Raw genomic sequence first — 51,965 nt, 5'->3', positions numbered from 1 at the left:
CATCCTGACGGTGGAAGACCCGGTGGAATTCGTGCACGAGTCCAAGAAGTGCCTGATCAACCAGCGTGAGGTGGGGCCGCACACCCTGAGCTTCGCCAACGCCCTGCGCTCGGCCCTGCGTGAAGACCCGGACGCCATCCTCGTGGGCGAGATGCGCGACCTGGAAACCATCCGCCTGGCCATGACCGCGGCGGAAACCGGCCACCTGGTGTTTGGCACGCTGCACACCTCCAGCGCGGCCAAGACCATCGACCGCATCATCGACGTGTTCCCGGCCGAAGAAAAAGACATGGTGCGCGCGATGTTGTCCGAGTCGCTGGTGGCCGTCATCTCGCAGACGCTATGCAAGGTGAAGGACGGCACGGGCCGCGTGGCGGCGCACGAAATCATGCTCGGCACCAGCGCCATCCGCAACCTGATCCGCGAAGCCAAGGTAGCGCAGATGTACTCGGCCATCCAGACCGGCAACAGCGTGGGCATGCAGACGCTGGACCAGAACCTGTCCGACTTGGTCAAGCGCAACGTGATCAGCCCGGCCGAAGCGCGCAGCAAGGCCAAGATCCCGGAAAACTTCCCAGGCTAGACATGCCCCACCCCCGTCGCCTGCCCACTGCGTGTGGCCGCATCCCCCCTCAAGGGGGCAATGCCTGCGGCCCGGCAAAGCCGGTTCCGCGGCATTCCGCCACCTGACTCCCCTTCTGTCCTCCGTTTTCGCTTCAGTCCGCGCAAAGGCCACACATGGAACGCGATCAGGCATCCAAATTCATCAACGACCTGCTCAAGCTGATGCTCAGCCGCAGCGGCAGCGACCTGTTCATCACGGCCGACTTTCCGCCCGCGATCAAGGTCGATGGCAAGGTGATCAAGGTCTCGCCACAGCCACTGAACGCCTCGCACACGCTGGCCCTGGCGCGCGCGATCATGAACGACAAGCAGGCGGCCGAGTTCGAACGCACCAAGGAGTGCAATTTCGCGATCTCGCCGCCGGCCGTCGGGCGCTTCCGCGTCAGCGCCTTCGTGCAGCAGGGCAAGATCGGCATGGTGCTGCGAACGATTCCCGCCACGCTGCCCACCATCGACCATCTGGGCCTGCCCCAGGTGCTCAAGGAGGTGGTCCTGAGCAAGCGCGGCCTGTGCATCCTGGTCGGCGCCACCGGCTCGGGCAAGTCCACCTCGCTGGCGGCCATGGTGGACTGGCGCAACGAGAACACGCACGGCCACATCATCACCATCGAAGACCCGGTGGAATTCGTGCACCCGCACAAGAACTGCGTGGTCACGCAGCGCGAAGTGGGCCTGGACACCGACAGCTGGGCCGCGGCCCTGAAGAACACGCTGCGCCAGGCGCCCGACGTGATCCTGATGGGCGAGATCCGCGACCGCGAAACCATGGAACACGCGATCCAGTTCTCGGAAACCGGTCACCTGTGCCTGGCCACCTTGCACGCCAACAGCGCCAACCAGGCACTGGACCGGATCATCAACTTCTTCCCCGAAGACCGCCGCCCGCAGCTGCTGATGGACCTGTCGCTCAACCTGCGCGCACTGGTCTCGCAGCGCCTGATCCCGCGCCAGGACAACAAGGGGCGCCACGCCGCGGTGGAGATCATGCTGAACACCCCGCTGATCTCCGACCTGATCTTCAAGGGCGATGTCGCCGAGATCAAGGAGATCATGAAGAAGAGCACCCAGATGGGCATGCAGACCTTCGACCAGGCGCTGTTCAACGCGTTCGAGGCCAACCTCATCACGTTCGAAGATGCGCTGCGCAACGCCGACTCGCTCAACGACCTGCGGCTGCAGATCAAGCTCAACAGCCAGCGCGCGAAGTCGCAGGACCTGGCGGCGGGCACCGAGCACCTCACGATCATGTGATCCCCCCGCGCCGCGCCTGCGGCGCGTCACCCCCTCAAGGGGGCAACGCGGTGCGGCCCGGCCAAGCCGGTTCCGCCGCGTTCTGGCACAGTCCCTTCTCGCCGGTCAAACCCGTGCGCAGCATCCGCTGACCGATTTCCTTTCTCTTCTGCAGGACTTCTCCCATGAGCAGCATCGCCTCCAAAACCTACGAATCCGTGGCACCGAAGAAGGTCGCCTTCCTTGGTCTGGGTGTCATGGGCTTTCCCATGGCCGGGCACTTGGCCACAGCAGGGCATGCGGTGACGGTCTACAACCGTTCGCCGGCCAAGGCGCAGGCCTGGGTGGCCGAGTTCGGTGGTGCGGCCCAGGCCACGCCGCGCGAGGCAGCGGCCGGTGCCGACATCGTGTTCTGCTGCGTCGGCAACGACGACGACCTGCGTTCGGTCACGCTGGGTGCCGACGGCGCCTTCGCCGGCATGGCCCCGGGCGCGGTGTTCGTGGACCACACCACCGCGTCGGCCGACGTGGCGCGCGAGCTGTACGCGGCCGCGAAAGCCCTGGGGCTGGCCTTTGTCGACGCCCCCGTCTCGGGTGGCCAGGCCGGTGCGCAGAATGGGGCCCTCACCATCATGTGCGGTGGCGATGCGGCAGCGTTCGACACCGTCAAACCGGTGGCCATGGCGTTCTCGCGCGCGTTCACCCTCATGGGCGCCAGCGGCGCCGGCCAGCTGACCAAGATGGTCAACCAGATCTGCATCGCCGGGCTGGTGCAGGGCCTGGCCGAAGCCATCGCCTTTGGCCAGAAGGCCGGCCTGGACATGCACCAGGTGCTGGACGTGATCGGCAAGGGCGCGGCCCAGAGCTGGCAGCTGGACAACCGCGGCAAGACCATGGTGGCCGACACCTTCGACTTCGGCTTTGCCGTGGACTGGATGCGCAAGGACCTGGGCCTGGTGCTGGACGAGGCCAAGCGCAACGGCGCCCGGCTGCCGGTCACGGCCCTGGTGGACCAGTTCTACGCCGACGTGCAGGCCATGGGCGGGCACCGGCTGGACACGTCCAGCCTGATCAAACGCTTGAAATAACCCCCTGCGCCGCTACGCGGCTTCCCCCTGGAAGGGGAACCACGCCAGTGGCCCGGCCAAGCCGGTTCCACGGCGTGTGCTGGATCAGGCACGCACTTCGGTAACGCCCTGGATCTCGCCGCCAGCCACCGTCACTTCGTCGGCGTCGCGTCTTTCACCGGCGCGGGCGCCGGCTGGGGCAGCATGCGGGCCAGTTCTTCTTCGCTGATGATTTCCAGCACGCGCACCACGCGTTGCACGCCCGGGGTGTTGCGGGTGATTTCGGTCGCGCGGTCGGCTTCGCGTTGCGTGACGCGGCCCATCAGGTACACCGCACCGCGGGTAGTCACGACCTTGACGGCGTTGGCCGAGAGGTCGCGCGCATCCACCATGGCGGCTTTGACGCGGCCGGTGATCAGCGTGTCGGACGAGCGCTGCGTCAGCGACGACGCGCCCAGCACCGCCAGCTCGTTGACGGTGCCGCGCACGTTGTCCACACCGGCCACGGTCTTCTCGACCGCGGCCTTGTCGGCTTCGGTCGGCACTTCGCCGGTCAGCAGCACCTGGCGGTTGTAGCTGGTCACGCTCACGTTGCCGCGCTCGCCCAGCTGGTCGCGCAGGCGGTTGGACGCGCGCAGTTCGATGCCCTGGTCCTCCAGCTGGGCGCCCGAGGTGCGGCGGTCGGTGGCCACCATGGCCCCGCCCACGGCGCTGCCGAGCATCAGCGGCGCGCAGGCAGACAGCGACGCCACCACGGTGGCGGCGCCCAGGGACAGGGCCACGAAACGGGCGATGGAAACGGAACGGTTCATCAGGGGTTCTCCTGTTCGGGGGAAGGTGCGTCGGGCAGGCCCAGCAGCTGGGCATCCACACCGTCGCAGATGCAGTGCAGCACCAGGTGGTGCACCTCCAGAATCCGGGCCGGCAGCTCGTGCGGCACACAGACCTGCACGTCGGTGTCGCGCAGCAGCTGGGCCAGACGGCCGCCGCGCGCGCCGGTCAGCGCCACCACGGTCATGTCGCGCTCGTGCGCGGCCTCTACCGCGGCCACCATGTTGGCCGAGTTGCCGCTGGTGCTCAGCGCCAGCAGCACGTCGCCCGCGTGGCCCAGGGCCCGCACCTGGCGCGCGTAGACGGCGCGGGCGTCGAAGTCGTTGGCGATGCCCGAGAGCACGGCCGCGTCGGCCGAGAGCGACATGGCGGCCAGCTCGGGCCGCTCGCGTTCGTAGCGGCCGATGAAGCTGGCCGCGAAGTGTTGGGCCGCCGCGGCCGAGGCGCCGTTGCCGCAGGCCAGCACCTTGCCGCCGCCGGTGACGCTGGCCAGCACCGCCTGGATGGCGGCGTCCACCGTGGGCGCGAGGCTCTGCGCGCACTGGTACTTGAGGTCGGCGCTGTCGATGAACTGTTGTTGGATGCGTTGCAGAAGCATGGGGGCGATGATAGCGGCGAGGGGTGTATCAAGACGTGGCAGCTGCATCAAACGCAGCACGCAACCATTGCACGGCGGGCGCTGGCGTGGCGCCCAGGACGCCTTCGATGAGCACCACATCGAACCGGCATGGAGGCTCTGACCCCAGCCGCAGCAAAAAGTGCCGCGCCGCCAGCACGATGCGCCGTTGCTTGAGCGGCGTGATGCTGCCCCCGGCCCCGCCGCGCGCGGCACTGGCGCGCTGGCGCACCTCGACGAAGACCAGCGTGCCGTCGGGCTCCCGCATAATCAGATCGACCTCGCCACCGCCGCGCCCCGGCGTCTTGAAGTTGCGCTGCACCAGCCGCAGGCCGTGGCGCTGCAGGTGGTCCAGCGCCACGTCTTCGGCGGCATCGCCGCGCTGTTTGGTCGTCCCCTGCGGCGCCTGTTTCCGGAAGTTCCACATGTCTGCCAGCACTCCATCCCTGTTGACCGCCGCGCATGAGCTGGCGGGCCAGCAGCATTATCCGCAGGGCACGCTCTACATGGTGGCCACGCCCATCGGCAACCTGGCCGACATCTCGCTGCGCGCGCTGCAGGTGCTGGCCCTGGTCGACACCGTGGCCTGCGAGGACACCCGCCACACCGCCGGCCTGCTGCAAGGCTATGGCCTGCACAAGCCGCTGCTGGCCCTGCACGAACACAACGAGGCCGAGGCCGCCCAGACCGTGGTGCAGCGCCTGCGCGAAGGCCAGCGCGTGGCCTATGTCAGCGACGCCGGCACGCCCGGCGTGAGCGACCCGGGCGCGCGCCTGTGCGCCGCGGTGGTGGCCGCGGGCCTGCGCGCCGTGCCGCTGCCGGGCGCGAGCAGCATCACCGCGCTGCTGAGCGTGGCCGGCACCGGCGGGCACGACGGACGTTTTGTGTTCACCGGTTTCCTCTCGCCCAAGGCCACCGAGCGCCAGCGCGAGGTGCAGGCCATCGCCGCCGACCCGCGCGCCTGCGTGCTGCTGGAAGCGCCGCACCGCATCGAGGCCCTGGCGCGCGACCTGGCCGCACTGGGCGAGCGCCCGGTCACCGTGGGCCGCGAGCTGACCAAGCAGTTTGAAGAAGTGGCGCAGCTGCCCGCGGCCGAGCTGCCGGCCTGGCTGCAGGCCAGCGCGCACCGCACGCGCGGGGAATTCGTGTTGCTGGTGCACCCGAACCGCGCGGACGCCGCAGACGACGGGATCGATGCCGCCACGCTGCGCACGCTGGACCTGCTGCTGGCCGAACTGCCGGTGAAAACCGCCGTGAAGCTGTGCGCCGAGATCACCGGCCAGCCGCGCAACCCGCTGTACCAGGCGGCGCTGGCGCGCAAGGCCGGAGAGGACTGAGGCCCCCACGCTCCGCCGCTGCGCGGGTCGCTGCCCCCCCGAGGGGGCTCGGCCTTGCTTGGGGCGGCCCTGCGCTGCGGTCATGGCCCCCACGCTCCGCCGCTGCGCGGGTCGCTGCCCCCCGAGGGGGCTCGGCCTTGCTTGGGGCGGCCCGGCGGCTGGCCCGGTTGCCCCCACGCTCCGCCACTGACGCGGGTCGCGGCCCCGCTGCGTCGTTCAGTTCAGCCGCTGTGAAGCGCCGGACGCGGCGGGTTCGCGCACCTCGGTGACCTCCACGTCCACCACATCGCCGGCCGGCTGGCCCTGGCGCCCGGGCCACACGCTCTGGGTGTAACGCTGCGACTGCGCGCGCATGCGGCTGAACATGACCACCGGCGCCGGCTTGCGGCCCGTGATCAGGGACCAGAGCGACACCAGCACCACCACCAGCAAGGCGGCCAGCAAAAAGCTGACCACAAACACGGTGGCCGCGAGCAACAGCACCAGCTTGAGCACACCGCGCAGCACGCGGGAGAGAAGATCGAGGATCGGATTCATGCGCTGTGGGACCCGGACGGGAGACGACCGTTCCCGGAAAGGGTTCGAGGGTGGGCAGATGGGGCCATTGTCACCCTTTGCAAGCAGGGCGCTGCTATGCTGAAAGCATGATTCCCCAGCCCCCGCCCGAACCGCCCCTCAAGCGCCTGTCGCAGTACTTTTTCCGCGGCCTCATCACCTTCCTGCCGCTGGCCATCACCGTCTACGTGCTGGTGCTGTTCGTCACCTGGACCGAACGCACCGCCATGGCGATGCTGCGCCCCGTCACCGGCGACTTCTACCTGCCGGGCCTGGGCATCGCGCTGGGCGCGGTGCTGATCCTGGCGCTGGGCCTGCTGGTCTCGCTGCCAGCCACCCGGCGCCTGCTGTCTTTCATCGAACTGCCCTTCACCAACCTGCCGGTGGTCAAGAGCATCTACTCCTCGCTCAAGAACTTTGCCGACTACTTCTCGCCGCACGAACAGGACGCGCAGCAGGTGGTGCTGCTGAAGATGCCCGGGCACGAGCTGAGCACCGTCGGCCTGGTCACGCGCCAGAGCATGCAGGGCCTGCCCAAGGGCCTGGCCGAGCTGGAAGACCAGGTCGCCGTCTACCTGCCCATGGGCTACATGATCGGCGGCTACACCGTGTTCGTGCCGCGCAGCTGGACCACGCCCGTGGACATGTCGGTCGAGGAAGCCATGCGCATGGCCCTGATCGCCTTCATGTCCTCCAACAAGAAGTGATGCGCCCACACGCCCCCGCGGCGCAGGTCGCTGCACCCCGAGGGGGCTGACGTGGCCCGGGGCGGCCCGGCACCAGGTCCCTCCACAAGGAAATCGCCATGAGCATCCGCCACCTGGACAAGCTCTTCGCCCCCGCCTCGGTGGCGGTGTTCGGCGCCTCGGAGCGCGCCGGGCGCGTCGGCACCACGGTCTGGCGCAACCTGCACGCGCAGTACACCGGCCGGCTCTACCCGGTCAACCCCAAGCACCACACGCTCGATGGCGTGAAGGCCTACGCCAGCGTGAAAGCGCTGCCCGAGGCGCCCGACCTGGCCGTCATCTGCACGCCGGCCGACACCGTGGTCCCGCTCATCGCCCAGCTGGGCGAGCGCGGCACGCGCGCGGCCATCGTGGTCACGGCGGGCCTCGACCCGGCCACCCGGCAGGCCATGCTGGACGCGGCCCGCGTGCACACGCTGCGCATCCTCGGCCCCAACTGCATCGGCCTGCTGGTGCCGCGCCTGGGGCTCAACGCCAGCTTCGCGCACATCGGCGCCCAGCCGGGCGACCTGGCCTTCGTCTCGCAGTCGGGCGCGCTGGTCACCGCCATGCTCGACTGGGCGGCCGCGCGTGGCATCGGCTTCTCGCACTTCGTCTCGCTGGGCGAACACGCCGACGTGGACTTCTGCGACCTGCTGGACCACCTGGGCAGCGACCCGCACACGCGCGGCATCCTGCTCTACATCGAATCCATAGACGAGAGCCGCAAATTCATGTCGGCCGCCCGCGCCGCCGCGCGCAACAAGCCGGTCATCGTGGTCAAGGCCGGGCGCTCGGCCGCGGGGCAGGCCGCGGCCGCCTCGCACACCGGCGCGCTCGCGGGGTCGGACGCTGTGTTCGACGCCGCCATCGCCCGCGCGGGCATGCTGCGCGTGCTCACCCTGCCCGACCTGTTTCTCGCAGCCGAAACCCTGGCGCGTTTCCGCGACGGGCCGTCGGAACGGCTGATCGTGCTCACCAACGGCGGCGGCGCCGGCGTGCTGGCGGCCGACGAAGCCGCGGCCCTGGGCGTGCCGCTGGCGCCGCTGGACGACGCGATGCGCGCGCGGCTGGACACGGTGCTGCCCGCCACCTGGTCGCACGCCAACCCGGTGGACATCATTGGCGACGCCCCGACCGAACGCTACGTGGCCGCGCTCGACGCGCTGGCGCACGACACGGCCAGCGCCTTGCTCTTCATCCACGCGCCCACCGCCATCGTGCCCAGCGCCGACATCGCGCAGGCCGTGCTACCCGCCGTCACCGCCGCGCCGCGGCGCGTGCTGGGCTGCTGGCTGGGCGACCGTGCGGTGGCGCAGGCACGCCAGGCCTTCCGCGACGCGGGCGTGCCCGACTACCCCACACCCGAAGACGCGGTGCGCGCCTTCTCGTTCTTGCGCACCTACCGCCAGCACCAGGCCGAGCTGCTGCAGACACCGCCGGCCCGCGACGCGCAGCACGCCATGGACCTGGCCGCCGTGCGCACCCTCGTCGAAACCGTGCTGAGCGACGGCCGCGAGCTGCTGACCGAACCCGAGGCCAAACAGCTGCTGGCCGTCGCCGGCCTGCCGGTGGTGCCCACGCAGGTGGTGGGCCCCAGCGCCGACGCCGCCGTGGCCGCCGCCGACGCGCTGGGCTACCCGGTGGTGCTCAAGATCCTCTCACACGCCATCAGCCACAAGAGCGATGTGGGCGGCGTGCGCCTGGCCATCGCCAGCGCCGCCGAGCTGCGCCAGGTGGCCAGCGACATGCTGGCGCGCGTGCGCCAGCTGCGGCCCGACGCCGACATACAAGGCTTCACCGTGCAGCCCATGGTCAGGAAACGCCACGCGCACGAGCTCATCGTCGGCGCCAGCGTGGACCGGCTGTTCGGCCCCGTCATCCTGTTCGGCGCCGGCGGCACGGCGGTGGAGGTGATGGCCGACAGCGCGCTCGCGCTGCCCCCGCTCAACACCCCGCTGGCGCTGGCGCAGATCGGCCGCACCCGCGTGCACAAACTGCTGCAGGGCTACCGCGACTGGCCCGCCGCCGACGTGGACAGCGTCGCCCAGGTGCTGGTGAGCGTCTCGCAGCTGCTGGCCGAGGTGCCCGAGATCGCCGAGCTGGACATCAACCCCTTGCTGGTCAACCACGAGGGCGCGGTGGCGCTGGACGCGCGGGTGCGCGTGTCGGCCGCGCGGCCCGCGGGTGCGGCGAACTTCGCCATCCAGCCCTACCCGGTGGATCTGGTCGAAACCTGGGACTGGCAGCACCACGGCGGGCACGAGGCCGTCACGCTGCGCCCGATCCGCCCCGAAGACGAGCCGCAGCACCGCGCCTTCCTCGAACGCCTGGACCCGGAAGACATCCGCCTGCGGGTCTTCTACAGCCGGCGCAGCATCGAACACAGCGAACTCGCGCGGCTGACACAGATCGACTACGCGCGCGAAATGGCCTTCATCGCGACCCGCGCACTGGCCGGCGGCGGCGAAGAAACCCTGGGCACGGTGCGGGTGGTGATCGACCCCGACAACCGCGACGCCGAGTTCGGCGTCATCGTGCGCAGCGACCTCAAGGGCGGCGGCCTGGGCCGGCGGCTCATGCGCAAGATGATCGGCCACCTGCGCGCGCGCGGCACGCAGCGCATGGTGGGCACGGTGCTGCGCGGAAACGCCGGCATGCTGGAACTTGCGCGCGCGCTGGGCTTCCAAGAAGACCCGCACCCCGGCGCCACGGACGACCGCGACCTGCGGTCCATCGCGCTGGACCTGCAAGCCCCGCCACGCAGCTGAGCCGGCGGGGCGCACCCCACCGACGGAGTCCGCCATGCCCCTCGCCCCCGCCGACCTGCCAGCACCTGCCCAGCCGTCCCGCCGCGCCCTGCTGGTGCGCGGCGCCGGTCTGGTGGCCGCCACCGCGGCACCGGTCTGGCTCAGCCCCGCACAGGCGCAGGGCCAGGCCCTGCGGCCCACGCCCAGCCAGACTGAAGGCCCCTACTACCCCGTGGCCTTGCCGGCCGACACCGATGCCGACCTGCTGCGCAACGGCGCCTCGGCCTACGGCAAGGGCCAGGCCGCGTGGCTGACCGGCACCGTCACCGACACCCGCGGCACGCCGCTGGCCGGCGGGGTGATCGAGATCTGGCAGTGCGACCAGGACGGCCACTACCACCACCCCGGCGACGGCGGCCGGGCCGACCCGGCCTTCCAGGGCTTCGGCACCGTCACGCTGGGCAAAGACGGCGCCTACCGCTTCCGCACCCTCCGGCCCGCGCCCTACAGCGGGCGCACGCCGCACATCCACGTCAAGGTCAAACTCGCCGGGCAGGAATTGCTGACCACCCAGTTCTATGTGCAGGGCGACCCGGGCAACGCGCGCGACTTCCTCTGGCGCCGGCTGGGCGAAGAAGGCCAGGCCGCGCTGACGCGGCCGTTCGTGCGCGGGCCCGACGGCCTGAAGGCGACATACGCCGTCGTGGTCCAGGCGTAGCCGGCGGCGCTGGCCGGGCCACGAGGCCGCTCGCTTGCCAGATGCCGGCGGCGGGCACACCATGCACCCCTCTCGTGTTTTTCAACCCGAACCAGGAGACCCCCATGATCAAGGTCAGCGTGCTGTACCCGAACACCCCCGGTACCCACTTCAACCACGACTACTACCGCGACCAACACATGCCGCTGGTCCAGGCGCGCATGGGCGGGCACCTGCGCTACTACACGGTGGACAAGGGCCTGTCCGGCGGCACGCCGGGCGCCGCGCCGCTGTACGCCGCCGCGGGCCACCTGTTCTGCGATTCGGTCGACGCCTTCCAGACCGGGTTCGGACCGCACACGAAAGAAATCATGGGCGACATTCCGAACTACACCGACATCACCCCGGTGATCCAGATCAGCGACGTGGTGGTCGGCCACGGCTGAGGTTTCAAACCCGCGTCCGCGTCCCCATCGCCGTGCAGGCCTGACGGGGGCTCAGCGCTCCTGCAGGGCCAACTGCGCGCCCAGCCCGGCGAAGGCGGCGGCGAAACCCCGGCGCAGCCAATCCTGCACGCGGGCCGACTCGATCACCGTCTTGCGAAACGCGTGGGCCAGCAGCCCATAGACCATGAACACGCCCAAGGTCATGGCCATGAACACCCCGCTCAGCAGCAACAGCTGCCCCAGCGGCGAGGCGGCCGCCGGGTCCACGAACTGCGGCAGGAACGCCAGAAAAAAGATCGTCAGCTTCGGGTTCAGGATGTTCAGCAACAGCGCCTTCACCACGATGCTGCGGCCCGATCGGTGCGCGGCCTGGCGGTCGACCGCAAACGCGCTGCGGTCCTTCCAGGTCGCCCAGGCCACATAGAACAGATAGGCAACGCCCGCGTAACGCAGCATCTCGAACGCCAGCGCACTGGTGTGCATCACCGCCGCCAGGCCAAAGATCGTCGCCAGCAGGTGCGGCACGATGCCCAGCGTGCACCCCACCGAGGCCAGCACGCTGGCCTTGCGTCCCTGCAGCAACGCGGTGGACACGGTGAAGATCACCCCTGTGCCGGGGATCAGGACCACCACCAGTGAGGTGATGAGAAATTCCAGGGTGAGCATGGTGCGACCTTTCTGACATGGGGGCGGGGTGTTGAGCGCCCGCCCCATGTTGCCCGACTTTCGGCCGCCCCGGCCCGCCGACGCGTCACCGCATCACAGCGTCACCGGCCGGTCGGGGAAGGCATTGCCCCAGGTGAGCAGGCGGTAGCGGCGCAGGCCCGGCACCCAGTACGGGTCGTTCTCGATCAGCGCCACGGCGCGCGCGCGTGACCACCTCCAGCACCCACAGACCGCCGACAAAGGCCTCGCCAGGCGCTTCGCGCAGGCCACCGGCGATGCGAATTTCATCGGCGTGGCGGTCCAGGTAGGCGAGGTGCAGCGGTTCGCGCGCGCGCCGCACCGCCATCATGGCCGGCTCGTCATCGAAAAAAACCACCCAGCGTGCCATGGCGATCGCCTCCGGCTCACGCCATCAGCAGCGTGATGACGATGATCACCAAACCGATGGCGAGGTTCACGCTGACCCAGGTGCGGATGCTGCCCAGAGCAGCGCCGCCGGCCGGCCAGTCCTGCGCCGCCACGGCTTTGGACAGGCGCTTGAACAGCGCAAAGCGGATGTGGCCGAAGATGGCCATCATCACGAGGCCCAGCGTGGCCATGAGGGTCCAGTCCAGCGGCATGTTGAACGACAGACCGGCCTGCACGCTCTCTTTGGCCACACGGCCGATCATCCACAGCCCGGTGACCAGCACCACCCCGATGGCCACCAGCACCGCCGAAAAGAAGCGCTGCAGCACGCCATGCATCAGCGGCAGACGCTGCGGCGGTGGCAGCTGCAGCAGGGCCGGGCGCAGGAAAAAGTGGGCGAAGACCATGCCACCGATCCAGACGACGATGGACAGGATGTGCAGCAGCTTGAGGGTAGCGTAGAGCATGGGATGGCTAGGATGAGGTGGAGGGCTTCGACAGGCTCAGCCCGAACGGTGCTCAGGCTCGGCCCGAACCAGGACAGGGCTCAGCGAGTGACGTCCACCAGCATACCGGCGCTGTCGCGCCGCTGCAGCCGGTACGGCGGCAAGCCCTTGAGCATGCGCCGGCCATAACTCTGGCGCAACAGCCGCGCGTCGTAGCAGACCACCACCGCCTCGTCGGTCTCGGTGCGCAGGGCGCGGCCGGTCCACTGCAGCAGGCGCGCGCCGGTGGCGGGCACCACCAGTTCGCTGAAGGGGTCGCGGCCCTGGGCCTTGAGCCAGTCGGCCCGCGCCTGGCCCACCGGGTCGCTGGGCGAAGCGAAGGGCAGCTTGGTGATGAACACCCATTCGCACAGCTCGCCGGGCAGGTCCAGTCCCTCGCCAAACGACTGCAGGCCGAACAGGATGGACACCTCGCCGGCGGCCACGCGCTCGGCGTGTTTGCGCAGCAGCTGGGTGCGCGAGGCTTCGCCCTGCACCTGCACCTGTTCGCGCAGGTCGCTGTGCAGGCCGCGTTCGAGCAGGTCCTGCGCGCGCCGCATCAGCGCCTTGGAGGTGAACAGCACCAGCGCGCCGCGCCGCACCTGGCGCAGATCGTCCATCAGCAGGTCCAGCATCTCTCGGCTGTAGCCCTCCACGTCTTTCGGGTCGGCCTGGGTCTGCACCACCACCAGGCGGCCCTGGCTCGCGTGATCGAACGGGCTCTGTACCTCGCGCACCTGCACGTCGTCGTCGAAGGCCAGGCCGCTTTCGTGCAGGAAGTGGTCGAAGCCGCCGCAGGTGACGAGCGATGCCGAGGTGGCCACCGCCGCGCGCACCTTGCGCCACAACTGCCCGCGCAGCAGGCTGCCGGGGTTGAGCGGGCAGGCGTGGGCGCTGAGCGTGACCAGGCCGTTCTGGATGCCGGCCTCCAGCCACTTGGCCAGCGGCGCCTGGCCTTCGGCGGGCTGCTGCAGCCAGAGGTCGGCCGTGGCGGCCATGTGCTGCACGCGCGGTGCAAACGTGCCGATGCGGCTGTAGAGCTGGGCGCAGCGCGCGGCGTCGCTGGGCTCGTCGCGCGCCAGCACCTTGAGCTGCGCGGCCAGGGTTTCGAATTCTTTGAGCAATGCGGCCGCGCGGCTGGCGATCTGGGCCACGGTTTCGGTCCAGTCGGGCGGCAGCTGGCCGTTTTCAAAACGCTCGGTGGCGTTGGGCACGGTGAACTCGAAGCCCGCCCCGCCGTCGCGCCCGTTGCGCGGGCGCAGCCCCGCCTGTTTGCCGGTCAGGGCCAGCCAGTCGGGCGATTCGGACAGGCGGGCCATGGCCACGCGCGCCAGCTCGCCCTGCGCGGCTTTGAGCTCGCGCGCCAGGGTGGCCACGTCGGCGCCCGGCGTGTGGGCGATGGCGCCGGCCACGTCGGCCACGGCGCGCGGCAGTTTGTCGAGCCAGCCGCCGCGCATCAGGTCCATGCTTTCGGTGAACTGGCCTTGCGCCACGCTGCCCAGGTGGTGCGCTTCGTCGAACACCACGTAGCAGTCGGATGGGTCGGGCAGCGCGTGCAGGCCCAGGGTGGACAGCAGCAGGTCGTGGTTGACCACAATGACCTGCGCCTGCGCCAGCCGGTTGCGCGCCTGGTAGTAGCTGCAACCGTTGTAGCTGGGGCAGTGCCGCGCGGTGCAGGTGTGGCGCTCGGCGGCCACGGGGCTCCACTGCTCGGCGGCGGGCGGTTCGTCCAGGCGATCGCGGTCGCCGTCCCAGTCGCCGCCGTCCAGCATCTGGCCCCACAGGGTGTAGAGCTTCGATTGTTCGGCCCAGGCGCGCTCCAGCGCGTCGCCCCTGGGTTTGTTGTCTTCGGGTTCGGCGTCACCGAACAGGTCGGCCGAGGCGGCGTCACCGCCGGCCATCTGGTCCAGCTTCAGACGGCACACGTAGCGCCCGCGCCCCTTGGCCAGCGCGAAGGCAAAGGGCTGCGGCAACACGGCGGACAGGGCGGGCAGGTCCTTGGCGATCAGCTGTTCCTGCAGCGCCACGGTGGCGGTGGAGATGATCACGCGCCGGTTCTGCGCCAGCGCCAGCGGGATGACGGTGGACGCGTAGGCCGCCGACTTGCCCACGCCGGTGCCGGCCTGCACCACGGCAATGGCGCGTTCGCCCGGCGCCGGGTCGGGCACGACCTCGCCCTTCTCCGGCTTGGGCGGCCAGTCCACCGTGCTCAGGGTGGCGGCGATGTGGGCCGCCATCTCGCGCTGGCCCTCGCGCACGCGAAAACCCGACATGCGGCCCACCACGTGATCGAAGGCACCCAGCGCCAGCGCCTCGCGCGCCAGCGGCCCCGAGGGGGCGGATGACAGGTCGGGGGTGGGGTCGGGCGTGAGATCGTTCAAGGACATGTGGCGCACGGGCAAAGCGCGATTGTCCCAGAGCGCACCGGCCGCGGGCCTGTCACACCGCGCGGCGTATGGCACTGCACAATGGCCCGATCCGAACGCACAGAGGACCGCATGGCCACCCGCAAGACCGCCGCAGCCGCCCAGCCCCCCCGCACCGCCCCCCGCAAAACCAGCCCCCGCCGCCCGGCCGCGCCACGCCACCTGCCGATCGACCTCGCCCTGCAGGGCGGCGGCTCGCACGGCGCCTTCACCTGGGGCGTGCTCGACCGCCTGCTGGAAGACGAGACGCTGGAGATCTCGGGCATCAGCGGCACCAGCGCCGGCGCCATGAACGCCGTGGCCCTGGCCGCGGGTCTGATGGAAGGCGGCCGCGAAGGCGCACGCGCCTGCCTGCGCCGCTTCTGGGAACAGGTGGCCCAGACATCGCCCTTCACCCACCTGGAAACCGGCCCCCTGGGCCAGTGGGTGGGCGCCGACAACCCGCTGCTGCAGCAGTTCACCAGCACCTGGCAGCAGGCGGTGCGCTTCGTGGGCAGCCAGTTCTCGCCCTACCAGCTCAACCCGCTGAACCTCAACCCGCTGCGCGACATCCTGGACCAGACGGTGGACTTCGAGCGCGTGCGCGCCTGCACCCGCACGCAGCTCTTCATCGCCGCCACACACGTGGCCACGGGCGAGCTGCGCGTGTTCCGGCAAGACGAGCTGACCGCCGACATGGTGCTGGCCTCGGCCTGCCTGCCGCTGCTGTTCCAGGCGGTGGAGATCGACGGCGAGGCCTACTGGGACGGCGGCTACGCCGGCAACCCGACGCTGCTGCCGCTGATCGCCGAGACCCCGGCCGACGACCTGCTGCTGGTGCAGATCAACCCGACGCGCCGCAACGCTGTGCCGACCCAGGCCGACGAGATCCTGGACCGCGCGGGCGAGGTCACCTTCAACGCCAGCCTGCTCAAGGAGCTGCGCACCATCGGCCTGATCAAGGAGCTGCTGGCCGACGCCGGCCGCCCCGACAGCTGCTTTCGCCGCCCGCTGTTCAAGCGCGTGGACGACCTGCGCCTGCACCAGCTGGATGCCGGGGACCGCCTCGCCGCCTTCGGTGCGTCCAGCAAGACGCAGACCAACTGGACCTTTCTCTCCCAGCTGCACGCCATCGGCCGCGAAGCGGCGGATCACTGGCTGGCGCAGCACCGCCGCCACGTGGGCCGCCGCTCCACGGTGGACCTGCCGCCCTCGCTCACGCCCTGAAGGGAGCTCAGCGGCGCGGCGGGACCGTCGGCGTCGTATCGCCAAACTGCCGCACCGGCTCCAGCGGCAGGCTGAAGCAGAACGAGGCGCCCTGCCCCACCACCCCTTCGCCGCTTACCCGGCCGCCGTGGCGCTGCACCACCCGCGCCACCGTCGCCAGCCCGATGCCAGTGCCCTCGAACTGGTGGTGCGCGTGCAGGCGCTTGAAGGGCTGGAACAGCTGGTCCCCGTAGGCCATGTCGAAGCCCGCGCCGTTGTCGCTGACACAGAAGCCGAGCTGCCCGTCCTCGCTCACGCCGGAGCCGTGCAGGCGGATGTGCGCCTGCGCCGTCTGGCCGGTGTATTTCCAGGCGTTGCCCAGCAGGTTCTGCAGCACCACGCGGATCAGCATCGGGTCGGCCTGCACGCGCAGGCCCGGCTCGATCTCCCAGCGCACGGTGCGCTTCGGCTCGCCGCGTTCGAGCTCGGCCACCACCTGCTGCGCCAGCGCGCTCAGGTCCACCCACTCGGGGTGCATGTCGGCGCGGCTGTGCCGGGCCATCGACAGCAGGTCGGTGATCAGCACGCCCATGCGGCGCGAACTCTCCTGGATGCGCCGCAAAAAGTCCCGTCCTTCGTCGCTCAGGTGCTCGGCCTCGCTCTCCTGCAACAGCGTGGCAAAGCCGTGGATGCTGCGCAGCGGCGTGCGCAGGTCGTGCGAGACGCTGTAGGTGAACGATTCGAGTTCGCTGTTGAGCGCCTGCAGCTCGCGGGTGCGCGCCTTCACCCGCCGCTCCAGCCCATTGTTCACGCGCTCCAGCGCCAGCTGCGCCTGGCGCAGTTCGGTCACGTCCTGCAGGGTGCCGCGGTAGGTCCGGCCCTGGCCCTGCGGGACGCTCTGGCAGATCAGCCGCACAAAGCGTTCGGTGCCATCGGGCCGCACGATGCGGTGCACATCGTCCAGGTCGGTGCGGTCGACCAGCGCCGCGTCGAACGCCTTGCGCAACCGCTTGCGTTCGCCCGGGGCCACCTGGCGCCAGTAGGCGTCGAAGTCGGGCCGGAACCGGGCCGGGTCCTGGCCGCAGATGCGGTACACCTCGTCCGACCATTGCATCTGCCCGCTGCGGGCGTCAAAGGTCCAGTGCCCCAGGTGCGCCATCTGCTGCGCCTCCTGCAGCCGCTGGCGGCTCTGGCGCATCTCGCCCTGCCCGCTCTCCAGGCGCCATTGCAGCCAGCCGATCCAGCCACCGATGCCGGCCAGCGCCAGCGACAACAGCGCGGTCAGCAGCGTGGCCTGCCGCTGGGCACCCGCCAGGGGCTTGAGCACCCCCGACTCGGTCAGCCCCACCACCAGCACGGCGCCGGTCGGCATGATGCGCTGCCAGCCGTACAGACGCGTCACCGTGTCCACCACCCCCTGCTGGAGGTACACGCCCGACATCGCCGAGCGGTCGGCCATGTAGGGCCGGTCCATCGGCAGGGTCTGCGTCATGGCGATCGCGTTGTCCCGGCTGCGGGCCAGGAAGCGCCCGTCGGGGTGGGCCAGCGCCACCACGTCGCCCTCGGTCAGGGCCTGCCGCCCGAGCAGCTGCGCCAGCACGTCCGTCGACACCCACAGCAGCACCGCGCCGTCGAACCGGTCGCCGTGCAGGATGGGCCGCCCCAGCACGAACATCGGGCGGGCGTTGTGCACGCTTTGCACCGGCACGCCGATCTCCAGCTGGTCGCCGCCGTACATCAGCGCGCCCCACACGAACTGGTCGTTCACCTGTTCCTGCAGGGGCGAACCCAGGCTGTTGAACACCTCGGCGCCCTCGGCATCCACCAGCGTGACGTGGGACACCAGGCCGGGCGGCAGACCGTCGAGCATCTGCTGCGTCCAGCGCCCGTCGCTGCCCGGCGAGGTGGGCCAACGCTCGCGCAGGCTCGCCAGTGCGTGGTCGGCCAGTTGCACATAGGCCTGCAGCTGCCCCCCCATGGCGTCGGCCAGCTGCAGCGCGCGCGCCTCGGCCTGCTGCAGCATCTGCTCGCGCAGCTGCGCCTGCAGCCGTAGGCTCAGCCCCCAGACCATGGCCACGGCCAGGGTGGTGAACAACACCACCACCACCGCCATGGAACGCCGTCGCGTGTGCATGTGAACCCCTCTCTTGGCCCCACGTTCGTTCGCGGGTGCTGTGCCCGCTGCGGGCGCAACGGGTCGTTCAAGGGTCTTTTGTAACCGAATTGTTCCGAACGGCGCAGGGTTTCCCGTCGCCTCGGGGCGCTCAGTCGCCCTGGCTGGCCAGCAGTTCGTCGCGCAGGCGCAGCATCAGGCGCTTGCCGACCGACGAGCGTCCCGCCGCGAACAGCCCGTTGTCCAGCACCTGGTGGCCATCGGGCAGGGCGTGCCAGGCCTTGTCGCTCGGTTCGGCGTAGCCCATGGCCCAATCGTCGCAACTGCGCGCGGCGATCGGCCCGTCCCAGATCCGGTACATCTGCCGGTGGCGGGCGTCGTGCTCGATGCGCTGGTACAGCGCCAGCACCGCGTCCCGCTCGCCTTCGATGAGCTGCATGAACTCCCGGTTGCGGTACACCAGCAGCCCGGTGATGCCATGCATGCGGTTGAAGGCGCGGGCCCGCGTGAGCAGGGCTTGCAGCTCGTCCGGGGCCATGGCGTGGTCGGCCAGGCTCACGTAGATCAGTTCGTGCAGGGGCATCAGGACTCCCAGAAAAACATCAGGAATCGGCCGGCGACAGGTCCGACAGGAGACACGGTCGCTCAGTGAACATCGGCCCTGCCCGGCACAACTTGACATGGATCAAGCCGCCAGCGGGTCCGCGCCGGCTCACCAGGTGGTCAGGTCCGAGGGCACCGGCACCTCGGGCAAGGAGAAATGGAACGCCGCCCCCTGGCCCACCGCGCCCTCGCCCCGCACCTGCCCGCCGTGGCGGCGGATCACGCGGCTGACCGTGGCCAGGCCCACGCCCGAACCTTCAAATTCGTGGTGCGCATGCAGCCGCCTGAAGGGCTGGAACAGCTGCGCCGCGTAGGCCATGTCAAAGCCCGCCCCGTTGTCGCGCACGCAGAACGTCGCCATGCCGTCCTCGCGCCGCTCCAGCGTGAAGTCGATGCGCGGGTTCGGTGTCGGCCGGGTGTACTTCCAGGCATTGCCCAGCAGGTTGTGCAGCACCACCCGCATCAGGCCCGGGTCCGCCATGGCCTGCAGGCCGTCCTGGATCTGCCAGTCCACCGTGCGCCCGGGCTCGCCGAGCTGGCACTCGCCCGCCACCTGCCAGGCCAGCTCGCTCAGGTCCACCGGCACCTGCTGCATCTTCGCGCGGTTCAGGTGCGCCAGCGACAGCAGGTCCGTGATCAGCTGCCCCATGCGCCGCGAACCGTCCTGGATGCGGCGCAGGTGCTGGCGCCCCGCGTCCGACAGGCCCGGCGCTTCCTCTTCCTCCAGCACACAGGCAAAGCCGTGGATGCTGCGCAGCGGCGTGCGCAGGTCGTGCGAGACGCTGTAGGTGAACGCCTCCAGCTCCCGGTTGGCCAGCGCCAGCTCGCTGGTGCGTTCGTTCACCCGCGTTTCCAGCTGCTCGTTGAGCTGCTGCAGCGCCTGCTGCGCCAGGCGCACCTCGGTCACGTCCTGCACCGTGCCCCGGCTGCGCACCGCGCGCTCGCCCTGGTATTCGGTCACGCCGCGCTCGCGCACGTGTTTCACCCGCCCATCGGGCAGCAGCAGGCGGTGCACCACGTTGTACGGCTGGTGGTCCTTGATTGAGGCCTCGAAGGTCCGCCGCACCAGCGCCCGGTCGTCCGGGTGCACCCACTCCAGGAAGCGCTTGAAGGTCGGCTCGGTCCGCGCCGGATCGACCTCGAAGATCCGGTACACCTCGTCGGACCACACCACCTCGCCGGTCGCCAGGTCCAGATCCCAGCCGCCCATGTGCGCCAGCTGCTGCGCCTCTTTGAGCCGCTCCTCGCTGCGGGCCAGCGCCCGCTGCTGGCGCACCGCCTGCACATGATCGCGCACGATCACCCCCCCGAAACCCAGCAGCAGCAGGGACAACACCCCCGCGGCCAGCAGGTTGCGCCGCAGCGCCGGGGCCAGCGGCGCCAGCACCGCCGACTGCGCCAGCCCGATCGACACCACCAGCTCCGAGCCCCGCAACCGGTGCCAGCCGTACGTGCGCGGCGCGTGGCCCAGCACGTCGTCGACCCGGTAAGTGCCGCGCACCAGCGCCGGGTCCACCCGGAACGGCCAGTTCGCCGGCACCTGCTGGCCCATGGAGTCGGCGTTGCCCTGGCTGCGCGCCAGGTAGAGACCTTCGGGGTGGATCAGCGACACCACATCCTCTTGCGTCAGTTCCACCGTCTCCAGCAGCCGGGCCACCGGCTCGGACTGCACCAGCAGGTAGATCGCGCCGTCAAAGCGCCCCGCGCGCAGCAGCGGCCGCCCCACCAGAAACACCCACTGACCCGTCAGCCGCGAGCGCACCGGCGACGACACCCGCAACGCATCCGCACCCACCCGCAGCGCCTGGAAATGCGCGCGATCGCCCACGTACATCCCCGGGTCCAGGCCCAGGCTGTTGTAGACCAGGGTCCCCTGGGCGTTGGCCACCGACACGTGCGACACCAGCCCCGGCGGCAGGTTCGCCAGTGCGTCCTTGGCCAACGCGTCAAAACGCGCGCGCGGTTCGTTCGCCCAGTGCTCGCGCAGGCCCTTGAGCGACAGGTCCATCAGGTTCAGCTGCGCCTGCACCTGTCCGGCGATGGCATCGGCCAGGTGCAGGCTGCGCTGCTCGGCCTGCAGCAGCACCTGCTCGCGCAGCTGCGCCTGCGAATGCAGGGTCTGCCACCACAGCACGCCCGCGGCCACCACGGCAAACGCCACCACCAGCGTCACAAACGAACGCGTGCGCGCCTTCACCGCCGGGCCCCAGCCGCCACGGCGCCCACACGCGCCCTGCACAGGTTCACCACCACGACCATCCTGCCCCCTCGCTTCGCACCACCCTGGACGCGCCGATGCCTGGCGCCCGCCTACCCATCATGTCGGCCGAACGGGCCAAATGTTGAACCGCCCCGCCCGCCGCCCGGGTCAGTACAGCGCCGCGAATTGCTCGATCAGCGGTGTCGGCCCGGCCACGATCAGGTGGTCGCCCGGCTTGATTTCGGTGTCCGGCTTGGCGTAGATGAAGTCCTGCTGGCGGCGCTTGATGCCCACCACCGTGATGCCGTGTTTCTTGCGCACGTTCGACACCGCCAGCGTCTTGTTGTGCGTCTCCATCGGCGAGCGGGTCTTGGCGATCGCAAAACCATCGTCGAACTCGATGAAGTCCATCATCTTGCCCGTCACCAGGTGCGCCACCCGCTCGCCCATGTCGGCCTCGGGGTAGATCACGTGGTGCGCGCCCACCCGCTCGGCGATGCGACCGTGCTGCGGGCTGTTGGCCTTGGCCCAGATGTCCTTGACCCCCATCTGCGCCAGGTTCAGCACCGTCAGCACACTGCACTCCAGGTTGGTGCCGATGCTCACCACCGCGTGCGAGAAGTCGGTCACCGACAGTTGCTGCAGCGCCTGCAGCTCGGTCGAATCGGCCTTCACCACGTGCGGCAGCTCGTGCGCCAGGTCCTGCACCACCGCCTCGTCGGCGTCCATGGCCAGCACTTCGTGGCCCGCGGCCACCAGCGCGCGCGCCACGCTGGTGCCAAAGCGCCCCAGGCCAATGACGACCACGCTGTCGCCCTTTTTCACATTCGGTTTAGCCAACAATCGGTTTCTCCTCTGGGTAACGGTAAGCCCTGGGCACCTGGTTGATCGCCAGCGCCAGCGCCAGCGTGACCACCCCCACACGGCCGGCGTACATCAGCGCAATGATCACGCCCTGCGCACCGGGCGGCAGCTCGGCCGTGATGCCGGTGGACAGCCCCACCGTCGCAAACGCCGACACCACCTCGAACATCAGTTTTTCCAGCGGCAGGTGCGCCGCCATCGGCACGATCACCAGCAGCCCCAGCGACACCGCCGCCCCGCTGAGCACCAGGATAGACAGCGCCTGGCGCTGCACCTGCGTGGCCACGCGCCGTCCGCGCAGCTCCACGTCGGCCCGGCCGCGGATCTCGCTCCAGACGATCAGCAGCAGCAGGAACACCGTGGTCACCTTCACGCCACCGGCCGTGCCCGCGCTGCCGCCGCCGATGAACATCAGCACACAGTGCAGCAGCAGCGATTCCAGCTCCAGCGCCCCGATGTCCACCGCATTGAAGCCCGCCGTGCGCGCCGACACCGAGGTGAACAGCGCCGCCAGCCACTGGTCCGCAAAACCCAGGGGCCCCAGCGTCTTGGGGTTGTTGTGCTCCACCAGCCACAGCGCCAGCGTGCCCAGCAGCACCAGCGCCACCGAGCCCCACACCGTCAGCGTGGTGTGCACCGACCAGCGCGCGTGCCGCTTGCGCCGGTTGGCCCACAGCTCGGTGATGACCGGAAACCCCAGCCCGCCGACCACGATGGCCAGCATCAGCGGCGCCAGCACCCAGCCGTCCGCCACATGGCGCATCACGCTGTCGGGCCAGGTCGAAAAACCCGCGTTGTTGTAGGCCGAGACCGAATGGAACGCGCCCTGCCACAGCGCCTCGCGCCAGCCCAGGCCCATCGTGATGGCAAAGCGCGCCGCCAGCCACAGCGCCACCCCGCCCTCGACCACCACGGTCACCACAAGCACCATGCGCGCCACCGACCGCACATCGCCCAGCGACAGCGCGTGCGTTTCCGACTGCAGCAGCAGCCGCGTGCGCAGCTTCATGTGCCCGCCGATCAGCAGCCCCATCAGCGTGGCCGAGGTCATCATCCCGAAACCGCCGAGCTGGAACAGCGCCATCACCAGCCCCTGGCCCAGCGGGCTCCAGTAGGTGCCGGTGTCCACCACCACCAGCCCCGTCACGCACACCGCCGAGGTGGCGGTGAACAGCGCCGTCAGCCACGGGGCGCTTTCGCCACTGGCACTGGCCCAGGGCAGCATCAGCAGCCCCGCGCCCAGCACGATGGTGGCCAGGAACGCCAGCGCCAGCACGGCGGCCGGATGGGTGGGCAGGGGGTTCTTCATGGGATCTGAGCGGGAAGGGTGAAGGAGTCTAGCCTGTGCCCCACCGCCACCCGTGGCCGCCAGCCCCGCCCGCGCGGGCGGGCGGCCGGTGTCGCCGCGGGAGACGGCAACCGGCTCCCGAGCGAAAAATCAGGGAATCCCGGTCGCGACGACGCTGCAGTTCAGTCGGAAGACCAGGCTGGAATCCGCCGGGAAGGCGGGGATGGCCACGCCGGACTGCAGGGACGGGACATCGAGGGCACCGGGGCAGGTGGCGGTGGCCGTCCCGGGACCCGGCTCACAAAACACCTCATAGCAGGACAAGCCTGCCACCGCGGGATCGGTGAGCACCGCGCCCGCGGCGTCGCTCGGCCCGGCATTGCCCACGGTGATCGCGTACTGCGTGGTGCTGCCGGCGGTCAACGTGGAAACGTTGTTGGTTTTGGTGATGCTCAGCCCGACGGAGCGGCTGTTGGTGAACGTGCACAGGGTGTCGGAATACGGCGCGGGGGTCAGGGTGGTGGACGTGCCAGACCCGCTGGAGATCGGGGTGCTGGTGTCCGCGCGGACGCACGCGAAGCCGCTCTGGTACGTGGCCACCGAGGTGCCCGTGTACCCCGTTTCGGCGAAGGTCTGGGCCGTGCTGGGGGCCACCAGCCGCCAGCCTGTGGAGCCACCGTCGCCCTGGTTGGTGACCGTGACGCCGCCCGCCGTGAGGTTGAAGCGGCCCGGATCGGACGCCGGCGACAGGCGCTTGTCGGTGCGGACCCGGGTTTGACGCGTGTTGGTGATGGTGCAGTGGGCCGCGCCGTCCGTCCCGGTCAGTTGGGCGGTGATGCGCCGGTTGGCGGCGTCCACGATGACAAAGGGCGCCGCAGAGCCGTCGGGCCGGGTGCAGGCGACGCTGGCCCCGGGCCCCCACCCGTCGACCAGGCTCTCCTGGATGACCAGCGTTCGGGTGCCGCCGGTGGGGTGCAAAGGGACCGTGATGGTCTGGGACAGGTTGTGAGAGAGCGTGAACGACGTCGTGGACGGCGTGTCGCCCGAGGCCGTCGGCGACGAACTGGCACCCACCGAAAAGCCAAAGCTCTGGGTCGACGTGTTCGGTACCGTCTGCTTGGTGACGCGCACGTAGCCATTGATCGCCAAGCCATTGACCAGGGCACCGATCTCGGGCGCGCTGGTGCTGCATTTGGCGTTGGTCCCGGCCGTGACGGTGTCGACAGAACAGCTGTTGGCCGCGACGTTGTCAAACACCACCGTGTAGGGCAGCGCCACCTGCGCCGTTCCGGCCGCCGGTAGGCAGGTGGTCTTGACACCGACCACGTGCAGGTTGGCCCGGCCCGACTGGAATCCGTCGGTGGCCGGAAAGCTCCTGCCGCGGAAGTCGCCGCAGGTGTCGCCATCCGCGTTGAAAAACGGAAAAATCGACGGCGTGGAGGGCGGCGGAAACGTTTGCGGCGCCAGCACGGTGGTGGGCGCCACCACCGCGACGGAACATTTCTGGGACGTGTCGAAGATGCGCGGGTTGTTGCCGGACTGTCCGAAGAAGACCGCCACGTCGTAGCGGTCGGGGAGTTGGCTTTCGACGACGGCGTTGACGTTCAAGCTCAGCTGCTGGCCGAAAAGGCACTGAGACAGCGCGGTCGCGGAGTCCTGTTCGACCGAGACGATGGTGCTGAAGTCGTTGGAGGTGCAACTGCGGGTGGCACCGGCCCGCTCCCCCACGCAGGTGGCGTCGTTGATGGCCTGCACCGACACGCTGTTGAGCGTCTGCGCCTGGACCGACCACCCCACCAGCCCCCACACAACCAGCCAAACCCAACGGAGTAATGAATTCATTGTCTGCCAGTGCAACTAAATACTTAAGCTCACTTCAGCATACAAGATCATGGAGGGCCGGGTCCAGAACCGCCCGCGAACACCGCGCCGCTCGTTTGGGGGTCCAAACGCTGTCCACCGCATCAAAGGCGTGCGGGTCGGCCCCCGGCGGGCCGCCCTGAGGGCGCCGCCCGGCGCCCCCTGCGGCGTGTTCAGGCCACGCAGGGCAAGGGCCCGAAAAGCCCGCGCGCTGCCGCGCGGGGCGGGCCGCCAGGGGTGGGGCCTGGGCTCACGCGGGCACCCGGCGCGATGCGGTGGAGGCGTCGGCCCCATGGCAGGCACAGGCCTCGCCATGCGCGGCGGCCACCAGTTCGTGCAGGATGCCGCAGCCCTGCGCACCCGGCGCGCCGTTGCAGGCGGTGCGCAGACTGCGCAGCTGCTTTTCGAGCGCGCGCAGGCTGGCCAGGCGGGCGCGCACGCGGGCGAGCTGTTCGTCCACCAGGGCGTTGACGTCGCCGCACTCGGGGCCGGGCGCGTCCAGCGCCCCCAGCAGCTGGCGCACGGCGGCCAGGGGCATGTCGAGCGCGCGGCAGTGGCGGATGAAGGCCAGCCGTTCAAGCTGCGGCAGGCCGTAGTCCCGGTAGCCATTGGCCTGCCGCGGTGGTGCGGGCAGCAGGCCCTGGCGTTCGTAGTAGCGGATGGTTTCGACGTCCACGCCGGTGGCGGCGGACAGGGCTTTGATCTGCATGGCGTGGCTTGCGTTGGATGGTGTGCTTGACACTGTAGTGGCTCCAGGGTTTTCAATACCCGCATTGAAGGAGAAAACCATGGCCTGCACCTGTGAACACGACACCCCGCCCGCGGCCGCGCAATCGCCGCGCTACCGCCGCATCTTGTGGCTGGCGCTGGTGCTCAACGCCGCCATGTTTGTGGTGGAACTGGCGGGCAGCCAGCGGGCGGATTCGCTGTCGCTGATGGCGGACGCGATCGACTTCGCGGGCGACGCACTGAACTACGGCGTGTCGCTGGCGGTGCTGGGCGCGGCGCTGGTCTGGCGCGCGCGGGCGGCCTGGGTCAAGGCCTGGACCATGATGGGTTTTGGCGCCTTCGTGCTGGGGCGGGCGGTCTGGTCGCTGTGGTTCGGCGCCCTGCCCGAGCCGGTGACCATGGGCGCCATCGGCGCGCTGGCACTGGCGGTGAACGTGGGCGTGGCGGCGCTGCTGTACGCCTTCCGCGAGGGCGACGCCAACATGCGCAGCGTGTGGCTGTGCTCGCGCAACGACGCCATCGGCAACCTGGCGGTGATGGGCGCGGCCCTGGGCGTGGCGGGCACGGGCACGGCCTGGCCCGACCTGGCGGTGGCCACGCTGATGGCGGCGCTGGCGCTGCAGGGCGGGCGGGCGGTGCGCCGGCAGGCACGGGCGGAACTGGACGGCGCCGCATCCCCGGCGGCGGCTACCATCGGTGCATGCACTTCTTCGACGCCGACGCCACCCGAACCGCCCTGCCCTTCGAGGCCCTGATCGCCGCGCTGCGCGCGCGTTTTGCAGCCGGCTGCGAGGTGCCGGCGCGCCATGTGCACGAGATCGTGAACCCGCCCGGCGAAGCGGGGCAGGACGCCGCCGGCCGGCGCATGACCAGCCTGCTGATGCCGGCCTGGATCGCCGGCCAGTACTACGGGGTGAAGATCGTCAACATCGCCCCGGGCAACGCGCGGCGCGGCCTGCCCGGGCTGCACGGCAGCTACCTGCTGTTCGACGCGCGCACCGGCGCACCGCTGGCCCACATCGACGGCGACCAGATCACCGCGCGCCGCACCGCGGCGGCGTCGGCGCTGGCGGCGTCGTACCTGGCACGCCCCGACGCCCGGCACCTGCTGGTGGTGGGCGCGGGCCGGGTGGCGCAGTTGCTGCCGGCGGCCTACCGCGCGGTGCGCGGCATCGACCGCGTGACCGTGTGGGCGCGCGACCCGGCACAGGCCCAGGCCCTGGCCGCCCAGGTGCGCGCCAGCGGCGTGGCGGCCTTTGCCAGCACCGACCTGCCCGCGGCCTGCGCCGAGGCCGACATCGTCAGCTGCGCCACGCTGGCCACCGAACCGGTGGTGCGCGGCGAGTGGCTGGCACCGGGCTCGCACCTGGACCTGATCGGCGGCTTCACCCCCGCCATGCGCGAGGCCGACGACGCCTGCTTCCAGAACGCACGCGTGTTTGTCGACACCGACGAGGCGCTGCAGAAAAGCGGCGATCTGCTGGTGCCGATGCAGCACGGCGTGTTCCGCGCCGACGAGGTGCGCGGCACGCTGACCACCCTGTGCAAGGGTGTGGCCACAGGCCGCAAGAGCGCGACCGAGCGCACGGTGTTCAAGTCGGTCGGCACCGCGTTGGAAGACCTGGCCGCCGCGGTGCTGGTGCTGGAATCGGCGTCCGCCGCGCCGGCCGCCTGAAGCCCACGGGCAGCGCCAGGGCAGGCGCCTACAGGGCCGGGCCGGCGTGCTGGCCAGGCCACGCCACGGCCCGCGGCGCCAGCCGCTGCCGCAAGGCGGCCAGGTCGTCGGGCGTGTCCAGGTCGGTGGTGTAGGCGTCGTGGTCGGTGGTCACGGCCTGCACCGCGTCGCCGGCGCCCGCCAGCCAGTCGCGCACCCCGCGCGGGTAGGGCTGGGCCGCCACCGCCTGCACCGCCGGCCAGGCCAGGCACACCGGGTGGCCGCGCACGCCCTGCACCACGGGCATCTGCGCCCACACGCGGGCCGGGCGCTGTTGCCAGGCGCGCAGCAGCAGCGCGACGTGCTCGCCGGCCAGCAGGGGCAGGTCGGCCACCAGCAGCAGCAGGTCGCGGCCGGGCTGGTGCAGCAGGTGGTCGTGCAGCGCCAGCCGCTGGGACGCGACCAGGGGCGCGTCGGGCACCGGCTGCTGGACCACCCGCACCCCGCTGCGCCGGGCCAGCGGCAGCAGGGTGTCGGCGTAGGGTCCGATCACCGCGCTGACCTGGGTGATGCCCGCCTGGCGCAGCGCCTGCACCAGGCGCTCGAAGACGCTCAGCCCATCGATCAGCAGGGCCGACTTGGGCACCCCACCCAGGCGCCGCCCCAGGCCCGCGGCCAGCAGGGTGGCGGCGGGGGGTTGGGCTGACGGGACGGCTGGTGGAGCGGCTGTGTTCATGGGTTCACACGCTCACACGCCGCAGATGGCGGGCAGGCTGGCGCCGGAGGCATCCCCGAACGCGGCCTTGCCATCGGCCACGGGCTGGGGCGCGGGCCGTTCAATGCCGTTTTTCACCGCCACCACCTCGGCCATGATGGACAGAGCGATCTCGGCCGGCGTCTTGCTGCCGATGTACAGGCCCGCCGGGCCGTGCAGCGTGTCCAGCTCGGCATCGGCCAGGCCGAAGTGCTCGCGCAGGCGATCGCGCCGCAGGCCGGTGTGGCGGCGCGAACCGATGGCGCCCACATAGAAGGCCTCGGACTGCAGCGCGTCGATCAGCGCCAGGTCGTCCAGCTTGGGGTCGTGCGTGAGCGCCACCACCGCGGTGCGCGCGTCGGGCCGCAGGCGCAGGATCAGGTCGTCCGGCATCTCGTGGCTGAGCGTCACACCGTCCAGCGACCAGCTGGCGCGCTGTTCCTCGCGCGGGTCGCAGACGATGACCTCGAAGTTCAGGCCCAGCGCCATCTGGCTGAGGAAGCGCGAGAGGTCGCCCGCGCCGATGACGATGAGGCGGTGGCGCGGGCCGAAGTGGGTCACCAGCGCGTGATCACTCAGCTCGGGCAGGCCGTCGCGCCGGCCCTCGTGCAGCGTGACCGCGCCGCTGCGCAGGTCCAGCCGGCGCTGTGTGCTGCGGCGTTCCAGGTTGGCCTGCAGCAGTTCGGGCAGCAGGCTGTGCGCGGCCACCGGCTCCAGCACCAGTTCCACCGTGCCACCGCAGGGCAGGCCGAAGCGGTGCGCCTGGTCGGCCGAGATGCCGTAGCGCAGCGTGGCGGGCCGGCCCTGGGCGCAGACCGCGTCCAGGCCTTCGCCCTGCACGCGGCGGATGAGGTCGTCCTCGATGCAGCCGCCCGAGACCGAGCCCACCGTCTCGCCCCGGCCGTTGATGGCCATGAGCGAGCCCGGCGGCCGGGGCGACGAGCCCCAGGTGCGCGTCACCGTCACCAGCAGCACCGGCAGGCCCGCCGCGTGCCAGGCCTGCGCGCCGCGCAGGACTTGGGTGTCCAGGTCTTCCATGTTCATTCCTCTCGATGTCGATTCACACCCTTGCCGGAGCGCCACCCGCCACGCATGCCGCAACCCATTCCAGGGCACCGCCGGGCCGGCTGTGCCGGACGGCCAGTGCTGCCCCCTTGAGGGGGTCGCGCGCAGCGCGGCGGGGGTGGGTCAAGCTATCTTGAAGGGCAGCTCGCGCAGCGGCTTGCCCGTGAGCCTTGCCAGCGCGTTGGCGAACGCCGGGGCCAGCGCCGGCAGGCCGGGTTCGCCCATGCCGGTGGGCGGCTCGGCGCTGGGCACGATGTGCACGCCGATGGCCGGCATGTCGGTCATGCGGGCCACGGTGTAGTCGCCAAAGTTCTGCTGCTCGACCACACCGTCCTTGAAGGTGATGGCCGCGCCCGGCAGGCACATGCCCAGGCCCATCAGCGCGGCGCCCTGCACCTGCGCCTCCACCGTGCGCGGGTTGACCGCCAGGTTGCAGTGCACACCGGCCGTGACCTGGTGCAGCACGGGCTGGCCGTCTTTCACCGAGGCTTCGACCACATAGGCCACCACCGATTCAAACGACTCGTGCACCGCCACGCCCCAGGCGCGGCCGGCGGCCAGCTTCTTTTTGCCGTAGCCGCTCTGGTCCACCGCCAGTTGCAGGGCCGCGCGGTGGCGCGGGTGCGCCTGGCCGAACAGCTTCATGCGGTAGGCCACCGGGTCCTGCTGCGTTTCGCGGGCGATCTGGTCGATCAGCGTTTCCATGACGAACGCCGTGTGCGTGCTGCCCACGCTGCGCCACCACAGCACCGGCACATTCACCTTGGGGTGGTGCACCGTCAGCCGCATGGGCAGCGGGTACGGCGTGCGCATGCCTTCCACCGCGGTGGCGTCGATGCCGTTCTTGACCATCATGGGCTCGAAGGGTGAACCGGCGAGGATGGACTGACCGACGATGACGTGGTCCCAGGCCAGCACCTGGCCGCTGGCGTCAAAGCCGATCTGCGCGCGGTGCAGGTGCATGGGGCGGTAGTAGCCGCCCTTGATGTCGTCCTCGCGGCTCCACAGCGTTCGGATGGGCGCGCGCAGGCCGGCGGCCTGGGCCGCCTTGGCGATGGTGCAGGCCTCGACCAGGTAGTCGCTGGTGGGGATGGCGCGGCGGCCGAAGCCCCCGCCGGCGGACTGCACCCGCACCTGGACCTGTTCGGGCTTGAGGCCCAGCGTGCGCGCGGCGGCCATGCCGTCCAGCCCCGGCATCTGCGAGCCGACCCAGAGCGTGGCGCCCTGTTCGCTCAGTTCCACCGTGCAGTTCAGCGGCTCCATGGGCGCGTGCGCCAGGTAGGGAAAGACGAACTCGGCGTCGATCTTTTTCGGCGCGTTGGCCAGCGGCGCCATGTCGGCGTCGAAGTGTCTGGCGCCGGGCTGGCCGGCCAGCGTGCGGTACTGCGCCAGCTGGGCCGTGCTGTCCACCTTCTCGACCGCGCTGCTGTCCCATTCGAGCTTGAGCACGTCGCGCGCGGTCTTGGCGGGCCAGTAGCCGTCGGCGATGATGGCCACGCCTTCGGCGCCGCGGTCCAGCGGCACGCGCAGCACCGCCTTCACACCCTTGACGGCGCGCGCCGCGGCGTCGTCCACCGACTTCAGCTTCGCACCGAACACCGGCGGCCGGGCGATGACGGCCGTCAGCTGGCCGGGGCGGCGCACATCGATGCCGAAGTCCTGCCGGCCGCTGCTCTTGGCGGCGGCGTCCAGCCGCGTGGTGGGCCGGCCGATCAGGCGGAACTGCTTCGGGTCCTTGAGCGTGACGCTGGCGGGCACGGGCAGGGCCATGGCAGCCTCGGCCAGTTCGCCGTAAGTGGCACGCCGGCCACCGGCGCCGATGACCACGCCGTTCTCGGTGCGCAGGCCGGCGGCGTCCACCCCCCAGCGCGTGGCCGCGGCCTGCACCAGCATGGCCCGGGCGCGGGCGCCCAGCTCACGGTACTGGGTGAAGCTGTTCTTGATGGAGTTGGAACCGCCGGTCAGGTGCATGCCGAACAGCGGGTCGGCGTAGGCACCGTCGTTGGTGCCCAGCTGGCTGCGCACCTTGGACCAGTCGGCGTCCAGCTCCTCGGCCAGGATCATGGGCAGCGCGGTCTGCACGCCCTGGCCGAATTCGAGGCGGTTGACGGTCACGGTCACGGTGCCGTCGGCCGCGATGGCGACGAAAGCGCCGGGCATCTGCGTGGGCTTGAGCGCGACGGGCGCAGCAGCAGTGCCCTGTGCCTGCGACAGCAGCGGGAACACGCCCAGCGCAAAACCGCTGGCGGCACCTAGCTTGAGGAAGGCGCGGCGCGGCAGATCGGCCACGGGCGCCGGGTCCTGGTCGCGCGCCAGCATCCGTTGCAGGGCGCGCGGGAGTTCGTGTGTGGAGGCGTTGAACATGGTGGTGTCTCCTTCAGGCCAGGATGCGGGCGGCGTCGGCCACGGCGGCGCGGATGCGGGCGTAGGTGCCACAGCGGCAGATGTTGCCGGCCATGGCGCTGTCGATGTCGGCGGCGCTGGGCTGCGCGCCCTTGGGCAGCGACTGCAGGAAGGCGGTGGCGCTCATGATCTGGCCGCTCTGGCAGTAACCGCACTGGGCCACGTCGTGCTTCACCCAGGCGTCGCGCACGGCGCGGCCGACGCGGTCGTCACCGCCGGTGACGGCTTCGATGGTGGTGATGCGCTTGCCTTCCACGCTGCCGATGGGCGTGACGCAGGAGCGCACCGCCTGGCCATCGACGTGCACGGTGCAGGCGCCACACAAAGCGGCACCGCAACCGAACTTGGTGCCGGTCAGGCCCAGCGTGTCGCGCAGGGCCCAGAGCACGGGCGTGGAGGGATCGACGTCCAGCGACTGGGCGCGACCGTTGACTTGCAAGGTGGTCATGGTTTCTCCTGAGGGTGTTGTGGGGCGTCGCAAAAAAGCCGTGCCACCCGGGCCTGTGGCACCGGGAAGGGCGCCAGTGTGGAACCGAACCCCGGGTGCGCGCTAGCCAGAACCTGCGCGATGCTTGCCCATTCCTGCGGCCGGCCAGCACAAACCGGCCAGCCCCGATACCATGCGCTGCTGCACTCCCCGCCCGCACGACCATGCCCGATCCTTCCACCACCGACACCCTCAGCACCCCCCGTGCCTCGCTGGTCCGGCGCATCCTGGACCGGGTGCAGGGCAGCGGCGCGCAGCAGCCCCCCGAACTGCCCGGGCTGATGGTCATGCGCTTCGACGAGCCGGCGCTCAACAGCTGCAGCGTCTACGAGCCCTGTGTGGCCGTGATCGTGCAGGGCAGCAAACGCCTGATGCTGGGGGAAGAAACCCTGAGCTACGGCGAAGACCGTTACCTGATCGTGTCGATGGACCTGCCGGTCAAGACCGCGCTGATGCAGGCCAGCCCCGAGCGCCCCTACCTGGCCGTGGGCCTGCGGCTGGACTGGCGCGACATCGCCTCGCTGATGCTGGAGATGCCCCCGGCCACGGCCCGCAAGCCCGAGACCGACAGCCGCGCCATGGCGACCGGCGCGCTGACGGCGCCGCTGCTCGAAGCCTTCGACCGCCTGCTGGCCCTGCTGGACCAGCCCGAGGACATTCCCGCGCTGGCGCCGCTGATCCGGCGCGAGATCCACTACCGGCTGCTGGCCGGCGAGGCGGGCTGGCGCTTGCGCCAGATCGCCAGCGTGGACTCACAGAGCCACCAGGTGGCGCGCGCCATCGCCAGCCTGAACACCCGTTTTGCCGAACCGCTGCGGGTGGAGACCCTGGCGCGCGAGGTGGGCATGAGCCTGACCACCTTCCACCACCACTTCAAGTCGCTCACGGCCATGAGCCCGCTGCAATACCAGAAGCAGCTGCGCCTGGGCGAAGCGCGGCGGCTGATGCTGTCCGAGCGCCTGGACGCGTCCACCGCGGCCTTCCGCGTGGGCTACGAAAGCCCCTCGCAGTTCAGCCGCGAATACCGGCGTCTGTTCGGCGCCCCGCCGTCGCGGGACATGGCCGACATGCGCTGGCAGCCCCCGGCCCAGATCCAGGCCCAGGCCGCCTGAGCGGCGCCGGGCTCGCCCGCCCTCACAGGCCGCGGTGCTGCCGCTGGCCGGGGCGCGCCGAATACCGCGTCAGCGCGTCCAGTGCTTCCACGTCGACCTGGGCATGCCGGCCGCCATAGACCTCGGCCCTGAGCCAGGCCAGTTCGTCGGCCAGCGCCGCTTCGCTGCCCAGGCTGCAGAACCAGACCTTGGCGTCGCCGTCCCAGCGGTAGCCGCGGGCCTTGAGCTTGTCCTTGCTGTCGAACGGCGAGCCGGTGGCGCGCAGCTTGTAGCTGGGCCGCGCGGCGGCGGCCATCAGGCGTTGCAGGCCATTGACACCGCCGTCGTCGCCTTCGCTTTCTTCACCGGCGCGGTGGCCCAGCACCTGCAGCAGGGCCTGGCAGTCCACCAGCGCCCGGTGCGCGTCGTAGAACCAGCCCTGGTCCTGCGCCAGCGCACTGAGCTTGGCCGACTCAGCGCCCAGGGCCTTCCAGTCGATGTCGGCGAACGAGCAGGCCCAGGGTTTGTGGGCAAAACCCGGGAACCGCGCTTCGACAAAGGGCCGGTCGAAGCCGGCGTTGTGCGCCACCACCAGGTCGGCGCGGTCGATCAGCGCCTGCACCTGCGCGTCGTCCAGGCGCTGGCCACGCACCATGTCGTCGCTGATGCCGGTGACCTGCTTCGCCACCTCGGGGATGGGCATGCCCGGGTCTTCAAAACCCTCGAAGGTCTCCACCGGGCCAAAGGGCTGGCCGGTGGCCGCGTCCACCTGCACCAGCAGCATGGCCAGTTCGATGATCTTGTCGCTGGCGTGGGACAGGCCCGTGGTTTCGGTGTCGAGCACCAGCACGCGCCGCACGCCCGCGGGGCTGCTGTCCGGCGCCGGGCCATGGTCGAGCAGCGGCACCAGGCGGCGCAGCACGCGGTAATCGGGGTGCTGCGCCAGCCGCTGCGCCATCTGCTCAGGGGTGGGCTCGGCGGGCGCCGGCAATGGTGGGCGGGCCTCGGCGCTGGGCGCCTTGGGGGGGTCGAAATCAAAACTGAACTGGCTCATCGGGACGGATTGTCCCTCCATGGCGTTTTCCCGTTGTGGAGCACCCGTCTTGCGGCCGCGCCGGGCATCCAACGGGACGGTCCATCCCCTCTGGGCCCGGTGCCGGGCCAGAAGGGTGTTCGGCAGGCGCCAGCAGATAAGATGACCGCTGGAGCCCCCGTCGGCGCCCGCCTGCCCGCCCGCACACCATGCACACCCCCACCCGATCATCCGATCCCGCAGGATCCTCATCCGTCGCACAGGACGGCGCGTTGGAACCGCCCTTCTGGGACGACCAGCTGCACCGCATTCCGTGGTGCCTGCGACTGCTGGATCAGGCCGAAGCCATCCGTTCAGAGGTGCTGGCCTTGATCCAGGGTTCCCGCCCGTTCATGCCGTACCCCAAGTACGCCAACCTCTACAACAACACCTGGGACGCCTTCCCCCTCTCCATTTTTCAGGGGGAACACATCGAACTGTCCAAGCAAAAGCTGGCGGTCAACATGGCGCCCCTGATCAGCGTGTTCCGCGCCCAGTTGCCGGTCACCTCAGGGACCATTGCCGAGCTGGAAGCACAAGGCCATTTGCGCAACGTCTTTGTCAGCCGGTTGATTCCGGGCTCGGTCATCAACCCGCACCGCGGCTGGACACCCGACTACCTGCGCATCCACCTGTGCCTGGTGGAAGACCCCGGGTGCCACATCACCGTGGGAACGGTCACGCGCACCTGGCAACGCGGTCAGCTGTTGGCGTTCAAAGACGGCGGACCGTACCTGCACCACGTGAAACACCAAGGGCAGCACGAACGCATCATCCTGTCTTACGACTTGAACCTGCGCTGGGCGGCGGGTTTCATTCCCGAGCTGTTTTCAACGGCTGGCGTGGCCAATGGCGCCGCGCCTGCAAAAACGGGTCCGAAGGCTGGCGTCTGATGTGCCGCTGCAGCACCCGGTTCTGATCGAACTCCGACTGCAGCAGTGCGATTTGCACCAGGTCTTCGTAGTCTTGCGCCGCTTCGTTCCAGACCGCTGACCGCAACAAGCCTTCGCGCCGGAAGCCCAGGCGTTCCTGCTGCGTGGCCACGGCCTGGTTGCTCTGGTAGATCAGACCCGAGACCTTGTTCAGACCCAGGCAGTTGAAGGCGAACGACAGACTCGCGCAGTAGGTGTCCCCCACCAGAAACGAATGGTCGTGCGCCGGCAGGATGCCCATGATGTGTTCGGCGCTGCGGTTGCGGAAGTTGATGTTGACCAACATGGCCACGCCAATGGGCTGATCGTCCCGAAACACCACCCACTGGATGCCGCGGTGCTGCGGCAACAGCGCGATCTGGTCCTGGGTCAGCACCTCCAGCAGATCCCGCGGCGTCAGATCGGACGGCAGGTGCTTGAGCTTGTGCGAGAACTCGGTGTCCAGCACCAGCGACCAGACAAAGGCAAAGTGGTCGGGGCAGCGCCGCTCCAGCCGGATGGAGCCAAACGACAGCGGACGCCACCAGTCGGGATGGTGCCACTGCGCCAGCTCGGCCAGGAGAGGCTGATCGGGATGGCGCTGCACCAGGCTCTGGCAGGCCTGTCGCGCCACGTCCAGCCCCTGCTGCAGGCGCACCCGGTCCAGCCAGGCCACGACTTGCGGCAGATCGGGCGGCGCCGCGGTTTGAACGTCGGGCGTCATGCCTCGGGCGCCTGCGGCTGAACGGGGGGCTGGGCCTGGTCGGTGGGCGACTGATTGATCGCCTCGCGCAACAAGGCGCGGTCCATGCGCTGGCCGATCTGGTCCCGCGCGATGTGCAGCAGGTTCTGGCGCATGCCCAGTTGCTCCAGTTCGGCGTCGATGAAGGCCATGTACTTCAGGTGCCCCTTGACCTCATCGGGCAGGTCGTTGAATTCGTAGGTGAGTCCATTGATTTTGACCATTGGCATGGGACGATCCTGTGTGGTGAGGGTTCAGTCGGAGAACGACAGTTGATTGGCCACCGAGCGCTCCCGCTCGGCCAGTTGTTTGCGCTGCGAAGCGGCTTTGTCTTGCGTGATCGCCTGGGCCAGGCGCACCGCCAGCAAACCCAGGCGCGGCTGCAACAACAGCGGCCGCAAGAAGGGCAGCAGGTGGACATACAGGCGCCCGAAGGCGTGCACCAACAGCTCGTCTTTCAAGGCCACAAAGGCCCGTGCATGCCCTCTGGCGCCCTGGCGTCCCGAGCGGCCACACAGCTGCCATTCAATGCGCGCCGCCTCGTGCGGTTCAAACAGCAGCACCTGCAGACCGCCCTGTTCGGACAGGTCGGGCGGCACCATGATGTCGGTGCCGCGGCCGGCCATGTTGGTGGACACGGTGACCGCGCCCGCCACGCCGGCAGCGGCCACGATCAGCGCTTCTTCGGCGTGGTGTTTGGCATTGAGCACCCGATGGACCACCCCGCGCGCCACCAGCGCCGCCGACAGCGCTTCGGTGTCCGCAATCTTTCGGGTGCCCACCAGCACCGGCAGGCCCTGTCGCTGGCAGGTCAGCACCGCGTCCAGCACGGCCTCGAAGCGGCTGCGCGCATCGCTGAACATGCGGGGCGCGGCCAGCGTCAAGCGGCTGGGCACACGGGGCGCCAGGGGCATGACCCAGGTGCCATAGGTGCGCAGCAATTCACCATGAATGCCTTGCAGCGTGCCGCTGGCGCCGCACAGGCGGTGGTAGCGGTTGAAGAAGGTCTGAAAGGTCATGCGGGCCACGGTCTTGGGTGGGCTGCTGAGCTCCACGCCTTCCATGGCCTCGATCGCCTGGTGAATGCCGTGGCTCCAGGAACGCCCGGCCATCACGCGACCGGTTTTTTCGTCCACGATGACGACCTTGCCTTCCTCGTCCACCAGGTAGTGACGATCGCGCTGATACACATGGCGCGCCATCACCGCCAGCGACACCATGCCCTGCGAGCGATCGGGAAAGCGCCAGAACGGCGGCAGCAAAAAAGCCATGCCGTTGATGCGCTGCTTGCCGGCTTCGGTGAAGCGAATGTCCGGCACCGGTTCGGTTTGAACCACGTAGTCGACGCCCTGCTCCAGGCTTTCAAAAATCTGTTTGCCCGCCAGCACCGCCTCGATCAACATCGGGTTGTCGTCGGCCGACGAGATGATCAACGGCGTGGTGGCTTCGTCGATCAGCACGCTGTCGGCTTCGTCCACGATGGCCACCCACAGGCCGCGCCCCACCGGACGGGGCAAACGCGGGTCGCGCTGCATTTCCCACAGGCGGCGCTGGGCGGGGTCTTTCACGCCGTCCAGCAACAGGCTGTCGCGCAAATAGTCGGCCAGCAGCTGCTTGCCGGTGGCGTACACCACATCGCAACGGTAGGCGGCGGCCAGCGCTTCGGGCGGGCTTTCGGGCGCAATGGCCACCACCGAATGCCCCGCCAGCGCCAGCAGGGGTTGCATCAGGGCGGCGTCGCGTTCGGCCAGGTAGTCGTTGGCGGTCACGACGTGGCAGGGCCGTTCGCTGCTGGCGTACAGGGCCGCCGCCAGGCCAATCGCCAGCGTTTTGCCCTCGCCCGGCGCCAGTTGCACCAAATGGCCGTTGTGCATTTCCAGCGCGGCGCGCACCTGGGTGGGGTGGGGCCGCATGCCCAGCACCTGCTGCGCGGCCTGACACCACAGGCCCAGCAGTTCGCTGCGCTGGCCCAGCCACGCCTGCTGCTCAGGTCCCGGCATCGGCGGGCAGTCGCCCATGAAACGCAGCTTGGCGGCACATTGCCGTATGGCCGGTCCCAAGGCCTGGACAGGCAGTTGCCGGGCGCGCTGCAGACTGGCCTCGACGGCTTGCATGTCGGCCAGCGTCTGGCGATTCGCGGCACCGCTCCAGGCGCGCCAGCGGGCCCGCCACGGAGCCAGGAGGGGCCGCTCGGCATGCAGGCCACGCGGCGGTTGCCAGGCTTCTCGAAGCAGTCCCTGCGCCATGCTCAGTTCAGCTGGTAGCGTTTTTGCAGCAACTGGCGCAGCGTATCGCTGGCCCGTTGAAACAGACTGCGCCGCGGCAGTTCAATGCGCAACACGCCTTTGAGGCCGTGCATCAGCCGCAGGTCGGCCTCGCTCTGCGGGGGCGGCCGGACCACGGCGCGCACCTCGTAAAAACCTTCCACCGCTTTTTCACCGTGCTGGTCGTCGTTGGTCACGGGCACTTCGCCCCCGCCAAGCCAGCCCAGCGCGGCCGATGGCAGCCGGGCGCGGTCGTACGGCAAGATCACCAGGCTGTCCACCGCCAGCGCCACATGGGCCTGTCCGCGCAAACGCACCTGGCGTTCGCCCAGGGTCACGCCAAACAGTTCGCGCGCCTGTTCCTGCGGAATCACGGCCACAAACTGGTAGCCCCCCGCGCCGTCGAGCACATGGCCCAGCTCCACCCCCTGGTTGAGCCAGGAGCCCTGCCGCTCGCGGCCTTCGAGCGTGACGTACCGGCCGCGGTGTGGCGCCCGCACGGTGAGCGCATCCAGGCGCCGCTGCAGCTCCAGCAGGCGCTGGTTTTTGGTGTCCAGCTGCTCCAGCAGGGGCTCCACGTCGGCGGCCCGTTGCGCCAAAGCGGCCCGGTGCAGCGCCAGCAGTTCGTCGCGCTCGCGCTCCAGCTGCAGCATGTCCAGTCGCAGGGGATCGGCGTCAAACCGCATCAGTTCCTCACCCGCCTCGACCCACTGGCCATTGCCCGGCACGGCTTGCACCAGACGGGCGTCCATGGGTGCTTTGAGCACAGACGCCCGGCTGAACTGAATGACGCCCGGCGAGGTGATGGCGTACGGCAACGGCCAGGCCAACAAGAGCCCTGCCAGCAGCAGGACACCGCCCACGCCCAGCCAGGCGCGCCAGCGGTGTGCCTGCGTGCGGGGCCCCGTCAGGTGCTTGGCGGCCTTCCAGGTGGGTGCCACGATCAGCATGTAGAAGGTGATGCAGAACACCACCAGGCCCAGGCCCAGCCACAGGTCCATGACGAACAGCACGATGGCGTAGGACACGGTCAGCCGGTAGACCAAACTCACGGGCGCGTACATCAGCAGCCATTTGCGCTCGCTGGGCACGTCCACCGGTGTGCGCGCGGCGTGGCTGCCCAGCAGGTAACGGTCGCCCAGATAAAACCAGTAGCTTTGCGCCTTTTGGTAGAAGTTGGGGATGTCCAGAAAGTCGGCCAGCACGTAGTACGCATCAAAGCGCAGCAAGGGATTGCCGTTGAAGAGCAGGCTGGAGACCGAGCCGATCAACATCACGTTGAACGCCAGGCTGTTGACCAGGCCCGGCCCGGTGGACGCCCACACCCAGGCGGCGGCGGCGGCCATGAAAAGATCGGCCATCATGCCGGCCGAGCTGACCAGCATGCGGTCCCACTTGTTGGGAAAGGTCCAGCTGGCCGTGGTGTCGATGTACGGCAGCGGCGTGGTGACCAGGAACATCAGGCCAAAGGTGTGGACCGAACCGCCGTGGCGCTTGCACGCCAAGCCGTGACACAACTCGTGAACGACCTTCATGACCGCCAGGCACAGGTACAGCCAAGGCAGGTTGGCCAGGGCAAAGGCGCCCTGGCTGCTGGACGCGACGCGTTGCCAGTCGGTGACCACCGCCGCGGTGCCCGCCGCCAGCACACCGAGCCACAGCGCCCACACCAGCCAGGCGGGCAGATGGCGGACCCAGCGGTCGGCGGCCGTCAGGAAGTCATCCGGGTCCCACAAGGGCACGCGGAAATACAGGAACGACAAGGCCTTGGACTTGAATTCCCTTTGCTGCGTTTCGTTGGCGCGCTGGTCAATCTGGCGGCTGTCCGCACCGTCTTGGAAGTGCAACAGATTGGATATGTGCAGCTGCGACAGGAGCTGCACCACTTCTTCTTGTCCCGGCGCGCGCTCGGGGTGCGCACGCAGGTAGCTTTGCCAGGCCTCATCGACGCTGATGCCCGGATGCAGGGTTTTCAGGAAGTCGTGCGCGTCGGGCGTGATGCGGAAAAACCGGTGGGCATAGGCGTCTTCCAGCACCACCCAGGCCTGCCCGCGGTACGACTGCGGCGTGGCTTTGACACCCGGCAACAGACCGACGTGCGCGTTGGCAATCTTGTACCAGGCATCGCTGTAAATGGCGCCAGACATGTTCGGCTCGGTTGACGGTCAGGCCCTGGGGCTCAGAACCAGAACCACAGGCGCAGGGTGTCGCCCAGGCGGTGGAACAAGATCCACGCGATGTTGCGATCCCCCGCATCGATCTTGGCCAGCCCCACCATGCCCGGGCGCCACCAGGCCTGCACGTCGGCCTGAATGTCGGCCTTGAGCAAAAAGTGGTTGCCTTCGTCGCCCTTGACCTGCGCCATGGGCACCAGATTGGACACGTGGAAAGCCACCGTCTTGCCCGGCTGGCTTAGCAGCACCACCTCGCCTTGCGAGCCCAGTTCCACGTCGCGGATGTCGCGCTCGGGCAGCTGCAGCACCAGGTACAGGCCTTTCACCTGCGCCACGCGGAACAGGGTGTCGCCGCGCCGCACCGACGCGCCCAGCAGGTTGCGGCGCTCGCCTTCCACCACCACGCCATCAAAAGGCGCCTTGATGTCGGTCTGCGCCAGCAACTGCAGCACACGCTGCAACCGCGCTTCCGACTGGGCACGGCGAAAGCGGGCCACCTCCTGGTCGGCCAGCGCGTTGGCGGCGCGCGCCTTGTCTTCTTCGGCCTGGTAGCGCTGCAGTTCCGAGCGCACTTCCAGTTCCTGCTGGCGCAGGTCGCTGGTGTCCATGCGGGACAGGGTCTGGCCCGCCGTCACCAGGTCGCCAATATCCACCAGCACCTCTTGCAGCCGACCATCGTTGTGGGCGGTCAGGACCCGAATGCTGTCGGTGGTCAGCTGGGCATTGGCTTCCACCCGATACGGCCAGCGGCCAAACGCCAGCACCAAAACAGCCACCGACAGGGTGACGGCCCAAAACTTCAACCACGGGTGCCCGGGACCGAACAACACCGACAAGCGCTCGACGGCCACCGAACGCAGGCGCTGCAACGGGCCCATTTGCTGCTGGCGCGCTTCGGTCAACTGCGGCAACACCAGTTCCAGCATCAACAGCAGGTCGTTGATCGCCTGGGGGCGCAGGCCCTCAGTGTCGGCCGCACACAGCACGACCGCCTGGGTCTGGCCCGAACTGTCGCGCATGGGCAGGCTGTCCACCGCGGCCACCCCTTCCAGACTCTGCAGCAGCACCGCATGCGCCGGCGGCGGAATGGTTTGCGGGTCTTCAGCGGTGCGACGGTCCACCGACAAGACCCGATCCACGGCCAGCACTTCGTTGGCGGCGGCCTGCATGGCCTGCACCAGGCGCGAGGTCTTTTCAAACCGCTCCAGGTGGCTGATGGCCACCACCTCGGTGTGGCCACCGCTGCGCCAGCACAGCGCCGCCTGGCGCAGGCCGTACAGCCGGATCAAGCCATTGACCAGGCACAGCGCCGCCGCGCCAAAACGCGGCGCCTGCATCACTTCCGTGGCCAGCGCGAGCGCCTGCAGCAAGCCCTGACCACGGCCATCAGCGCCGTGTGCGGCACCGTGGTCATCTGCCAGCGCCACAGCGGTGCTCAGCGACGGCTCGCGCGCCGCGCCCATGCGCACATCGCGCAGCAACATGGCGCGCACCAGGGCTTCTTTCAGGTGCGCGCGCTGGCGCTCGGGCAGTGCAAGCAGCAAGGCGCTGGGTTGCTCGTCCAGCAAGCGCACGACCACCAGCACCAGCCCCAGACCGTCGGCCTTGCGCAGGGTGTCGTGGCTGTACCCCTTCTCGGCCAGCGCAGCCCAGCGGTCGGGCGTGGCGGCTTCGAGCAAGAGCGCGCAGGCGTCGTCCGGTCCACTGCCCCCCAAGGCCATTGAAGCACCATCGACCAGCCCGACCACCAAGGCGCATTCGGCACCGCACAGGGCCATGGCCAGCGCGCTGTACTCGGCGTAAAAGTCGTCACCGCGTGGCCCCACGCGCAAGGCGTGCAAGGCGTCGATCAAAGCCACGGGCTGGCTTGGCCGTGCGGCTGCCGGCTCGATGCGTTCGCTCATGGCTTGCGGCCCAGCGCGGGCGCAGAAGCGGCAGACGCCGTGATCAGACTGCCCTTGGCACCCGGACGAATCAAGCCTTTGCTGTTGGCAAAGCGCAGCCGCAGGTCGACCAAACCGCTGGCCGTGTCGGCCAAGGGCGACAGGTAATGCACCACGCCCTCGGCCTGAAAGGGCGCGGCCCCGCTTTCAAAGCGCGCCCCCATGCGCTGCCCCACCCGCAGGCCGCGCGCCACCGATTGCGGCACGTTCAACCGCAGTTCGACCAAAGCGGTATCGACCAACCGGAACAGCGGGTCGCCGGGCTTGGCCCATTCACCGGGCTCGATCACCACGTCCACCACCATGCCGCTGCGCGGCGCTCGCACCGTGCGTTGGGCCAGTTCGGTCTGGGCCAGTTGCAGCTCCACCTGTTCGCGCGACTTTTGCGCCTGCAGCTGTTGCAGACGCCCGTGCGTGGACATGCGCTCCAAGCGCTGCTTGGCCAGTTCGTCCTTGGACACCGACTGCGAACGGCTGGCCACCACCTCGGTCAGCTGCAACATCTCGTCGAGCAACTTCAAGCGGTCACGTGTGGCCTCCAGTTCGCTGCTGTCTTTGGCCACCAGCGCTCGCCGCTGCAGCTCCAGCCTTTGCGACTGGCTGTCCAGCTCCAGCAGCGCCTGACCTTCGCGCACCACCTGACCTGGCTTGACCAGCAACTGCTGCACCACGCCCGCCACCGGCACGCCAAACTGGATGTCGGCCACCGGATACACCAAGCCCACCAGTTCACCGGCGGTGCTTTGCGCCCGGGCCACCGAGCCCATCGACAACACCATCAAAACGCCGGTCACGCACTGCCGCCAGGTGCGGCCCACACTCGGGCGCACAGGTCGCTGCATGCGCAACACATCAGAAAACACAGAAAGTGTCATGGCTCACCAGGCAAAGGATTTTCAACAGCGTGGGCTTGCAGCAGGCCGCCCTCGGCCAGCTGCAGCGCCAACCGGGCGGTTTCGCGCCGCCCCGACACATCCACCAGCCGGATTTCGGCCTCCAGCAGGTCTTGTTCGGCCTGGATCTGGCTGAACAATGCAGCCACCCCCAGCGCCACCCGTTGCTGTTCTTGCGCGAAAAACTGGGCACGGGCGTTCAAGTCGTTTTTCACCAGGCCGTGCTCTTGCTCCAACGCTCGCAACGCATCGCGCTTGGCACGCAGGTCGTTCGAAAAGGTCTGCTCGATGGCGTGCAGCTCGGTTTCCGATTGCTGCAAGCGCAATAGCTGCGCCTGTGTCTGCGCCCGCGCACGGCCGTTGCCGTACGCGCCCAGCTCGATGTTGACGCCCACATACCATTCGGGGAAACGCCCGCTGCGGGCAATCCCCAAAGAGCCCGTGGTGTCGGCCAAGCCGGTTTGTGTGTGCGAGACCACCAGATCCATGGCGGGACGTTGCTGGTTTTCGGCAAACGCCAGGCGGACCTGCCCCTGCTGCTGGCGCAGGGCCGCAATGCGGTAAGGCGCCCACTGGCTCAGGGCCAGGCGGTCGTCGACCACCGCCGCAGGTTCAGACGAGCCCGCCACCGCGGCATCGGGCTGGGCCAGCAATTGAAGATCGTTCAGGCGCTGATGCGGCAAATCGACGCTGCTGAGCAAACGCAGCAACACCTCGTCCCGGCTTTGTTCCGCCCGCAAAGCTTCCGACTGGCGCTGCAACAGCAGGCGGCGGGCTTCGTTGACCAAACGCGGCGCCAGGCGACCGGCCTCCAGGCGCGCTTGTGCGTCCTCCAGCATGCTTTCAGCACTTCGCGTCAGTGCCCGCCGCAGGCGCACCGACTCATTGGCCACGTACGCCTGCCAGAACAGCGACAACCCCTCTGCCGTGACCTTTTGCAACTGCTGGCGGAACTGCCACTGGGTCACCACCGCCTCGATCTCGGCCACCCGGCGATCGGTCTCGGTCGCCTGGCGGCCGCTGCCGCGCAGCAAGGGCTGCTTGAAGGTCAGCACCAGCCCGGAATTGACTTCGCGCTCGGTGCCGGCCTTGGCCAGGATGTTGCTGCTGCGCTGGGACTGGCGAGCGCTCAACGCCAGCTCACCGCCGCTGGGCAGGCGTTGGCGCACCCCGAGCTCGAGGTTCGTGGACTCTTCTTTGAGCTGGCGATCAAACCTGATTAGATTGTCGCTGTTCCACTCCTCCACCGTGCGCTGGCGCAGGTTACGGGCCTCACGAGCGGAGACAAACAGGGTTGGCTCGTACAAGGCCTGTTCGGCCTGAGCCAACAGTTCGGCCACACGGACCGAATCACGACCGTAGGCCAGTTCAAGGTTGCGCAGGGCCAGCAGCTGGGCCAGTTCGACCGGCCCCAGCCGCAACGGCTGCGTTGTCTGCCGACCCGCCTGCGCAAGCGTCTCGGGCGCGACCTGAGCCACGGTTGCGGTGACGGCCGACATGGCAGGCGCGGTTTGGGACACCAGATCGCTCGCCACCGCAGCGCTTGGCGAGCGGCCCTGCGCATGCAGCGCCGGTGAAACCGCCGCCCCCAGGGCAGCCAGCAGCACCCACGGACGCCACCCGCGGCGCACCACCCCCATGCCCAAAACGCCGAGACCGCCGAGACCGCCGAGACCGCCCAACGAGGATGAACCCGCAGCAGCCCAAGGGCGGCGGCCGAGGATGGACCCGACACAAGCCTTCACGCGCAGCAGCCGCGCGTCAGACACCTGCATGGCTGCGTTCTTTTTTCAGCTGTACCAGGCGTTCGATTTGGGGCAATGAAATCAAATGGGCGTACATCGCAGGCAAATAGCGCTTTTCACGCAAGGTTTTGAAAACCTCGTCTGACAGCTCGTTCATGCGCTCTTCACTGATCACAAAACAGCCGGTGATGCTCTTCACCTGATCGCTGGTATTCACCCGCATGCTCAATGGCGTCAACAAATTGTGATCGCGCAAAAACTTCGAGAATTCCAGCGTCATCAAATCCATCTGCTGCAATTCGGACAAATACCGCTTGACGTTTTCAATCACCTGGGTGGGCTGCCCTTGTTCATCGAACAGGGGCGCACCCTCGGTGTCGCTCAACAGGGCACTGCCTTCGTCCACGCACACCACGTAACGGCCTTCTTGTTCACCCTTGCTCAGGGCAAATGGATACCGCCGGATCATGGCCGGAATGTAGGACGCCGTCCAAACGCCTTCCTTCCCGATGAACAGGTTCTCGCCACTCTCAAGACCCATCAACACCACCGAGCGATAACCACCGCTGGGCTTGTCTTCCAGGAACACAATGGGATAAATGGCCGCTGCACGGGAGAACTCATGCATCGTGACATAGGCGATATGGAATTCAGCAGCAAATCCAAAACCCGCCGTATTGCGCACTTTCTTGTTGCGATGGCGCTCAGGGGCAACCGGTACCATTTGTTCAAACACGAAGCAAATCCTTAGCCAATGAGATGAAATGAGCCCAAACCAAGCCGCCGGAAATCATATCACCAGCCCTGCGCCTCAATCGACCAAGAACTGGTCGACAGCAATTGCCCGGTGCTGCGCAACAGGTCGTTGCTGGCGTCGAGCAATGACACACCCAGGCCCGAAGATTCAGACAATCCGTATTCCATAGAATCCATTTCATCCCCGTCTTGCGCATCAAAAAGAGTACCAAAGGATTGCATTCCAACCGACGCTGGCGCCACTGCGCGCAGGTACTGGGCGGTGGCCGATGAGTCCATCGCCGCATTGATGGCGCTTTGCAGCCAAGCCGACAGCCCCATGTTGTTGTCCCACACAACGGCCAGCGGCTGGCTTTCGGCCAACTGGGCGGCCCAGGTCTGTGCTTCGCTGCGGGGCGTCATCACCCGCTCGGGCGCCTGGTCGAACACCTCCAGCTGGTGGTACGCCATGCCCGCATCCCTCAGGCGGTAGTAGATGCTGCCATCGGCCGCGTAGCCACGGCTGGCAATGCCCGATGGTGCACCCACCTGAAGCGCCTGCGCGTCGACCACCAACACGGGCGCCTGGGTCGCAAGGGGCAGCGCCAGACCATAACCGTAGAACGAAACCGCCGTGGCCTGCAGGTGGGCTTGTCCGGGCAAGGCTGCGGCGGCCTGTACCGTGCCGCCGGCGCTGTAGAGATCGATGCGCTGGTCGGCCGTGATCTGCCCGACCGTGACACCGGTGGCGGCCGTCAAGGCCACCGCGCCGCCGCTGTGCATCTGCGTGCCGGCATCCATGCGCACAGCGCCGTTGTTGGACACCAGCGAGATGTCACCATCGGATGTCAGGTCCACCTGCAGGCGCAGATCGCCCCCGGTGGCACGCAGCACAGCGCCATCGTCCAACGACCAGGCGGGGCCACCGGCCTCGCCCAGCTGCACGCTGGAACCCTGCAGCAGCACCGCCACGCCGGTCAGCCCGTTCCAGATGCTGGGACTGGTCACCGTGGTCTGGGCCGTGGCGTCGCCCAAGGTCAAGGAAGCCAGACCTGCATCGCCATCGCTGTCGGCCGCCAGCCACTGCACCAGGGCGTCGGTCGCGGCCGCATCCAGTCGCATGTCTGCGGGTTCGAAGTCGGCGGCCATCGCCCCCGCCTCGGCCACACGGTTGGCCGTGGGCGCACCGCGCAGCAGCACATGCCCACCGTCACTGTCAAGGGTCACCCCCTCGGCGGGGTGGATGGTTTCGCCGCCCAGCACCAGCGTGGCCCCGGCCTCCAGCACGATCCGCGCGGTGGCACCGCCGGCGCCGGTTCCAAAAACAATGTCGTCGGCCAACAGTTGCAAGGTCGTGTTGGCCCGCACGGTGATGTCACCGTTGATGGTCAGCACCAGACGGGTGGACGGATCGGCATCGGCCACTTCCACAATGGAATCGGCACTCACATCCAGCGCATCGTCAATGGTGACGTGGCCGCTGTGCAGCATGTCCACGCCCTGGAAATAGGTGGTGCTGCCGCTGCCGTTCAAGGTCAACCCGGCGCCTTCCATCTGGCCCGAAAAATGGGTTTCGCCCCGCGAGGCATTGATCGTCAACGGCCTGCTGAACACCAATTCTTCACCCGGGGCGGTCTGCACCCAGATGGCTTGACCTGGGCGGTCGCTGCCCACCGCGATGGAGTCAAACAGCAGGTAGGTGACTTCGGCAATGTCCAGGAACACCCCCGTGGCCGGGGTCACGCCGGCCACCGGGGTGCCGATGATGAACGGCAAGGGGTCTTGCCCTGCGATCACAGGGGGTTGCAAATCGATGCTCTGCCCCCCGATCTGGGCCGTCACCGTCACCTCGGCACTGCGCACGGTCAACGGGCTGTCGAAGGTTTGCGGTGTGCTGACCACCAAGGCGCCCAGAGGCGTGCCGATCGCCAGCGGGTCGCCACCACTGGCACGGAGCAGCTGCAGGCTGTTCAGATCCTGCAAGAACATCCCGCCGGCACCGGCTTGCGCGTCCAGCGTGTCCACGTCCACGAGCAGGATGCCCGCTTCGGCCCCCAGTCCGGCCGCCACGTCGACCACCAGGGCGTCCGCCACCAAGCGGGTGCCATCGGCGTTGCTGGCGGCCACCGGGTCGTTCAACAGGGCGCTACCACTGGTCAGCTCAACCGTTTGCCCGACCGCCTTCAAGCGCCCCAGCAACAGGTTGCCACCCGCTTGCAAGTCCACCGATCCCGTTGCGGCCAGGTCGGTCACCCGCAGCGCGGCGTCCTGCTGCAGATAGATACCCGCAGAGCCCACGTCGCCACTGAGCCCACCCAGGCTGCCATCCAGACGGACCTGCAGCGGTTGGCTGGCAATGCCGACACCGCCTTCAGCACCGGTGTGCAACACCAGCGACCGGGCGGTGATGTCTGCGCTGTCGCCTGCGCTGCCTTGAATGCTGCCCTGCAGCACTTCCAGCGACAACACACCGCTGCCCACCACCGCAGCACCCGAGCCAACGCTGGCGGGACTGACAGCGCCCAGCCGCACCACGCTCACCGACACGGTGTCGATGGTCAGGCCATCGGTTTCGAGCAGGTACGCGCCCGCGCTGCCGGCATTCAGTGCCAGGCGGTCGACCGTTATGTCCAGCGTGTCGCTGGCCGAACCCACGGCCCCAGCGGCACTGGTCTGCATGAACAGGCCACTGGCTTCAACGTCCACCGCATCGTCGCCATCCACCACCGAAGTGCCCGCCAGGAGTGCAACGCTGCGGTGGGTCGCGGTGATGCTCCCCAGCGTCAAGGCTCCGGTACCGGCTTGCAAGCGCACATCGCCGGCGGCGGTGATGCGGCCTTCGACCCGACTGCCGGCGCTGCCCGACGCCATCGACAAGGTCGACCCCGCCGACAGGTCCACCATGCCCGCGCTGTCGACCGCACCCATCATCGACACCGGGCCCGAGGCCACCGCCGAGACACCCGCGCTGCCGGCCTGCACCGTCCCGCCGGCCCGCACAGTCAAACTGCCGTTGTCCGCCCGCAGCAGGACGCCATGAGCAGGACCCGACACCACGCGACCAGAAGATCCGATATCCAAAGCCGACTGCGCGCGCACGGTCACCTGTTCGCCACCGGACTGCACCAGGGCGTTGATGGCCACCAGGTCGGCGTCCAGCACGACCGCGCCCGCCACCGACGCGTTGACCGAGACCACCACGTCGGACACCGCGGACACCGTCCAGTCACCGCCGTCGGTGGTGGTCACCCCCGTCTGGCTGCGCTGAACCGTTTCGATGGTACCGTTGGCCTGCACGACGCCAAACGCGACGTTCTCCAGGCGCGTGATCGTCAGACCCGTCAAGCCCTGACCGGCATCCAGGTCGGTGTGGGCAAGGTGCACACCCCCCGCGCCGGACTGGAAAGCCGCATCCAGCACAGCAACCGCCAACGGCGCATCCGCGGTGCCCACGCCGCCCGCAGCCGCCACGGTGAGGGCCAGGGCCCGCACCTCGACCGGAGCCGCCTTGCCGGTCACGTCGCCCGCATCCGCCACCACCGCCACCTGCCCGTTCAAGGCCTGCAGTTGCTGCAACGACACGGCAGTGGCCGCACGCACCAACACATTGCCGTCCTGTGACTGCACCACGCCCGCCAGGTCCACTGCGCCCAGGACGGCCTGAAGATACACGTCGCCCACCGCCGACAATGTGGCGCCCTCCTGCGAAGTCACCGAACTCTGCGACAGCAGGCTGAGATGGTTGCCGCTGCTGACATTGGCCGCCAAGGTGGTGGCCCCGGCCACATCCAACCGCAGGTTGCCCACAGCGCTGACCGCTTCCTGCACCTGCAGCGAGCCCTCCACCGACAGCAACCAGTGGCCGTCCGCGTCAATGCCGTCAAAGCCCTGAACCGAACCCAGGGTGATGGCGCCGGTCGCAGCCAGGAACGCGTCTTGCGCAAAGGCCCCTGCCAGCGTGTTGGCGGTCACGCGCAACGGCGTCGCGACGCTACCGGTGCTGCCTGCGTCCACCTGCAACAACACCGCGTCGGCCGACACCAGCCGTTCGCCCGATGCCGCCGAGAGGTTGCCCGACAGCAAGCGCAGCGCAAGGGTGCCGTCCACCAACAGATCTTGCCCACCGGCCGCCGCCTGGGCGATGACCTGACCGCTGGCGTCCACCTGGGACACATTCAGCGCCACGGCATCCAGCAGCAAGCCGTTGCTCTCCACCACATGGGCGCCCGCCAACCCGGCATCCAGCGCCAGCCGCGCCAGCGAGGTTTCCAGCGCATTGCCTGAAGCGCCCACAGCAGCACCCGCCTTGAGATAGGCCCCCGCAGCGGTGATGTCCTGATCGCCATCGTTGGCGCCGCCCACCAGGGCGTCCGCGTCCAGAATGCTGCCGCCCGTGGCGGTGATGCTGACCTGGCCCCCGCTCACGTCGATATCGCCCACCGTCACGTCGGTGGCCGCCAGCAAGCGCACCGTTGCGCTGGCTCCCGTGCTCACCAGCGCACTGCTGGCGTCTTGCGTGATCGCGCCGCTGCCGGCCTGCACGTCGATGCTGCCGCTGTCCGCGCCCGTGCTGCTGGTGCGGATGTCCGCTTGCGCATGGAAGGTCACACCCGCGCCCGCCAGCACACTGATGCTGCCGCTGGTGCTGGTGATGTCGGCGTTGGCTGTGATGCCGCTGCCCGCGCCCAGCGTCTGCACCAGCACGTTGCCCGTGCCGTTGGCGCTGATGGCCGTTCCGTCGGCATCCACCCCGTCGTTCAGGGTGATGCCGCCTGCCGTGCTGCGCAGCACGATGTGGCCGTTGTTGCCCGTCACCAGGTCGCTCTGGCTGGCGTCGGAGACCACGGTAAGCGCGCCCAATGCGCCGAGTTCGCTGACGCTGACGCTGACCGCGTCCAGCGTCACCGCATCGGCCTCGTTGACGAAAATGCCCGCGCTGCCGTTGCCAGCGCTGAGCGCGCTGAGCATTTGCACCGCCGTGCTGATGGCGCGAGCGGCCGTGCCGATGGCGCCGTTCGCCTGCAGGCGCAGCGCGTCGGCCGTCACGTTGGTGTTGCTGCCGCTGGCGTTGAGCACCGCGCCCACGTCTGAAACCACGCTGACCTGGCCGGCCGTCACGTTGCCCAGCGTGATGTCGCCGCTGGCGTTCAGCCGTACGCTGCTGTCGGTGGCCGTGATGGCCACATCGCCGGCCATGGTCAGGGCGCCACCCTGAGCGTCCAGGCTGACGGTACCGGCTCCGGTGGTGGTGATGCCCGCGCCGCTGTTCAGCAGCAGGTCTGCACCGGCCTTGAGGGTGATATGGCCGCTGCCACTGGCGACGCCGCTGTTGACCACCACATCGCCACCGGTGGACTGCACAAGCATGGATCCGCTGCCGTTGGCGCTGACGGCCGTGCCGTCATCGTCCACACCGTCGTTGAGTGTCACCGTGCCGCCGGCCAGCAGAACGATGGGACCATCACCCGCCAACGTGCGGAGGTCACTTTGTTGCGCATCGACCACGCTGCCCATCGCGCCGGCGGCATCGAATTGGTTGACGCTCACGCTGACACCGCCCACCGTCACCGCATCGGTTTCGCTCAGGAAGATGCCCTGGGTGGTGTTGCCGGCGCTGAGTGCGCTGAGGGTGCCGACCTGGGTGGTGACATGCCGGGCGACCGTACCAATGGCGCCGCCGGCCTGCAAGCGAAGCTGGCTGGCCTGCACATTGATGGTGCTGCCCACCGCATTCCGGATGGCCCCTTGCTGGGCCACAACACTCACGCCAGCCGCTGCCACACGGCCCAGCGCCACATCGCCACGGGCGCTCAGACGGGCACTGCCAAGGCTGCCGTCGGCGGACACACTGGCGCCGCCCAGCATGGTGAGGTCGCCATCGTCCACGCTCAGGTGGATGGTGCCGGCGCCGGTGGCGCCGATGCCGGTGTTGATCAGCAGGTCACCGCTAGTGACACGGACCATGACCGATCCGCCGCCCATGGCCTGGATCGTCGAACCGTAGGCGGCGCCGTCGATGTCGACGTCACCCACCGTCACCGTGCCACCCGCCGTCAGCACGATGTGGCCGCTGTTGCCCATCACCAGGTCGCTCTGGCTGGCGTCGGTGACCACGGTGAGCGCGCCGTCGCTGCCCACCCGGTTGACGCTCAGGCCCACGTTGCTCACGGCCAGCGCATCGGCTTCGAGCAGGTACACGCCGCCATTGCCCGCCGCCGCACTGAGCGTGTCCACGCTGGTTTCCAGGTGGTTGACGTTGCCCCCGATGCCGCTGCCCGCGTTCAGGCGCAGGGCCACGGCGGTGATGTCCTGATCGCCGTCGTTGGC

42 protein-coding genes are annotated in these 51,965 nt (G+C 69.2%); 13 read left to right on the top strand and 29 right to left on the bottom strand.

Annotation, left to right across the window (positions count from 1 at the left end):
* The 3 genes from RMP09_RS13195 to RMP09_RS13185 form a co-directional block, all read left to right on the top strand.
* A partial coding sequence (locus RMP09_RS13195) for a type IV pilus twitching motility protein PilT (RefSeq protein WP_310566437.1) occupies positions 1-583 on the top strand: 583 nt, incomplete at its 5' end.
* Positions 584-738: 155 nt separating this feature from the next.
* A complete protein-coding gene (locus tag RMP09_RS13190; RefSeq protein WP_310566436.1) occupies positions 739-1,875 on the top strand; it encodes a PilT/PilU family type 4a pilus ATPase in 1,137 nt (378 codons plus the stop codon).
* Positions 1,876-2,039: 164 nt separating this feature from the next.
* Complete coding sequence (locus RMP09_RS13185) at positions 2,040-2,942, top strand: NAD(P)-dependent oxidoreductase (RefSeq protein ID WP_310566435.1); 903 nt, start codon at positions 2,040-2,042, stop codon at positions 2,940-2,942.
* A gap of 131 nt (positions 2,943-3,073) precedes the next feature.
* Here RMP09_RS13185 and RMP09_RS13180 read toward each other — a convergent pair whose 3' ends face one another.
* From RMP09_RS13180 to RMP09_RS13170, 3 genes are read right to left on the bottom strand one after another with little or no spacing between them, the layout of a single operon-like run.
* Complete coding sequence (locus RMP09_RS13180) at positions 3,074-3,733, bottom strand: BON domain-containing protein (protein ID WP_310566434.1); 660 nt, start codon at positions 3,731-3,733, stop codon at positions 3,074-3,076.
* Positions 3,733-4,350, bottom strand: coding sequence for an SIS domain-containing protein (locus tag RMP09_RS13175; RefSeq protein WP_310566433.1), 618 nt, complete (start codon positions 4,348-4,350; stop codon positions 3,733-3,735). The genes RMP09_RS13180 and RMP09_RS13175 overlap by 1 nt, the downstream gene beginning before the upstream one ends.
* Before the next feature lie 28 nt (positions 4,351-4,378).
* Positions 4,379-4,795 (bottom strand): YraN family protein, encoded by a 417-nt coding sequence (locus RMP09_RS13170; protein WP_310566432.1) that lies wholly within the window; start codon positions 4,793-4,795, stop codon positions 4,379-4,381.
* Between RMP09_RS13170 and rsmI the strand changes: the two genes are divergently transcribed.
* A complete protein-coding gene (gene rsmI, locus RMP09_RS13165) occupies positions 4,794-5,705 on the top strand; it encodes a 16S rRNA (cytidine(1402)-2'-O)-methyltransferase (protein ID WP_310566431.1) in 912 nt (303 codons plus the stop codon). The genes RMP09_RS13170 and rsmI overlap by 2 nt on opposite strands.
* Positions 5,706-5,921: 216 nt before the next feature.
* Here the strand turns inward: rsmI and RMP09_RS13160 are convergent, their stop codons facing one another.
* The gene (locus RMP09_RS13160; RefSeq protein WP_310566430.1) at positions 5,922-6,242 is read right to left on the bottom strand and encodes a hypothetical protein; all 321 of its coding nucleotides are present in this window, start codon (positions 6,240-6,242) and stop codon (positions 5,922-5,924) included.
* A gap of 107 nt (positions 6,243-6,349) precedes the next feature.
* Here RMP09_RS13160 and RMP09_RS13155 point away from each other — a divergent pair, with 107 nt between their 5' ends.
* From RMP09_RS13155 to RMP09_RS13140, 4 genes are all read left to right on the top strand, one after another.
* A complete protein-coding gene (locus tag RMP09_RS13155; RefSeq protein WP_310566429.1) occupies positions 6,350-6,967 on the top strand; it encodes a DUF502 domain-containing protein in 618 nt (205 codons plus the stop codon).
* Between the two features lie 98 nt (positions 6,968-7,065).
* Positions 7,066-9,756: a bifunctional acetate--CoA ligase family protein/GNAT family N-acetyltransferase gene (locus tag RMP09_RS13150; RefSeq protein ID WP_310566428.1), complete on the top strand. Its 2,691-nt coding sequence runs from the start codon at positions 7,066-7,068 to the stop codon at positions 9,754-9,756.
* Between the two features lie 34 nt (positions 9,757-9,790).
* Positions 9,791-10,453 (top strand): intradiol ring-cleavage dioxygenase, encoded by a 663-nt coding sequence (locus RMP09_RS13145; protein ID WP_310566427.1) that lies wholly within the window; start codon positions 9,791-9,793, stop codon positions 10,451-10,453.
* 104 nt (positions 10,454-10,557) lie between these two features.
* Positions 10,558-10,878: an EthD family reductase gene (locus RMP09_RS13140; protein WP_310566426.1), complete on the top strand. Its 321-nt coding sequence runs from the start codon at positions 10,558-10,560 to the stop codon at positions 10,876-10,878.
* 51 nt (positions 10,879-10,929) lie between these two features.
* Here RMP09_RS13140 and RMP09_RS13135 read toward each other — a convergent pair whose 3' ends face one another.
* The 4 genes from RMP09_RS13135 to dinG all read right to left on the bottom strand — a co-directional run bounded on the left by RMP09_RS13135 (position 10,930) and on the right by dinG (position 14,824).
* The gene (locus RMP09_RS13135) at positions 10,930-11,544 is read right to left on the bottom strand and encodes a LysE family translocator (protein WP_310566425.1); all 615 of its coding nucleotides are present in this window, start codon (positions 11,542-11,544) and stop codon (positions 10,930-10,932) included.
* Between the two features lie 85 nt (positions 11,545-11,629).
* Entirely contained in the window at positions 11,630-11,932 is a 303-nt protein-coding gene (locus RMP09_RS13130; RefSeq protein ID WP_310566424.1) for a hypothetical protein, read from the bottom strand.
* Between the two features lie 16 nt (positions 11,933-11,948).
* Entirely contained in the window at positions 11,949-12,419 is a 471-nt protein-coding gene (locus RMP09_RS13125; RefSeq protein WP_310566423.1) for a CopD family protein, read from the bottom strand.
* Positions 12,420-12,499: 80 nt separating this feature from the next.
* Positions 12,500-14,824, bottom strand: a complete 2,325-nt coding sequence (gene dinG, locus RMP09_RS13120; RefSeq protein WP_310566422.1) for an ATP-dependent DNA helicase DinG — start codon at positions 14,822-14,824, stop codon at positions 12,500-12,502.
* A 111-nt stretch (positions 14,825-14,935) separates the two neighbouring features.
* On the opposite strand from dinG, the gene RMP09_RS13115 reads away from it, so the two are divergent.
* Entirely contained in the window at positions 14,936-16,069 is a 1,134-nt protein-coding gene (locus RMP09_RS13115) for a patatin-like phospholipase family protein (RefSeq protein ID WP_310566421.1), read from the top strand.
* Positions 16,070-16,076: 7 nt separating this feature from the next.
* Here the strand turns inward: RMP09_RS13115 and RMP09_RS13110 are convergent, their stop codons facing one another.
* From RMP09_RS13110 to RMP09_RS13080, 7 genes are all read right to left on the bottom strand, one after another.
* Entirely contained in the window at positions 16,077-18,182 is a 2,106-nt protein-coding gene (locus tag RMP09_RS13110) for an ATP-binding protein (RefSeq protein ID WP_310566420.1), read from the bottom strand.
* Positions 18,183-18,312: 130 nt separating this feature from the next.
* Positions 18,313-18,744 carry a BLUF domain-containing protein gene (locus RMP09_RS13105; RefSeq protein WP_310566419.1) on the bottom strand — a complete coding sequence of 144 codons (432 nt, stop codon included), beginning with the start codon at positions 18,742-18,744 and terminating at the stop codon, positions 18,313-18,315.
* A 129-nt stretch (positions 18,745-18,873) separates the two neighbouring features.
* Positions 18,874-20,961, bottom strand: coding sequence for an ATP-binding protein (locus RMP09_RS13100; RefSeq protein WP_310566418.1), 2,088 nt, complete (start codon positions 20,959-20,961; stop codon positions 18,874-18,876).
* Positions 20,962-21,132: 171 nt separating this feature from the next.
* Entirely contained in the window at positions 21,133-21,804 is a 672-nt protein-coding gene (locus RMP09_RS13095; protein ID WP_310566417.1) for a TrkA family potassium uptake protein, read from the bottom strand.
* Positions 21,797-23,137: a TrkH family potassium uptake protein gene (locus RMP09_RS13090; RefSeq protein ID WP_310566416.1), complete on the bottom strand. Its 1,341-nt coding sequence runs from the start codon at positions 23,135-23,137 to the stop codon at positions 21,797-21,799. The genes RMP09_RS13095 and RMP09_RS13090 overlap by 8 nt, the downstream gene beginning before the upstream one ends.
* Positions 23,138-23,266: 129 nt before the next feature.
* The gene (locus RMP09_RS13085; RefSeq protein ID WP_310566415.1) at positions 23,267-24,973 is read right to left on the bottom strand and encodes a hypothetical protein; all 1,707 of its coding nucleotides are present in this window, start codon (positions 24,971-24,973) and stop codon (positions 23,267-23,269) included.
* A 253-nt stretch (positions 24,974-25,226) separates the two neighbouring features.
* Complete coding sequence (locus tag RMP09_RS13080; protein WP_310566414.1) at positions 25,227-25,685, bottom strand: Cd(II)/Pb(II)-responsive transcriptional regulator; 459 nt, start codon at positions 25,683-25,685, stop codon at positions 25,227-25,229.
* Positions 25,686-25,764: 79 nt separating this feature from the next.
* On the opposite strand from RMP09_RS13080, the gene RMP09_RS13075 reads away from it, so the two are divergent.
* Entirely contained in the window at positions 25,765-26,460 is a 696-nt protein-coding gene (locus tag RMP09_RS13075) for a cation transporter (protein ID WP_310566413.1), read from the top strand.
* Positions 26,406-27,380, top strand: a complete 975-nt coding sequence (locus RMP09_RS13070) for an ornithine cyclodeaminase family protein (protein ID WP_310566412.1) — start codon at positions 26,406-26,408, stop codon at positions 27,378-27,380. Before RMP09_RS13075 ends, RMP09_RS13070 begins: the two co-directional genes overlap by 55 nt.
* A 28-nt stretch (positions 27,381-27,408) precedes the next feature.
* On the opposite strand, the gene RMP09_RS13065 is transcribed toward RMP09_RS13070, so the two are convergent.
* The 4 genes from RMP09_RS13065 to RMP09_RS13050 form a co-directional block, all read right to left on the bottom strand.
* The gene (locus tag RMP09_RS13065; RefSeq protein WP_310566411.1) at positions 27,409-28,095 is read right to left on the bottom strand and encodes an NTP transferase domain-containing protein; all 687 of its coding nucleotides are present in this window, start codon (positions 28,093-28,095) and stop codon (positions 27,409-27,411) included.
* 12 nt (positions 28,096-28,107) lie between these two features.
* On the bottom strand, positions 28,108-29,151 hold the full coding sequence (locus tag RMP09_RS13060; RefSeq protein WP_310566410.1) for an XdhC family protein: 1,044 nt from the start codon (positions 29,149-29,151) through the stop codon (positions 28,108-28,110).
* Positions 29,152-29,301: 150 nt separating this feature from the next.
* Complete coding sequence (locus RMP09_RS13055) at positions 29,302-31,542, bottom strand: xanthine dehydrogenase family protein molybdopterin-binding subunit (protein ID WP_310566409.1); 2,241 nt, start codon at positions 31,540-31,542, stop codon at positions 29,302-29,304.
* Between the two features lie 13 nt (positions 31,543-31,555).
* Entirely contained in the window at positions 31,556-32,029 is a 474-nt protein-coding gene (locus RMP09_RS13050; RefSeq protein ID WP_310566408.1) for a 2Fe-2S iron-sulfur cluster-binding protein, read from the bottom strand.
* Positions 32,030-32,232: 203 nt separating this feature from the next.
* Here RMP09_RS13050 and RMP09_RS13045 point away from each other — a divergent pair, with 203 nt between their 5' ends.
* Positions 32,233-33,180, top strand: coding sequence for an AraC family transcriptional regulator (locus RMP09_RS13045; protein WP_310566407.1), 948 nt, complete (start codon positions 32,233-32,235; stop codon positions 33,178-33,180).
* 22 nt (positions 33,181-33,202) lie between these two features.
* Here RMP09_RS13045 and RMP09_RS13040 read toward each other — a convergent pair whose 3' ends face one another.
* Positions 33,203-34,213 (bottom strand): 3'-5' exonuclease, encoded by a 1,011-nt coding sequence (locus RMP09_RS13040; protein ID WP_310566406.1) that lies wholly within the window; start codon positions 34,211-34,213, stop codon positions 33,203-33,205.
* Positions 34,214-34,464: 251 nt separating this feature from the next.
* Here RMP09_RS13040 and RMP09_RS13035 point away from each other — a divergent pair, with 251 nt between their 5' ends.
* Positions 34,465-35,124, top strand: a complete 660-nt coding sequence (locus tag RMP09_RS13035) for an aspartyl/asparaginyl beta-hydroxylase domain-containing protein (RefSeq protein ID WP_310566405.1) — start codon at positions 34,465-34,467, stop codon at positions 35,122-35,124.
* Here the strand turns inward: RMP09_RS13035 and RMP09_RS13030 are convergent.
* From RMP09_RS13030 to RMP09_RS12990, 9 genes are all read right to left on the bottom strand, one after another.
* Positions 35,045-35,866 (bottom strand): GNAT family N-acetyltransferase, encoded by an 822-nt coding sequence (locus RMP09_RS13030; RefSeq protein ID WP_310566404.1) that lies wholly within the window; start codon positions 35,864-35,866, stop codon positions 35,045-35,047. The two genes, RMP09_RS13035 and RMP09_RS13030, sit on opposite strands and share 80 nt — an antisense overlap.
* A complete protein-coding gene (locus tag RMP09_RS13025; RefSeq protein ID WP_310566403.1) occupies positions 35,863-36,114 on the bottom strand; it encodes a hypothetical protein in 252 nt (83 codons plus the stop codon). The genes RMP09_RS13030 and RMP09_RS13025 overlap by 4 nt, the downstream gene beginning before the upstream one ends.
* Positions 36,115-36,138: 24 nt before the next feature.
* On the bottom strand, positions 36,139-37,998 hold the full coding sequence (locus tag RMP09_RS13020; RefSeq protein WP_310566402.1) for a prepilin peptidase: 1,860 nt from the start codon (positions 37,996-37,998) through the stop codon (positions 36,139-36,141).
* Positions 37,999-38,132: 134 nt separating this feature from the next.
* Positions 38,133-40,295, bottom strand: a complete 2,163-nt coding sequence (locus RMP09_RS13015; protein WP_310566401.1) for a hypothetical protein — start codon at positions 40,293-40,295, stop codon at positions 38,133-38,135.
* 32 nt (positions 40,296-40,327) lie between these two features.
* Complete coding sequence (locus RMP09_RS13010; protein WP_310566400.1) at positions 40,328-42,226, bottom strand: efflux RND transporter periplasmic adaptor subunit; 1,899 nt, start codon at positions 42,224-42,226, stop codon at positions 40,328-40,330.
* Complete coding sequence (locus tag RMP09_RS13005; RefSeq protein WP_310566399.1) at positions 42,223-43,107, bottom strand: efflux RND transporter periplasmic adaptor subunit; 885 nt, start codon at positions 43,105-43,107, stop codon at positions 42,223-42,225. Before RMP09_RS13005 ends, RMP09_RS13010 begins: the two co-directional genes overlap by 4 nt.
* A 29-nt stretch (positions 43,108-43,136) precedes the next feature.
* Positions 43,137-44,933 carry a TolC family protein gene (locus RMP09_RS13000; RefSeq protein WP_310566398.1) on the bottom strand — a complete coding sequence of 599 codons (1,797 nt, stop codon included), beginning with the start codon at positions 44,931-44,933 and terminating at the stop codon, positions 43,137-43,139.
* Positions 44,920-45,639 (bottom strand): SapC family protein, encoded by a 720-nt coding sequence (locus RMP09_RS12995; protein WP_310566397.1) that lies wholly within the window; start codon positions 45,637-45,639, stop codon positions 44,920-44,922. The genes RMP09_RS13000 and RMP09_RS12995 overlap by 14 nt, the downstream gene beginning before the upstream one ends.
* 59 nt (positions 45,640-45,698) lie before the next feature.
* The gene (locus RMP09_RS12990; RefSeq protein WP_310566396.1) at positions 45,699-51,935 is read right to left on the bottom strand and encodes a hypothetical protein; all 6,237 of its coding nucleotides are present in this window, start codon (positions 51,933-51,935) and stop codon (positions 45,699-45,701) included.
* Positions 51,936-51,965: the final 30 nt, after the last annotated feature.

The sequence above is a fragment of the Hydrogenophaga sp. genome (assembly GCF_031426985.1).
In the GTDB taxonomy this organism is placed as follows: domain Bacteria; phylum Pseudomonadota; class Gammaproteobacteria; order Burkholderiales; family Burkholderiaceae_C; genus Hydrogenophaga.
Note: the sequence above shows the minus strand (reverse complement) of the source record. Positions and strands in the feature narration are given on the sequence as shown.

Coding starts and splice junctions, on each gene's coding strand:
- RMP09_RS13040 (WP_310566406.1), bottom strand. CDS start 34,213: ATGAGCCAGTTCAGTTTTGATTTCGACCCCCCCAAGGCGCCCAGCGCC.
- RMP09_RS13045 (WP_310566407.1), top strand. CDS start 32,233: ATGCCCGATCCTTCCACCACCGACACCCTCAGCACCCCCCGTGCCTCG.
- RMP09_RS13030 (WP_310566404.1), bottom strand. CDS start 35,866: ATGACGCCCGACGTTCAAACCGCGGCGCCGCCCGATCTGCCGCAAGTC.
- rsmI (WP_310566431.1), top strand. CDS start 4,794: ATGTCTGCCAGCACTCCATCCCTGTTGACCGCCGCGCATGAGCTGGCG.
- RMP09_RS13020 (WP_310566402.1), bottom strand. CDS start 37,998: ATGCAAGCCGTCGAGGCCAGTCTGCAGCGCGCCCGGCAACTGCCTGTC.
- RMP09_RS13110 (WP_310566420.1), bottom strand. CDS start 18,182: ATGCACACGCGACGGCGTTCCATGGCGGTGGTGGTGGTGTTGTTCACC.
- RMP09_RS13150 (WP_310566428.1), top strand. CDS start 7,066: ATGAGCATCCGCCACCTGGACAAGCTCTTCGCCCCCGCCTCGGTGGCG.
- RMP09_RS13175 (WP_310566433.1), bottom strand. CDS start 4,350: ATGCTTCTGCAACGCATCCAACAACAGTTCATCGACAGCGCCGACCTC.
- RMP09_RS13160 (WP_310566430.1), bottom strand. CDS start 6,242: ATGAATCCGATCCTCGATCTTCTCTCCCGCGTGCTGCGCGGTGTGCTC.
- RMP09_RS13065 (WP_310566411.1), bottom strand. CDS start 28,095: ATGAACACAGCCGCTCCACCAGCCGTCCCGTCAGCCCAACCCCCCGCC.
- RMP09_RS13145 (WP_310566427.1), top strand. CDS start 9,791: ATGCCCCTCGCCCCCGCCGACCTGCCAGCACCTGCCCAGCCGTCCCGC.
- RMP09_RS13180 (WP_310566434.1), bottom strand. CDS start 3,733: ATGAACCGTTCCGTTTCCATCGCCCGTTTCGTGGCCCTGTCCCTGGGC.
- RMP09_RS13080 (WP_310566414.1), bottom strand. CDS start 25,685: ATGCAGATCAAAGCCCTGTCCGCCGCCACCGGCGTGGACGTCGAAACC.
- RMP09_RS13185 (WP_310566435.1), top strand. CDS start 2,040: ATGAGCAGCATCGCCTCCAAAACCTACGAATCCGTGGCACCGAAGAAG.
- RMP09_RS13050 (WP_310566408.1), bottom strand. CDS start 32,029: ATGACCACCTTGCAAGTCAACGGTCGCGCCCAGTCGCTGGACGTCGAT.
- RMP09_RS13005 (WP_310566399.1), bottom strand. CDS start 43,107: ATGCAGCGACCTGTGCGCCCGAGTGTGGGCCGCACCTGGCGGCAGTGC.
- RMP09_RS13015 (WP_310566401.1), bottom strand. CDS start 40,295: ATGTCTGGCGCCATTTACAGCGATGCCTGGTACAAGATTGCCAACGCG.
- RMP09_RS13135 (WP_310566425.1), bottom strand. CDS start 11,544: ATGCTCACCCTGGAATTTCTCATCACCTCACTGGTGGTGGTCCTGATC.
- RMP09_RS13115 (WP_310566421.1), top strand. CDS start 14,936: ATGGCCACCCGCAAGACCGCCGCAGCCGCCCAGCCCCCCCGCACCGCC.
- RMP09_RS13060 (WP_310566410.1), bottom strand. CDS start 29,151: ATGGAAGACCTGGACACCCAAGTCCTGCGCGGCGCGCAGGCCTGGCAC.
- RMP09_RS13105 (WP_310566419.1), bottom strand. CDS start 18,744: ATGCCCCTGCACGAACTGATCTACGTGAGCCTGGCCGACCACGCCATG.
- RMP09_RS13000 (WP_310566398.1), bottom strand. CDS start 44,933: ATGCAGGTGTCTGACGCGCGGCTGCTGCGCGTGAAGGCTTGTGTCGGG.
- RMP09_RS13155 (WP_310566429.1), top strand. CDS start 6,350: ATGATTCCCCAGCCCCCGCCCGAACCGCCCCTCAAGCGCCTGTCGCAG.
- RMP09_RS13025 (WP_310566403.1), bottom strand. CDS start 36,114: ATGCCAATGGTCAAAATCAATGGACTCACCTACGAATTCAACGACCTG.
- RMP09_RS13130 (WP_310566424.1), bottom strand. CDS start 11,932: ATGGCACGCTGGGTGGTTTTTTTCGATGACGAGCCGGCCATGATGGCG.
- RMP09_RS13190 (WP_310566436.1), top strand. CDS start 739: ATGGAACGCGATCAGGCATCCAAATTCATCAACGACCTGCTCAAGCTG.
- RMP09_RS13090 (WP_310566416.1), bottom strand. CDS start 23,137: ATGAAGAACCCCCTGCCCACCCATCCGGCCGCCGTGCTGGCGCTGGCG.
- RMP09_RS13170 (WP_310566432.1), bottom strand. CDS start 4,795: ATGTGGAACTTCCGGAAACAGGCGCCGCAGGGGACGACCAAACAGCGC.
- RMP09_RS13140 (WP_310566426.1), top strand. CDS start 10,558: ATGATCAAGGTCAGCGTGCTGTACCCGAACACCCCCGGTACCCACTTC.
- RMP09_RS13010 (WP_310566400.1), bottom strand. CDS start 42,226: ATGAGCGAACGCATCGAGCCGGCAGCCGCACGGCCAAGCCAGCCCGTG.
- RMP09_RS13055 (WP_310566409.1), bottom strand. CDS start 31,542: ATGTTCAACGCCTCCACACACGAACTCCCGCGCGCCCTGCAACGGATG.
- RMP09_RS13070 (WP_310566412.1), top strand. CDS start 26,406: ATGCACTTCTTCGACGCCGACGCCACCCGAACCGCCCTGCCCTTCGAG.
- dinG (WP_310566422.1), bottom strand. CDS start 14,824: ATGTCCTTGAACGATCTCACGCCCGACCCCACCCCCGACCTGTCATCC.
- RMP09_RS13125 (WP_310566423.1), bottom strand. CDS start 12,419: ATGCTCTACGCTACCCTCAAGCTGCTGCACATCCTGTCCATCGTCGTC.
- RMP09_RS13075 (WP_310566413.1), top strand. CDS start 25,765: ATGGCCTGCACCTGTGAACACGACACCCCGCCCGCGGCCGCGCAATCG.